Origin of the sequence: Paenilisteria portnoyi (genome assembly GCF_014322795.1) — a bacterium.
GTDB lineage: Bacteria > Bacillota > Bacilli > Lactobacillales > Listeriaceae > Listeria_A > Listeria_A portnoyi.
In genome coordinates this window covers 1-57,671 of the sequence record NZ_JAASTT010000006.1, presented here as the reverse complement: position 1 = coordinate 57,671, position 57,671 = coordinate 1, and the positions used below count along the sequence as shown (strand labels likewise).

At 40.0% G+C, this 57,671-nt stretch carries 58 protein-coding genes, 1 tRNA gene and 1 other RNA gene (1 of these 60 running past the window's edge); 54 read left to right on the top strand and 6 right to left on the bottom strand.

Annotated features, from left to right (window positions below):
• A protein-coding gene (locus HCJ66_RS05820) for a helix-turn-helix domain-containing protein (RefSeq protein ID WP_187132282.1) crosses the window boundary here: on the bottom strand, positions 1 to 65 show its start. The gene continues 241 nt to the left of window position 1, outside the view; 65 of the gene's 306 nt are visible here — the first part of the coding sequence; its start codon is at positions 63 to 65; its stop codon lies off the left edge, out of view.
• A gap of 119 nt (positions 66 to 184) precedes the next feature.
• Between HCJ66_RS05820 and HCJ66_RS05815 the strand changes: the two genes are divergently transcribed.
• Both HCJ66_RS05815 and lipA read left to right on the top strand, forming a co-directional pair.
• On the top strand, positions 185 to 1,003 hold the full coding sequence (locus HCJ66_RS05815; RefSeq protein WP_187132281.1) for a lipoate--protein ligase family protein: 819 nt from the start codon (positions 185 to 187) through the stop codon (positions 1,001 to 1,003).
• 16 nt (positions 1,004 to 1,019) lie between these two features.
• Positions 1,020 to 1,922, top strand: a complete 903-nt coding sequence (gene lipA, locus HCJ66_RS05810; protein WP_187132280.1) for a lipoyl synthase — start codon at positions 1,020 to 1,022, stop codon at positions 1,920 to 1,922.
• A 59-nt stretch (positions 1,923 to 1,981) separates the two neighbouring features.
• Here the strand turns inward: lipA and HCJ66_RS05805 are convergent, their stop codons facing one another.
• Complete coding sequence (locus HCJ66_RS05805) at positions 1,982 to 4,576, bottom strand: immunoglobulin-like domain-containing protein (RefSeq protein WP_187132279.1); 2,595 nt, start codon at positions 4,574 to 4,576, stop codon at positions 1,982 to 1,984.
• 405 nt (positions 4,577 to 4,981) lie between these two features.
• Here HCJ66_RS05805 and rapZ point away from each other — a divergent pair, with 405 nt between their 5' ends.
• The 5 genes from rapZ to HCJ66_RS05780 all read left to right on the top strand — a co-directional run bounded on the left by rapZ (position 4,982) and on the right by HCJ66_RS05780 (position 9,449).
• Positions 4,982 to 5,857, top strand: a complete 876-nt coding sequence (gene rapZ, locus HCJ66_RS05800) for an RNase adapter RapZ (RefSeq protein WP_036062071.1) — start codon at positions 4,982 to 4,984, stop codon at positions 5,855 to 5,857.
• Position 5,858: 1 nt separating this feature from the next.
• On the top strand, positions 5,859 to 6,824 hold the full coding sequence (locus HCJ66_RS05795; protein ID WP_187132278.1) for a gluconeogenesis factor YvcK family protein: 966 nt from the start codon (positions 5,859 to 5,861) through the stop codon (positions 6,822 to 6,824).
• Between the two features lie 6 nt (positions 6,825 to 6,830).
• On the top strand, positions 6,831 to 7,799 hold the full coding sequence (whiA, locus tag HCJ66_RS05790) for a DNA-binding protein WhiA (RefSeq protein WP_181677375.1): 969 nt from the start codon (positions 6,831 to 6,833) through the stop codon (positions 7,797 to 7,799).
• A 30-nt stretch (positions 7,800 to 7,829) separates the two neighbouring features.
• Complete coding sequence (gene namA / locus HCJ66_RS05785; RefSeq protein ID WP_187132277.1) at positions 7,830 to 8,846, top strand: NADPH dehydrogenase NamA; 1,017 nt, start codon at positions 7,830 to 7,832, stop codon at positions 8,844 to 8,846.
• Positions 8,847 to 9,014: 168 nt separating this feature from the next.
• Positions 9,015 to 9,449 carry a hypothetical protein gene (locus HCJ66_RS05780; RefSeq protein WP_187132276.1) on the top strand — a complete coding sequence of 145 codons (435 nt, stop codon included), beginning with the start codon at positions 9,015 to 9,017 and terminating at the stop codon, positions 9,447 to 9,449.
• A gap of 222 nt (positions 9,450 to 9,671) precedes the next feature.
• Here the strand turns inward: HCJ66_RS05780 and HCJ66_RS05775 are convergent, their stop codons facing one another.
• Entirely contained in the window at positions 9,672 to 10,313 is a 642-nt protein-coding gene (locus HCJ66_RS05775; protein ID WP_187132275.1) for a hypothetical protein, read from the bottom strand.
• A gap of 226 nt (positions 10,314 to 10,539) precedes the next feature.
• On the opposite strand from HCJ66_RS05775, the gene HCJ66_RS05770 reads away from it, so the two are divergent.
• Positions 10,540 to 11,154, top strand: a complete 615-nt coding sequence (locus HCJ66_RS05770; RefSeq protein WP_187132274.1) for a hypothetical protein — start codon at positions 10,540 to 10,542, stop codon at positions 11,152 to 11,154.
• A 162-nt stretch (positions 11,155 to 11,316) separates the two neighbouring features.
• Complete coding sequence (locus tag HCJ66_RS05765) at positions 11,317 to 12,108, top strand: peptidylprolyl isomerase PrsA family protein (protein ID WP_187132273.1); 792 nt, start codon at positions 11,317 to 11,319, stop codon at positions 12,106 to 12,108.
• Between the two features lie 377 nt (positions 12,109 to 12,485).
• On the opposite strand, the gene HCJ66_RS05760 is transcribed toward HCJ66_RS05765, so the two are convergent.
• A complete protein-coding gene (locus HCJ66_RS05760) occupies positions 12,486 to 12,653 on the bottom strand; it encodes a hypothetical protein (protein WP_187132272.1) in 168 nt (55 codons plus the stop codon).
• A gap of 641 nt (positions 12,654 to 13,294) precedes the next feature.
• Here HCJ66_RS05760 and HCJ66_RS05755 point away from each other — a divergent pair.
• The 10 genes from HCJ66_RS05755 (at position 13,295) to HCJ66_RS05710 (ending at position 21,464) form a co-directional block, all read left to right on the top strand.
• Positions 13,295 to 14,281, top strand: coding sequence for a sensor histidine kinase (locus HCJ66_RS05755; RefSeq protein ID WP_187132271.1), 987 nt, complete (start codon positions 13,295 to 13,297; stop codon positions 14,279 to 14,281).
• A gap of 17 nt (positions 14,282 to 14,298) precedes the next feature.
• Positions 14,299 to 15,165, top strand: coding sequence for a hypothetical protein (locus HCJ66_RS05750; RefSeq protein WP_187132270.1), 867 nt, complete (start codon positions 14,299 to 14,301; stop codon positions 15,163 to 15,165).
• Between the two features lie 19 nt (positions 15,166 to 15,184).
• Positions 15,185 to 16,045 carry a sensor histidine kinase gene (locus HCJ66_RS05745; RefSeq protein ID WP_187132269.1) on the top strand — a complete coding sequence of 287 codons (861 nt, stop codon included), beginning with the start codon at positions 15,185 to 15,187 and terminating at the stop codon, positions 16,043 to 16,045.
• Between the two features lie 36 nt (positions 16,046 to 16,081).
• Positions 16,082 to 17,002 (top strand): sensor histidine kinase, encoded by a 921-nt coding sequence (locus tag HCJ66_RS05740; protein WP_187132268.1) that lies wholly within the window; start codon positions 16,082 to 16,084, stop codon positions 17,000 to 17,002.
• On the top strand, positions 16,999 to 17,724 hold the full coding sequence (locus tag HCJ66_RS05735; protein ID WP_187132267.1) for a LytR/AlgR family response regulator transcription factor: 726 nt from the start codon (positions 16,999 to 17,001) through the stop codon (positions 17,722 to 17,724). Before HCJ66_RS05740 ends, HCJ66_RS05735 begins: the two co-directional genes overlap by 4 nt.
• 245 nt (positions 17,725 to 17,969) lie before the next feature.
• A complete protein-coding gene (locus HCJ66_RS05730) occupies positions 17,970 to 18,548 on the top strand; it encodes a hypothetical protein (RefSeq protein WP_187132266.1) in 579 nt (192 codons plus the stop codon).
• A 14-nt stretch (positions 18,549 to 18,562) separates the two neighbouring features.
• Positions 18,563 to 19,168, top strand: coding sequence for an accessory gene regulator B family protein (locus HCJ66_RS05725; protein WP_187132265.1), 606 nt, complete (start codon positions 18,563 to 18,565; stop codon positions 19,166 to 19,168).
• A complete protein-coding gene (locus HCJ66_RS05720; RefSeq protein WP_187132264.1) occupies positions 19,152 to 19,316 on the top strand; it encodes a cyclic lactone autoinducer peptide in 165 nt (54 codons plus the stop codon). Before HCJ66_RS05725 ends, HCJ66_RS05720 begins: the two co-directional genes overlap by 17 nt.
• Before the next feature lie 657 nt (positions 19,317 to 19,973).
• Complete coding sequence (locus HCJ66_RS05715) at positions 19,974 to 20,684, top strand: sensor histidine kinase (RefSeq protein WP_187132263.1); 711 nt, start codon at positions 19,974 to 19,976, stop codon at positions 20,682 to 20,684.
• 15 nt (positions 20,685 to 20,699) lie between these two features.
• Positions 20,700 to 21,464, top strand: coding sequence for a LytR/AlgR family response regulator transcription factor (locus HCJ66_RS05710; RefSeq protein WP_187132262.1), 765 nt, complete (start codon positions 20,700 to 20,702; stop codon positions 21,462 to 21,464).
• 58 nt (positions 21,465 to 21,522) lie between these two features.
• On the opposite strand, the gene clpP is transcribed toward HCJ66_RS05710, so the two are convergent.
• Entirely contained in the window at positions 21,523 to 22,116 is a 594-nt protein-coding gene (clpP, locus tag HCJ66_RS05705) for an ATP-dependent Clp endopeptidase proteolytic subunit ClpP (RefSeq protein WP_181677364.1), read from the bottom strand.
• 395 nt (positions 22,117 to 22,511) lie between these two features.
• On the opposite strand from clpP, the gene HCJ66_RS05700 reads away from it, so the two are divergent.
• From HCJ66_RS05700 to HCJ66_RS05580, 25 genes are all read left to right on the top strand, one after another.
• Positions 22,512 to 22,583: transfer RNA gene (locus tag HCJ66_RS05700), tRNA-Arg, on the top strand.
• Between the two features lie 129 nt (positions 22,584 to 22,712).
• Positions 22,713 to 22,985, top strand: a complete 273-nt coding sequence (locus tag HCJ66_RS05695) for a hypothetical protein (RefSeq protein WP_187132261.1) — start codon at positions 22,713 to 22,715, stop codon at positions 22,983 to 22,985.
• Between the two features lie 147 nt (positions 22,986 to 23,132).
• The gene (locus HCJ66_RS05690) at positions 23,133 to 23,429 is read left to right on the top strand and encodes a hypothetical protein (RefSeq protein WP_187132260.1); all 297 of its coding nucleotides are present in this window, start codon (positions 23,133 to 23,135) and stop codon (positions 23,427 to 23,429) included.
• A 19-nt stretch (positions 23,430 to 23,448) separates the two neighbouring features.
• Positions 23,449 to 23,760, top strand: a complete 312-nt coding sequence (locus HCJ66_RS05685) for a hypothetical protein (protein WP_187132259.1) — start codon at positions 23,449 to 23,451, stop codon at positions 23,758 to 23,760.
• Complete coding sequence (locus HCJ66_RS05680) at positions 23,747 to 25,183, top strand: T7SS effector LXG polymorphic toxin (RefSeq protein WP_187132258.1); 1,437 nt, start codon at positions 23,747 to 23,749, stop codon at positions 25,181 to 25,183. The genes HCJ66_RS05685 and HCJ66_RS05680 overlap by 14 nt, the downstream gene beginning before the upstream one ends.
• A gap of 14 nt (positions 25,184 to 25,197) precedes the next feature.
• Positions 25,198 to 25,596, top strand: a complete 399-nt coding sequence (locus HCJ66_RS05675; protein ID WP_187132257.1) for a hypothetical protein — start codon at positions 25,198 to 25,200, stop codon at positions 25,594 to 25,596.
• 175 nt (positions 25,597 to 25,771) lie between these two features.
• On the top strand, positions 25,772 to 28,468 hold the full coding sequence (locus HCJ66_RS05670; RefSeq protein ID WP_246438584.1) for a restriction endonuclease: 2,697 nt from the start codon (positions 25,772 to 25,774) through the stop codon (positions 28,466 to 28,468).
• Positions 28,469 to 28,930: 462 nt separating this feature from the next.
• Positions 28,931 to 29,098 carry a hypothetical protein gene (locus HCJ66_RS05665; protein ID WP_156110573.1) on the top strand — a complete coding sequence of 56 codons (168 nt, stop codon included), beginning with the start codon at positions 28,931 to 28,933 and terminating at the stop codon, positions 29,096 to 29,098.
• Between the two features lie 11 nt (positions 29,099 to 29,109).
• On the top strand, positions 29,110 to 29,697 hold the full coding sequence (locus HCJ66_RS05660) for a GNAT family N-acetyltransferase (RefSeq protein ID WP_187132255.1): 588 nt from the start codon (positions 29,110 to 29,112) through the stop codon (positions 29,695 to 29,697).
• A 205-nt stretch (positions 29,698 to 29,902) separates the two neighbouring features.
• The gene (locus tag HCJ66_RS05655) at positions 29,903 to 31,072 is read left to right on the top strand and encodes a hypothetical protein (protein ID WP_187132254.1); all 1,170 of its coding nucleotides are present in this window, start codon (positions 29,903 to 29,905) and stop codon (positions 31,070 to 31,072) included.
• 250 nt (positions 31,073 to 31,322) lie between these two features.
• Positions 31,323 to 31,742 (top strand): DUF4944 domain-containing protein, encoded by a 420-nt coding sequence (locus HCJ66_RS05650; protein ID WP_187132253.1) that lies wholly within the window; start codon positions 31,323 to 31,325, stop codon positions 31,740 to 31,742.
• Positions 31,742 to 32,659, top strand: coding sequence for an amidase domain-containing protein (locus tag HCJ66_RS05645; RefSeq protein ID WP_187132252.1), 918 nt, complete (start codon positions 31,742 to 31,744; stop codon positions 32,657 to 32,659). Before HCJ66_RS05650 ends, HCJ66_RS05645 begins: the two co-directional genes overlap by 1 nt.
• An 86-nt stretch (positions 32,660 to 32,745) precedes the next feature.
• On the top strand, positions 32,746 to 33,612 hold the full coding sequence (gene uvsE, locus HCJ66_RS05640; protein ID WP_187132251.1) for a UV DNA damage repair endonuclease UvsE: 867 nt from the start codon (positions 32,746 to 32,748) through the stop codon (positions 33,610 to 33,612).
• Between the two features lie 68 nt (positions 33,613 to 33,680).
• Positions 33,681 to 34,283 carry a TetR/AcrR family transcriptional regulator gene (locus HCJ66_RS05635; RefSeq protein ID WP_187132250.1) on the top strand — a complete coding sequence of 201 codons (603 nt, stop codon included), beginning with the start codon at positions 33,681 to 33,683 and terminating at the stop codon, positions 34,281 to 34,283.
• A 90-nt stretch (positions 34,284 to 34,373) separates the two neighbouring features.
• Complete coding sequence (locus tag HCJ66_RS05630; RefSeq protein ID WP_187132249.1) at positions 34,374 to 36,587, top strand: MMPL family transporter; 2,214 nt, start codon at positions 34,374 to 34,376, stop codon at positions 36,585 to 36,587.
• 171 nt (positions 36,588 to 36,758) lie between these two features.
• A complete protein-coding gene (locus tag HCJ66_RS05625; RefSeq protein WP_187132350.1) occupies positions 36,759 to 37,688 on the top strand; it encodes a membrane dipeptidase in 930 nt (309 codons plus the stop codon).
• A 110-nt stretch (positions 37,689 to 37,798) separates the two neighbouring features.
• Entirely contained in the window at positions 37,799 to 39,154 is a 1,356-nt protein-coding gene (gene rpoN / locus HCJ66_RS05620) for an RNA polymerase factor sigma-54 (RefSeq protein WP_187132248.1), read from the top strand.
• Positions 39,155 to 39,561: 407 nt separating this feature from the next.
• Positions 39,562 to 40,608: a sugar-binding transcriptional regulator gene (locus HCJ66_RS05615; RefSeq protein WP_187132247.1), complete on the top strand. Its 1,047-nt coding sequence runs from the start codon at positions 39,562 to 39,564 to the stop codon at positions 40,606 to 40,608.
• A 34-nt stretch (positions 40,609 to 40,642) separates the two neighbouring features.
• Positions 40,643 to 41,653 (top strand): type I glyceraldehyde-3-phosphate dehydrogenase, encoded by a 1,011-nt coding sequence (gene gap / locus HCJ66_RS05610; RefSeq protein ID WP_187132246.1) that lies wholly within the window; start codon positions 40,643 to 40,645, stop codon positions 41,651 to 41,653.
• Positions 41,654 to 41,741: 88 nt separating this feature from the next.
• Entirely contained in the window at positions 41,742 to 42,932 is a 1,191-nt protein-coding gene (locus tag HCJ66_RS05605; RefSeq protein WP_187132245.1) for a phosphoglycerate kinase, read from the top strand.
• Between the two features lie 17 nt (positions 42,933 to 42,949).
• Positions 42,950 to 43,705, top strand: a complete 756-nt coding sequence (tpiA, locus tag HCJ66_RS05600) for a triose-phosphate isomerase (protein WP_187132244.1) — start codon at positions 42,950 to 42,952, stop codon at positions 43,703 to 43,705.
• Positions 43,706 to 45,238, top strand: coding sequence for a 2,3-bisphosphoglycerate-independent phosphoglycerate mutase (gene gpmI, locus HCJ66_RS05595; protein WP_187132243.1), 1,533 nt, complete (start codon positions 43,706 to 43,708; stop codon positions 45,236 to 45,238).
• 109 nt (positions 45,239 to 45,347) lie between these two features.
• Positions 45,348 to 46,640 carry a phosphopyruvate hydratase gene (eno, locus tag HCJ66_RS05590; RefSeq protein WP_187132242.1) on the top strand — a complete coding sequence of 431 codons (1,293 nt, stop codon included), beginning with the start codon at positions 45,348 to 45,350 and terminating at the stop codon, positions 46,638 to 46,640.
• A 401-nt stretch (positions 46,641 to 47,041) separates the two neighbouring features.
• On the top strand, positions 47,042 to 47,707 hold the full coding sequence (locus tag HCJ66_RS05585) for a hypothetical protein (RefSeq protein ID WP_187132241.1): 666 nt from the start codon (positions 47,042 to 47,044) through the stop codon (positions 47,705 to 47,707).
• 16 nt (positions 47,708 to 47,723) lie between these two features.
• Positions 47,724 to 48,107 (top strand): hypothetical protein, encoded by a 384-nt coding sequence (locus HCJ66_RS05580; protein WP_036063604.1) that lies wholly within the window; start codon positions 47,724 to 47,726, stop codon positions 48,105 to 48,107.
• Between the two features lie 23 nt (positions 48,108 to 48,130).
• Here HCJ66_RS05580 and HCJ66_RS16470 read toward each other — a convergent pair whose 3' ends face one another.
• Positions 48,131 to 48,202, bottom strand: a complete 72-nt coding sequence (locus tag HCJ66_RS16470; protein WP_187132349.1) for a hypothetical protein — start codon at positions 48,200 to 48,202, stop codon at positions 48,131 to 48,133.
• A 311-nt stretch (positions 48,203 to 48,513) separates the two neighbouring features.
• Here HCJ66_RS16470 and HCJ66_RS05570 point away from each other — a divergent pair, with 311 nt between their 5' ends.
• The 10 genes from HCJ66_RS05570 to HCJ66_RS05525 all read left to right on the top strand — a co-directional run bounded on the left by HCJ66_RS05570 (position 48,514) and on the right by HCJ66_RS05525 (position 57,375).
• Entirely contained in the window at positions 48,514 to 49,221 is a 708-nt protein-coding gene (locus tag HCJ66_RS05570) for an alpha/beta fold hydrolase (RefSeq protein ID WP_187132240.1), read from the top strand.
• Positions 49,222 to 49,467: 246 nt separating this feature from the next.
• Entirely contained in the window at positions 49,468 to 50,211 is a 744-nt protein-coding gene (locus HCJ66_RS05565) for an alpha/beta hydrolase (protein ID WP_187132348.1), read from the top strand.
• 57 nt (positions 50,212 to 50,268) lie between these two features.
• The gene (locus tag HCJ66_RS05560) at positions 50,269 to 51,102 is read left to right on the top strand and encodes a sigma-70 family RNA polymerase sigma factor (protein ID WP_187132239.1); all 834 of its coding nucleotides are present in this window, start codon (positions 50,269 to 50,271) and stop codon (positions 51,100 to 51,102) included.
• Between the two features lie 65 nt (positions 51,103 to 51,167).
• A complete protein-coding gene (locus HCJ66_RS05555) occupies positions 51,168 to 51,614 on the top strand; it encodes a carboxymuconolactone decarboxylase family protein (RefSeq protein WP_187132238.1) in 447 nt (148 codons plus the stop codon).
• A gap of 118 nt (positions 51,615 to 51,732) precedes the next feature.
• On the top strand, positions 51,733 to 51,963 hold the full coding sequence (gene secG / locus HCJ66_RS05550; protein WP_181677464.1) for a preprotein translocase subunit SecG: 231 nt from the start codon (positions 51,733 to 51,735) through the stop codon (positions 51,961 to 51,963).
• Between the two features lie 158 nt (positions 51,964 to 52,121).
• Positions 52,122 to 52,868: an alpha/beta hydrolase gene (locus tag HCJ66_RS05545; RefSeq protein WP_187132237.1), complete on the top strand. Its 747-nt coding sequence runs from the start codon at positions 52,122 to 52,124 to the stop codon at positions 52,866 to 52,868.
• 27 nt (positions 52,869 to 52,895) lie between these two features.
• On the top strand, positions 52,896 to 55,253 hold the full coding sequence (rnr, locus tag HCJ66_RS05540) for a ribonuclease R (protein WP_187132236.1): 2,358 nt from the start codon (positions 52,896 to 52,898) through the stop codon (positions 55,251 to 55,253).
• A 15-nt stretch (positions 55,254 to 55,268) separates the two neighbouring features.
• Positions 55,269 to 55,733: an SsrA-binding protein SmpB gene (gene smpB / locus HCJ66_RS05535; RefSeq protein ID WP_036076812.1), complete on the top strand. Its 465-nt coding sequence runs from the start codon at positions 55,269 to 55,271 to the stop codon at positions 55,731 to 55,733.
• A 332-nt stretch (positions 55,734 to 56,065) separates the two neighbouring features.
• Positions 56,066 to 56,433: a transfer-messenger RNA gene (gene ssrA, locus HCJ66_RS05530) on the top strand.
• A gap of 447 nt (positions 56,434 to 56,880) precedes the next feature.
• Positions 56,881 to 57,375 carry a lacticin RM gene (locus HCJ66_RS05525; protein WP_187132235.1) on the top strand — a complete coding sequence of 165 codons (495 nt, stop codon included), beginning with the start codon at positions 56,881 to 56,883 and terminating at the stop codon, positions 57,373 to 57,375.
• Positions 57,376 to 57,671: the final 296 nt, after the last annotated feature.

Sequence of the window (57,671 nt, the reverse complement as noted above, 5' to 3'; positions counted from 1 at the left end):
GCGAGTTGTTTTTGAGTCAGCTCTAAGTTTGTTCGTAATTGCTTAATCGTTTTGCCGAGTTCCATTGTATTCACCCCATGATCGAATTTATGCGAATAGTCATTTGAAAGATAGCGCATTCTTTCTTAGTATAAAGGTTACACGTTAAAATTCAAGTAGTATGCGTTTTAGAGGAGGCTTGGCGATGACAGAAAAATGGATGTTGCTCGATCAGTCAAAACTTGATCCAGCGGTGAACATGGCGGTGGATGAAAAGCTGACAGATTGGCACCGAGCTGGGTTAATTCCACCAGTTTTGCGATTCTATGGTTGGGCACCAGCGGGACTTTCGGTAGGTTATTTCCAACGAACGGTAGGGAAAATCGATCGTGCTGCAGTGGCGGAACACGATTTTCGGTTAGTGCGTCGTCCAACAGGAGGGCAGGCGGTTTTGCATGATGACGAGCTGACGTACAGTTTTGTTATTGCAGAAGGTCACGAAAAAATACCGCAGACAATAAAAACGGCACATAAACTGATATCTGAGGCGCTATTGCGAGGCTTGGAAAAGCTTCAAATCGAGGCGAGTTTCGCGATTCCTGAGGAGAAGCAGACTGGGAATGGCACGGCAATCTGTTTTGAGGAGCCATCTTGGTATGAAATCACGCTAAATGGAAGAAAAGTGATTGGTAGTGCGCAGGCGAGGCACGACGGGATTTTGTTGCAGCATGGTTCGATACCGCTACATATGAATGCTGTTGAATTATTTGATCTGTTTGTTTTTGAGAATGACCGAGTAAAGGAACGGATGCTGCGGGCTTTCGGCGGGAAAGCGGCGGGAATTTTTGATTTGATTGGTAGAGAGATTCCGATAGAGGAGATGAAAGAGGCGTTCCAGCGAGGGTTTGCGGAAGTTTTTGAAGTGAGTTTTGAGACGTTAACATTGACGGATGCGCAGTGGGATGAGATTCACACGCTTGCTGAGCAGAAATTCAGACGGGAAAGCTATTTATTTTCGCGGTAGAAAGGGGATTTTGTGATTGGAAAAGAAGAAGGAGCATGTGCGGAAACCGGATTGGTTGAAAATTAAGATTAGCAATAGTGAGAGTTTTAAAGCGGTGAAGAGTAATCTGCGTGAGAATCATTTGCACACGGTTTGTGAGGAGGCGAAGTGCCCGAATATTCAGGAGTGTTTTGGTGAGCGCAAAACAGCGACATTCATGATACTTGGTGATATTTGTACGCGAGCTTGTCGATTTTGCGCGGTGACGACGGGGGCTCCGACGAATTTGGATTTGGGCGAGCCTAAGCGTGTGGCGGATTCGGTTGCCGCGATGGGACTTCGACACGTTGTGATTACAGCGGTTGCGAGGGATGATTTGGCGGATGGTGGTTCGGAGGTTTTTGCGAATACGGTGAACGCGATTCGGTATCGGATGCCGCACACGACGGTTGAAGTTCTGCCATCGGATATGAAGGGTGATTATGAAAGTTTGAAAACGTTGTTGGATGCGAAACCAGATATTTTTAATCATAATATTGAGACGGTGAGACGGTTGACGCCGCAAGTTCGGCATCGTGCGACATATGATCGTTCGCTTGAGCTGTTGCAACGGGTTCGGGATATGGAGCCAGAATTGCCGACGAAATCAAGTATTATGGTTGGGCTTGGCGAGACGCGCGAGGAAATTTTGGAAACGATGGATGATTTATTGGCGCATGGTGTTGAAATTTTGACGATTGGACAGTATTTGCAACCCTCTAAAAAACATTATCCGGTGGAGCGTTACTATGACCCACGTGAGTTCAGGGAATTGAAACGGATAGCTCGGAAAAAAGGCTTTATTCATTGTGAGTCTGGTCCGATGGTACGCTCAAGTTATCATGCGGATGAGCAGGTGAACGCGGCTGCAAAAAGGCGACGGGAGGAAGCAGGATTATAATATGTAGGAAAAACCATCGCTCCGATTGATGCAGAGCGATGGTTTTAATGTGTTAGTGTTTATTTTACTGTAACATCAATGCGTTTGATTTCTTTGTATTGTGCATCTACGAATACGACTTCGGCTTTGTCTGTTTTGTTTTTAATTAGTCCGAAGATACCTTTTAGCGTGTATGTGCCGTTTGCAATATCTAAATCTGCTTGTTTCACTACAACACCGTTAACCCATAGGCGAACTTTTGAAGTGCCTTCACCGTATGAACCGCTAAGTGTGTTTTGACCGATAAAGTAAGTGTCAGCTGTAAAAGTGTTGCCATAAGAATCAGAACCAGGAACGCTCACTGTTTTGCGGTTGATTTCTTTATATTGGCTGTCTACTGCGACAACTTCTACTTTATCAAGAGGGCTTGTAATGAATTTATCTGCATTAGGGAACGTATATGAGCCATCAGCATTCATCGTTGCTTGTGTTACGACTTTATCATTAACCCATAGGCGGACTTTAGAAACATCTTTACCAGCTTTACCAGTAATGTTTTTGTCACCTAGGTTTAATTTATCGACTGTCAATGCATTGTCAAAAGTAGATGTTCCTGAAACGGCTACGTCTTGACGGTTTACTTCTACAAACTTCGAGTCTACTGCTACAACTTCAACTTTGTCGCCAACTAATTTAATGAAGTTTGCTGCTGTTGGGAATTCGTATGTGCCGTCAGCATTGATTACGCCTTGAACTGCTACAACACCGTTAACCCATAGGCGAACTTTAGAAACGTTTTTGCCGACTGTTCCAGTTACTTTTGTGTCGCCCATTTTGAATGGGTTTGTTGTTAGAGAGTAATCGAAAGCTTGTGTTACTTTTGTTGAGGCTGTTGCTGTTTTGTTGTTGGATGCTTTTGTAACTGTAGCGGTAATTGTTGCATTTGCTGCTTGTTTTGCGATAGCTACTTCAAAAGTACCGTCTGCTTTGACTGTACCAGTACCAATTGTTGTTGTGCCATTTTTGATGATTACTGTTGCGTTTGCTTCACCTTTACCGGTAACTTTTGTAGAATTGCTTGATAGCGTATCGATTGTTGTTGGTGCGATATAGTTAAATGCTGTGATAGCTTTGTCTAATTCTGCTTGGATTGCTGTCTGGTCAGTAGCCTTTGTAATGGCATCTACTTTTACTTGTGCTGCGTCGATGTTGGCTTGTGTCAGGTCAGATTTGATTCCTTTTGAAGTATCGCCATCAACGAATAGATTACTTACTGCGGTTTGCGCTTCAGTAACTAGTTGTGCATCTGTTTTGAAGATAATCTCTTTTTGAAATACTTTGTTATCATTACTAAAAACTTGAACCGAGACACGATGTGATGGAGCAATCATTGCAGGAGTGCTTATTTTTATAAGGCCATCTTCATCAACTATCGATGTGTAGCGATCAAGAGAATCTTTATTATTTCTGACATCAGCAATAAGTCGCGCAAAATTAGTTGGTTCATAATCATCTATTAATAAATATCTGAAATTCGATGATTGTTGTTTATCTAAATTCAAAGTAACTTTGCCATCGCTAGAAACAGAAAACTCTTTAATAGATTCAGCAGCTACTTTTGGTATTTGTTCTGTAAGTGATTTTTGTGCGAGTGCAATATTTGCTTGGAGGGCATCTTTGTCTGCACCATTCACCAGTGCAGCTACTTTTACTTTTGCTGCGTCGATATTGGCTTGTGTGAGGTCAGATTTGATTCCTCTTGAAGTATCGCCATCGATGAATAGAGAGTTGACTGATGTTTGTGCGGCTTGTTTTAATTCTAGGTTTGCAAGGCCTTGATTTGCTTTATCGATCGCTGTTTGCATTGCTGTTTTGTCGATTGTGCTAACAACTAAATTAAGTGCTTCTTGGGCCGCATCAATATCTGCTTGGGTTGTAGCTGGTTTGATTTCTTTTGTTGTATCGTTATCGACGAATAAAGCGTCTACTAGAGATTTAGACTTGTCTAGAGAACCATCATAAATCATTATTTTCGTGGGAATACTTAGACTCTCATATTCAGGACGCGTTCCAACATAGCCTTGCGCAAACTCAATATAACTGCCAGGTGCATAACTTGATAAATCTAGATTGAATGTTAATGCTTCCTCAGTCATTGGTATCTGATTTATACCAAATATTAGTTTTCCATCAGCATCAAAAATTCTTAATGTTTCTACAATATAAAGAGAAGGGTTATTTACTGTAATACTCTTAGTAGAGGTAGTTACTGTGGTCTCATTAATCTGTAGTTTTGGATACCTAACTGCGGTTTTTGTAACAGGACTCTCAACACCATTTACGATTTGACTAATGAAAACAGATTTACCTGCTACTAAGTTTAAATTATGAGTTGAGATACTGAATGTACCATCGGCATTGATGTTTGTATATTCATAAGTTGCGTATACGGATTGATTTAAATTATGCAACTCTACCTTGATAGATGTTGCGTTAGGGTCTGCCTTACCTGTAATTTGAGTAGAGGTTGCATCAATGGGGTTTACGATTGGGCTTGCGACACTCACTGGTGCTTCTGCTGCATGAGTTCCGATTGGTAAAGTTGTTAACACTGTGCTTGCTAATACGTTTGTTGCTAGGATTACTGTTGCGACTTTTTTGATATTCTTATTCATTGTTTATTAATTCCTCCATAAAATTTATTTTGAATTTTTAATCTTTTTGTGACTGGCATGTAAGTGAAAGATAGTTACGAGCTTATTGCTTATTTCCTCCTTCAATCTATTCTGCTTATTGCGTCCTGTGGTGATTCCCGTCTGTTTAATGTGCTGTGCCCTTACCACTTCTATATAATATCATGGTCGAACCGACTAAAAAACACAGTACTTCCGCAAAATGGAAAGAGGTTGTGTATATTTTGTGACCATTTAGAAAAGGGAAATGAAACGCCCGGCTGATTTACTTTGTTAGGTTTTTGGGTTTGAATATGTTAGAATGGGTTTGTGTATTAGTATAGAAGAAAGTAGCGTCAATTTGCATAATGGGACTACTTTTTTGAGATAGGAAAGGTTGGGCTAGTGATGGCGACGAATCATTTGCAATTAGTTATTATTACGGGGATGAGTGGGGCAGGAAAGACTGTCGCAATGCAATCTTTAGAGGATTTAGGATATTTTTGTGTGGATAATTTACCACCGAGTCTATTGCCGAAGTTCTGGGAATTGATGAAGGAATCTGGAAAAATGAATAAAATTGCGCTTGTAATGGATTTGCGTGGACGTGAATTTTTCGATTCGATTCAGCCGGCGTTGGATGAGTTAGATAATACGTCATTTATTACGACGAAAATGCTGTTTTTAGATGCGGATGATCAGGTTTTGGTATCGCGTTATAAGGAGACGAGACGTCATCACCCGCTTGAGCCGAATGGTTCTGTTTTGGAAGGTATTAAGCAGGAACGAGAATTGTTGGAGGACTTGAAGGGTCGTTCGCAACTCGTGATTAATACGTCGACATTGGCGCCGCGTGAGCTTCGGGAACGGATGAATAATGAGTTTCAGACGAGTGATCGGGAAGTTTTTAATGTGCAGGTGATGTCGTTTGGGTTTAAATATGGTTTGCCGATTGATGCGGACTTAGTGTTTGATGTGCGTTTCTTGCCGAATCCGCATTATATTGATAAGATGCGGCCACTGACTGGACTGGATAAAGATGTGTATAATTATGTGATGAAATGGCCGGAGACGGAGACTTTCTTGAATAAATTGATGGATATGGTCTTGTTTACATTGCCGTATTATAAGCGTGAAGGGAAGACGCAACTTGTCATTGCGATTGGCTGTACGGGTGGGCAACACCGGTCTGTGGCGCTTTCTGAGTACGTTGGTAATAATTTGAAAACAAAATATGAAACACAAATTTCGCATCGGGATATGAAACGCAGAAAGGGAAACTGAGATGACAGCGACGGAAAAGCCGAAAGTGGTCGTGATTGGCGGCGGGACAGGTTTGCCGGTCATACTGCGAGGCTTGAAAAAACAACCTATTGATTTGACTGCGATTGTCACGGTTGCTGATGATGGCGGGAGTTCGGGCAAGATTCGCGAGCAAATGGATGTATTGCCGCCTGGTGATATTCGGAACGTGATGGTGGCGCTGTCGAATACGGATCCGCGGATGGAAGCTTTGATGCAATATCGTTTTAAAGTGGAAGGTGATTTGTCGGGACACGTGATTGGAAATCTTATTTTGACGGCGTTATCGCAGTTGAATGATAGTTACGTGGACGCGATTGAAGTGCTTGGCAAGGCGATGCGGATTCGGGGGAAAGTGATTCCAGCAACGGATCGGCCGCTAATTTTGAATGCGATTATGGAGGATGGCTCTCTCGTGCAAGGGGAGTCGGTGATTCCGATGCAGGGTCAGCCGATTGATCGCGTGTTTATTACGCCGGATGATGTGAAGGCATTGCCGGCCGCGATTGAGGCGATTCATGATGCGGATTTGATTGTGCTTGGGCCGGGAAGTCTGTATACGAGTATTTTGCCGAGTTTGTTGGTGCAGGATTTGCAGGATGCGATTTTTGAAAGTAAGGCGTATAAGGTGTATATTTGCAACATTTTGACGCAGGTTGGGGAGACGGATTTCTTCACGGATGCAGATCATGCGCAGGTTATTTTGAACCATGTGGGGCGGCCGATTATCGACGCGATGATGATTAATACGGCGGAAGTGCCGCGACATTTGATGTTCCCTGATGATGTTATGCAAGTCGAGCAGAATTTTGAGAAGGATCATGCGCTGAATATTAACGTCATTGCTGGGGACCTACTTTCCACAGAAGGCGGTTTGGTGCGACACGCTGCGGATAAAGTGACGAATACATTATTACAGATTCTGATGAATTTGAAAGAAAAGGAATGAGGGTCTATGTCCTTTGCCTCGGAAACAAAGAAAGAATTAACCAATTTAGATATTACAAAGACGGATGCAAAAGTGGAACTGTCGGCTTTTATCCGCATGAATGGTGCCGTCTCGTTCTCTAACCAGATGATGGTTGTGGATGTGCAGACGGAGAACGCAGCGATTGCGCGCCGAATGTATCGACTTTTGAAGGAATTGTATCAAGTTCCGATTGAATTATTGGTACGAAAAAAAATGAAATTGAAGAAAAATAACGTCTATATAGTGCGTCTGAAGGCTAAGACGAAAGAGATTCTGGCCGATTTGGCGATTTTAAATGATGGCGTGTTTCAGAATGCGATTAATCCAGCGCTGATTAAGACGAAGAACGCGCGCCGGGCCTATCTTCGCGGAGCATTTTTGGCGAGTGGGTCGGTGAATAATCCGGAGACATCGTCCTATCATTTGGAGATTAACTCGGTGTATGAGGAGCATAATGACGCGATTTGTAGTTTGATGAACAGTTTCAAGCTCAATGCGCGGACGTTGGAGCGCCGAAATGGCTATATTACGTACTTGAAAGAGGCGGAGAAAATCACGGAATTTCTGAATATTATCGGGGCAACTGGGGCGCTGCTTCATTTTGAAGATGTGCGGATTATGCGCGATATGCGGAATTCGGTGAATCGTCTTGTGAACTGTGAGACGGCAAACTTGAATAAAACGATTAACGCGGCGGTGCGGCAAATTGATAATATTAAATTTATCGCGGCGGCGGTGGGCTTAGAAGCATTACCTGAAAAATTGCGAGAAATCGCGGTACTGCGCGTTCAATATGAAGACGTGACGCTACAAGAACTCGGCGACATGCTTTCCAGCGGGCCAATCAGCAAATCAGGAATCAACCACCGTTTGCGCAAACTCGATCAAATCGCGGACCAACTGCGAAGTGGCGAATCCCCGTCACAATTAGGACTTAGAATACCATCAAAATAAATATAACTAAGAAAAGGATGCGATCAAATCATGTCAAAATTGTTTTCTACGTATAAAGTGAAAGGTCTTACTTTGAAAAACCGTGTGGCAATGTCACCAATGTGTATGTATTCTGTAGAGACGGATGACGGAGTGGCGAACGATTTCCACTTTGCCCATTACGTTTCCCGCGCGGCAGGTCAAGTTGGCCTTATCATCTTAGAAGCAACAGCGGTACAAGCGGTTGGCCGGATTTCTCATGGCGATTTAGGATTATGGGAGGACGCCCAAATTCCAGCCTTGAAGCGAATCGTTGACGGCGTGCATTATCACAAAGGAGCAGCTGGAATCCAGTTGGCACACGCTGGTCGAAAAGCCGTTTTAGACGTAGATCCAGTTGCACCAAGCCCAGTCGCATTTGATGATGAAAGCAAAAAACCGCATGAACTAACAGCAGCAGAAATAGAAGAAGTTGTTGCGGATTTCAAAAAAGCAGCCTTCCGCGCGAAAGAAGCCGGATTTGATGTCATTGAAATTCACGCAGCGCACGGCTATTTATTGCACGAATTCCTATCACCGATTTCGAATTTACGCGAAGACGAGTATGGCGGCCCAGCAGGGAACCGTTACCGCGTTTTAGGAGATGTGATTAAAGCCATTCGTGAAGTGTGGGATGGTCCACTTTTCGTCCGTATTTCCGCGACCGATTACGCACATGGCGGTTTGACAGTAGACGATTATATCCCGTTTGCAAAATGGATGAAAGCAGACGGCGCCGATTTACTAGATGTCAGCAGTGGCGCGCTAGTAAACACCATTCCGAAAGTATACCCAGGCTATCAAGTACCATTCGCTGAAAAAATTCGCACAGGAGCAGGAATCGCGACAGGCGCAGTAGGCCTAATCACGACGGGCGTTCAAGCAGAGGAAATTCTGCAAAATGACCGCGCCGATTTGATTTTCTTAGGACGTGAGTTGTTGCGCGATCCGTATTGGGCACGGACAGCTGCGAAAGATGTTCGTGGAGAAGTGACGCCACCTGAGCAGTATTCGCGTGGTGGTTGGTGAGGAGATAGAGGGGAAAATAAGAGTCTAGCATTCCAAGAGATAATTGGGATGCTGGGCTTTTTTGTGGAGTTCAGTACGTACTAAGGATGGGAGAAGGAAAGTAATGGATTTTATAAGAAGTTTATTATATACTATATTAAGACTAGAGTGTATAAAAGGAGTGAGGAAATGTCTAATTTAAATAATTTATTTACTGGTCCAATTGTTGCCCATGAAATAAAAGTAGAAAATAAAACAGGTTATACCATTTCTCAACCATCTTTATTGAGTGGTAATCAGAAGAAAAAAGGTGCTAACTTTCAAGCTGGTGAAAAAAGAAGTTTATACCTACCAGCTTCAGATTCAGATTCTTGTGAGTTGGAATTTTTAGTGGACAATCAGCCATATCGTTTTGTTTTGAATGAAAAAATAGATATACATAACTTGGTGCCAATTAAGGTGCAAATTATTGGAGATAGCCCATCAAATCTAAAAATAGAAACACACCGAGAAAAACAGGAAATTCCAGAAGGAAAAGTTGTATGGAAAGATGCTAAAGTTATTTGGGGCACTGTGATAGTATTTGCCATCGTTATTGTTATATGGCTTATGAATGTACTTTAAATAAAGTGCATTTCAAATGAGTATTTTGTATTATATAGAATATGAGGGAGCCCATGATAAAGGCTTTCTAGAGTAAAAAATAAGCAGGGATTGTTGTATACTCCATTTCTAAAATGGCTTTATACAACGATTCCTGCTGTCCTGTTTTTGGAGTTTAAATGCTTTTCCCCCACTTCTAAGTACGTAAGGGCAAAGTCTAACTTCAGATAATTAATCGAATTATTATTTTTCGCTTGTTTGGTTTTTCTGTAAAATTTTCGCGTATATGTCTGCATACAAATCCTGATAATCGGTATTTTCTAAACTAAGGGTCGCGTCATCTTCTACCAAGAAAAGCGCACTCTTAGTTTCTCTATTAATAGGATACTTACTTAGAAATGCGTTCGACAAGACATAGTTATCATCGGATGTACTGTTTTTGAGGTAGAGATAATAAGACTTCCCTATCTCCATTTTTTTGTAATGATCCAAAGTTAGCGTAATCTTTTTGCCTTCAATGGGAACATTCTTCGCTACATCTTCCAAAACTTCAATTTTGCCGCCAATTTTTAACGTGTGGGTGGTATCTTTTTGTATGTTCTTTATGGTGACACCGCTCATGGTATAAAATTCGGTCGGCATGATATTTTGCTCGGTTTCCTTCGTTACAGTCTGTTGTTCGTTATTTTTAACAACCTCTACAATGATTGGCGAAGTGTTCTCCAATTCCTCAAGACTGGAAGCAAGAGAAACGTATTTTCCAGAGGATGAGATCATGGTTTTTTCATCAACCATTTCTAATTTTTGTTCTTTTGTAGTGCCATTCGCTGAGCATCCAGCTACAAAAAATACGAATAAAATGCTAGTCATTGCGATTTTTTTCACGAGTAATGACTCCTTTAGGTTTTATTTTCCACCATGTCTAAACATGATAACATCTTTACTCAAATATGCCTAACTTAAATTCGAGTTAAAACTAAGAAAATAGTTGGTATCACTAATATGGAAGCGTTTAAGACGAATAAACGTCATTTCACGATAAAATCCGTTTTGTAGGCTTAAAGTGTGTTAAGATGAAAGCGTATTAACAATGACAAAGAGGAGTGCTTACATGAAAAAACAGAAAATATGTATCCTAATTTTAAGTTGTTTGGTACTAACTGCATGTGGTAAGGAAAAGGCTGAAGAGAGTACTAAACCGAACAACGAGCTAAAAGCCAGTGTGCATACATCGATTGAAGACGTTACGTATGATCAGGTAATTAAGGAAGCAGATTTAATTGCAGAAGTTAAAATTGGTGCAATAAACAATATTGTAGAAGGTGGAAATAATATTGTCGCAAAAACAAAATTTGAAGGCTCACTAGAAAAAGTATATGCCGGTAACAAGAAAAATAATGAAGCTATCTATGTTTTACAGGAGGGGAAAGATGGGATGGAGATTGAAGATTATCCTTTATTCCAACCAGGCGAAACCTATATTTTAATGCTGATGGATTCAGGAGATGGCAAGACATTTTGGATTAAAGGTCAAGTGAATGGAACTTATTTCGTTGATGGAGACACGACGTTAAAATTCGGCAATAGTGAGCCGGGTTTACCTGACAGTAAAAATAATTTAAATTCAGCTCTCATTGAGAAGTTGGAGAATTTCAATAATAAAGTTCAGGTGTTAGACACGATAGATTTTCGTGAACAGCTAGATAAAGATTTAAAGAGAAAATAAAAAATTATTATAAATTCCTTTTTTTGTTTGATATTGAGAATAAAAGCAATTAATGATAGCGTTCAGGATCAATAAAAGACCTTCTAGGACAGATTTGGTTTTATTGATTCTTTTTGTGCTATCCTTAAATCTAATAAAAAATAAAAAAAAGGTGGAGAAGAAATGTTGAAAAAAACAATTATATCTAGTTTATTGGTAGGAGTTATGATATCATGGACAGCGAGTACGTCTTTTGCTGTGGCATCAACTGTACAAAATGAAAATGAGGCGACAATAACAACAGTAAGTGAGTTAGAGAAAAAAATTAATAGCGTAGATTTAAATGATGAATCTAAATTAAACGCTGAACGGGAAGACATCATTGAAAATACAGAACCAGAAATTTTAGAAGAATATAAAGAGGATTTACAAAATGAAGTTACTGAAGCGACGAATGAATTGGCGGATAGCTTAGAACTAACAACTGATGCTGAAAATCCAGAAAATCAGTATGCTAGTGCAACTACAACGCTAGATGATGGCACAGTTTTAGAAGTGAACGTTTCTGACACTGCAGTTACCAATTTATTACGTGCAACAACAACAGAAAAATTTGGAGCAAGAAGTTATAAGGTCGAGTCACGTGTTTATCATGTATTGTATCCAGACGGCTGGATTTGTTTACTAACTTTTTATAATGTCAATAAATCGGGATTGATAGCTACAGGAACATCAGTTGGAGGCACTAGAGGCTTATTCCCGTTATCAATTAATGCGTCGAGTAAGCTAACCGATAAAAGAGCTGAAAAAAATGGATATGATATTAATGGACAAGGGGACTATACATTAAATTATGTAGGTACACATGGAATCGGCATATATGTAATGTATCGCACCATAGTTAGTACAGTGAAATTAAACAAGTTGTATTCAGCTTCTGCAAGTGTTACTAAAAGTTTTAAACTGTATAAATAGAATTTAAAGAGGGGGTTATGAAGCGATGAGTCAATATATACCAATTACAATGGTTGCGGTGGTTGTAATTGTCATAGCTATTCTCACAGTCGTCATCAGAAAATCTATAAAGAAAAATTAGTCTGGAAAAGCCTTCGAAAACTTAACTCGAAGGCTTTTATACGCTCATATTGTTGATGAATGAGGGAGAAAAATGAAGAAATACGATGTAATAGAATTCTTTGTTATCATGCTTATTGTATCCTTGTGGTCGTATGTGGGAGTGGTACCAAATGCTATCGGTATCATACTCACAGCCGTTTTATCCATGTTAATCTATGTTGCAACAAGAAGGAGAAGAAGCTCTTAGAACCAGCACTTAACAACTAGGTGCTGGTTCAATTTCTATATCTGAAGATAAGACTAGCACTTAAAATGAGAAAAGTTGCAACAGAAATAATAACAGCAACCGAAAAACTCTCCCCTAGCAAAAAATACCCAACTAAAAATAACATAATCGCTCCTGTAAAAACTCCCAATAAATAATCAACCACTTCATTTCGCATCCACTAATCCCATCCTTTTGTGTTAAAATTCTAGCAAAAATTTGAAAAAGAATCGCGTTCAGGACGAAAAACCAAGCGTTCACGACAAATTTGGTTTTTCGTCCCTTTTTTGTGTTACTATAAAAAATGTATATTATACGGTTAGCTACTTTTATTTATTGAATGGTATTCGTGCGTCATTGCTCAGTTGAAATAATCATAGCACGAAAATATGCGCTGTGACCGGTTCTGTCCTGAATGACCTTATTTCCATCCTGAACGCCAATTCTTTGCATAAAAAAGTATTGCGAACCTGCCAATATACCTATATAATTAGGAGATTCGATGATTGAAAAGGAGACTAACATGCAAGAGATTCAAACATATCTTCTATCAGCAGTATTAGGTTGTAGCGTACAAATCATTTCTTTACTTATGGGAATTCAGATTTTCAGCAAGGGAATTTTCTCAAAATTACATTCGATTATCCTATTCTTAATTTTATTGATAAGTGGACTATTGTTGCTTTATTACGTGCAATATTATTCGTTAGTATTCACGATGTGCGTGTTGATATTCGCAATACGATATAAAAAAGGCACGTGGCTATTGTCGCTGAGTTTGCCGTTATATATAAATAGAGAAGCTGGAGGCAGCGGAGAATGATGAAGATTTTTAGTAGTAACAGTGTTTTGATTTGGGTCACACTAATTGCGGTTGCGTGCGTGGTGCTATTTATCGGGATGATGTTCTTGACGAAAAAACGGGTGAGGATTTCAAAAACGCAGCGGTACTATATATTTTTAGCGATTGGAATTATTATCGTGACCGCGGTGATTTTGCAGTTGACGCTGTACATGTCTAGTACATATCAGTTCCCGAAAACGATACTTTATCTGACGGAGATACTTTTTGCGGTGTATTTGGGAATTATTTGCTTGGTGTTGGTGAAGGTGTATCGCGCGAATTTGAAAGAGGCACAAAAGCGGAATCAGGAGGAGCAAATGGTGCAGCTACAGCAGTATGTGGCGAATGTCGAGCAACTGCAGTCGGATGTTGTGCATTTCCAGCAGGACTATGTGGAAGTGTTGGCGAACTTGGAAACGCTGATTTCGAACGGTCAAATGGAGGAATTGGCGGCGTATTTTGACGCGAATATCATGCCGGTGAACAAGAGCATGGTGGATAATAAATACAAGTTATCGCAAATTAAAAATATGCATGTTTTGGAGTTGAAAGGCTTACTAGCGGCTAAAATGATGCGTGCACAGGAGCTTAAAATCGATGCGCAGTTGGAGATTGTGGAACCGATTGAGACGATTTCGATGTATAAAGTGGAGTTGTGTCAAATTGTCGGAATCCTGCTTGATAACGCCATCGAGGCGAGTGAAGGGCAACCAGGCGCGTTTATGAAAGTGGCTTTCGTGAAGAATGAGAATACGGTGACGCTCTTGGTGCAGAACAGTTTGCCAGAAAACATGCCAGAGATTCATCAAATGTTTGAGAAAGGATTCTCGACAAAAGGTGAGAATCGGGGCTTGGGGCTTTCGATCGTGCGAGGAATTCTGAATAAAAATCCATCCGCTGTTTTAGATACACAAGTGCTGGAAGGCGAGGCGTTTATGCAAGGATTGGTTATTAGGCAGTAAGGCTAGGGTGATATTAAATGGATTTAGAAAATATACTTACTTTAATTCAAGCCACGGCAGCCCAAACGGTATGTGTCGTAATCACGATACACCTGTTAGGAAAAAAGGTTTTTACAAAACTCGAAATGTTAATGATAGTGTTTATTTTATTCCTAGGCGGAGTACCACTTCTAGGATATTATCAATATTTTTCAATTATATATATCGTTCTAATGTTAATGATTGCATTAAGATGGAAAAAGAAAGATTGGTTCCTGTCAATTGCGACTCCGTTAATCGCGATTATCTTTATAGTGATGGTGAACTATATATTTGACGGAGTCTCCATTGTATTATTTGGTATAGGAAGTAGTTATATCGAGGATCATCTAAACACGGTCTATGATTTGTTTTTGCTCATGGTCAATTACTTGATGTGCATTCCAGTGGCGAAATTGTTAAATAAAGATGTTATCCAGAAGAGCCGTGCTGCAGATAAAATACTGATTGTGGCTACCTTGCTAACAACGGTTATACTGCTGTATATGTTTATTTATATTGGTTCATTGTATGATTTTTCAAATGAAATCATAGTGATAAATGCGATATTATTCACCGTGTATTCAGGTTTGACATTTATTGTATTTACTATCATGCTAAAAATTAGTGAGAATAAGATAGCTGTAGATAATCAGAAAGAGAAGCTTATGCAACTCGAATCTTATACGGATAAATTGGAAAAGATTTATGATGAAATGAGTCTGTTTAAGCATGATTATATTAATATTTTAACGAGTTTACAAGGGTATATTAGTAATGGAAATCAACAAGAATTAGAGACATATTTCAAGGAAACGATAGCTCCGTTAACACAAGAGATGAAGTCAAATAAAATACAAACATAAAAATAGATAGGAGAAACCGATGTACTCATCATTGTTTTTATGGATAGCCGGTACATACCAGTTATTTGGAATTGTACTGGTTACTAATGTGCTGGCTAGCAAAGTGTTATCAAGAAAAAATATGATTTTAGTGACGGTTATTATGACAATTGGGGGCTCTGTACTTCTAAACTCGGTGCAATACTTTGCAGAAATATATACTATAGGTGTTCTAATTTTGTTTTTAAGCTGGAAGGGAGTTCAATGGGTAAAGTCTTTTATTTTTGTTATAGTAGGTCAAATATTATTCATCCTAAGCGATTACTTAATTGGAGTCTTTGTTGCTGTGGCTTTAGGTGTATATAGCGAAGACTACCATGCTACTTTCTTGGATGCAGCATTTGTAATGGCGATTTTTGTCACTCCATGCTTAATAGTAGCTTATATATTTTCTCTTTGTGCTAGTTGGATATTACGCAGAGGTAGCTTTAAGAACGCGGTCAAATATAATGAATTTATGATAATATCTTTATTGATGTTAACTATCGTGATTATGTACCTTTTTATATATTTGGAAGATATTCTAGGTCTACCTACTGAGGTAGCCGAACTCTATATTATTATATTTTCAACCTTAATCTTAGTGATAGGGATTGTATTTGCGATTGTTGCTAGAGTTGGAAACACGCGAGTTGAACAAATGAAGCAAGAACGAGAATTGGTGCAGTTGCGTGATTACACGGAGAAATTAGAGTTGCTGAATAGTGACATGAGTTTATTTAAGCATGATTATATTAATATTTTAGCGAGTATTCAAGGATACATTACAGACGGGGATATAGATTCACTAGATCGTTATTTCAATGAAACGATTAAGCCGTTACAGAATTTTGAATCATAAAACTGAATAATATCTTTTAACATCGGGGGAAAGAATATGGATCCAGAATATATGATAGTAGCAATGATAATTATTACCCAAATATATTGTATCGTAATTTCGGTGAATATATTAGCAAATAAAGTATTTTCAATGCGCTTTATGTTCATAATAGGGGCATTGTTAGGCATATGTGGTGATATAGTATTTCCTTATATACAATATTATGTGCCAATTGCTATAGCTGTTTTATTCATATTAATATTGAGATGGAAAAAGAAACGCTGGCTTGTTTGTATTGTGGCCCCATTACTAACACTTCTCCTTTTAGTCATAATAACTTATTATCCCGTAGATATGATCTTTAGAGTTATATCTAGTTTAACAAAATGGTTATGGAATTATGATATATTGACGAATATTATTTTGGCTAATATAGTATATTGCGCTATTTTTCCAATATTGACCTATTTTGTTTCGACGGTAGTTAGTCACTTAATTCGAAGTACATCATATATGAAAGCAATAAATAAAAATGCATATGTACTTGTATCAATTATAGTAATTACAGTGTTCATTGTGTATTCATTTATTTATATTGAGTCATTATACAAATCTTCAAGTGAAGTAGGCTTTATTAATGGGATTATATTTGTGATTCTACTGGTCATGATTGTGGGTACAACACTTGTTTTTTCAAAGATTAATCAGGCAAGAATCAACATTGAAAAGCAGAAAACAGAGCAAGAGCAATTAACAAAATACACATTAGCTCTTGAAAAACTTTCGAATGAAATGAGTGATTTCAACCACGACTACATTAATATTTTAGCGAGTTTGCATGGTTACATTGAAAAAGGCGACCAACTGCTCCTTAAAAATTACTTTCAAGAAACAATTCAGCCACTAAATCAAGCACTAATAAACAGCAAAAATCAGCTTTCTGAATACACAAATAGAAAGGACTTAACCCAATGATTCCAATCTACATATGCGAAGACGACGAAATGCAGCGGAATAAAATCGTGGCGTATATCGAGGACTACATCACCATTGAACATCGAGATATGCGTGTTCTCCTTGCGACGGAAAATCCCACGAAACTGCTAGACGCCAGCAAAAAAAAGAAAGAACCAGGCCTGTATTTCCTTGATGTCGCCTTAAAAACACAAACAATCAACGGCTTTGAACTAGCGAAGGAAATTCGAAAAAATGATCCACGTGGCTTCATCGTATTCATCACGTCGCACTCTGAAATGAGCTACCTAACATTCACCTACAAAATCGAAGCTATGGATTATATTATCAAAGACGACTACGAGAACATTCGAAAGCGTATTGTCGAATGCATGGAAAGTGTCAGCAAACGGATTAAGAACCACGGAAATAAAGGCAAATATTTAACGATAAAAATTGATGATCGGATTATGCACGAACCACTTGAAAATATCTTATTCATCGAAACATCTCCGCGTCCGCATAAAGTGATTTTGCATGGTCGAAATCGCCAAATTGAGTTTTATGGAAAGTTAAGAGACATTGAGTCGGAATTAGACAATCGATTTTATCGGACACATCGCGCATTTCTGGTGAATAAGGATTATATTTTAGAGGTCGATACGAATAAGGGCATGGCTCATATGGCCAATGGTGAAAAATGTATGGTCTCGACACGAAAAATAAAAGGATTGAAAAACTAAAAATCAGGATAAAACATTGGACTTACCTCCGATTTTTTATCCTTTTTTTGGTTTACCAAAAAATAATGTTATATATATAACTCAAAAACGTCACTTTTTTCGCGCTTACGAACGGAATCGCTACGTTCACGACAAAATGATAAAAATTCTACTTTTCTGTCGTATAATTGGTTTATGGAAATAAGGCTTACCGAGATGAGCTTTTTGAACCACATTATTCGATACTGAAAGGAGTAGATCACGAGATGATGAAACCGTTTGTTCAGGCAAAAATGGCTAGCACACAACCATGCTTATTTTTCCAAAAGGAAATTGTTCGTGATTTGCAGTTTTTTAGCCCCGTCTTGGCTAAAATTAATTTAGTAGAACGTAATAGTGAGGATTCGAAATGGGATTGTCTTATGTTGGCAGTATTTTCAAAGCTTGGACGTGACTATATAAATAAAGAAGACTACTTTTTAGATCGGTTTCCAGTAGCTGGCCATCAACCAAAATATAAAATGTTGATTACATACCGTGGTTACATCTATTTTTTGGATAGCATCACAGGGCACGTGGGGATCAGTGATAATCGGTTTTTGGTAGGACTTAATCGCGACAGGCTGTACATGATTGTTTATCGGGATGAGGCACTGTATAGTAAGCCGTTGAGAGGGAAGCACAATCTTCTCTCTCAAGACGGAAGAGTCACACAAAATATAGAGAAAATATTGAATGAGAATGAAATACCAAATGATAGGGTAGAAATTGCAGAGTTTGTTAATTCGGACAGAGCTAGTGAAATCTCGCTAGTCTCTGTCTGGGAATTAGCACTCGATGACTAGGGAGGCGAATTGGAATGTTTAGTTTGACCGTCCCCAATATGGCAGCAAAGATTACTAGAACAATTTTCCGCGATAGGGAAGTTGATGAAGACAGATTTGCAATTGTAAAGTATGGTGTAGAAATATTTTTAGTGAACGTGACGAAGGGAATTACCGTATACCTCGCCGCTGCCTTGTTAGGGATGATTTGGCAGACGTTGATTGTACACCTTTCTTACTTGATGATTCGTAGGCATTCATTTGGTCTGCATGCGAAGACTAGTTTGGGGTGCACAATAACGAGTGTTGTGATGTTTGTGGTGTTGCCTTATTTTGTGAAAGATGTTCAATTGTCTGGATGGATGATTGTGCTTATAAGTGTTTTAATTTTAATGAATATTGCGATATTTTCACCTTCGGATACTGAAAATATGCCACTTTTTAATGCTCAAAAAAGACACGTTTTGAGGATAAAATCTGTTTTCAACACATTTTTTATAATAATTGTTATTTCAATAATTCCGAATGAGTATTTCAAAAGTTTGGTATTGCTGGGGCTAGCACTTCAAGTAATAATGATTCATCCTATAAGTTATAGATTTTTAAGAAGGAGATATAATAATTATGAATTTAATAAATAAAAGTGCTCACAAGATACGTAAGGCACTGGAAAATCAGGTCGAAGAAATAGCAACTACTTTTGCAGAAAAATCAACAAAGAATTGTTGTTTAGCTTTTCTATATGAACCAGAAGTACCTAAATGTTTGAACGATAATAAATTGAAATAGGTTTTCGCTTCTAAAAGTTGTAAATTAGAGTATTTTCATCTATAATTTAGTTAAAACACATTAGAAAAATAGGGGGAAATTATGGATGTAATTTACAGCGGGATATTACAGATAATATATTTTTTAATAGGAGCCCAGGTCATTGGGCGAGTGAGGTTTTCTTGGAAGTATTCGTTTTTTTTGACAATCTTTTTGATTGTAACAGCAGTACCATTGCTTTTTTATGTTAGTTATTTGTCGGTACTGTATATTGTTTTGGTATTAATTTTTGTTTTGTATACTAAATCCAAAAGCGTTAAATATGCGCTAGTCTCTGTTATTGGATCTATCCTTATGTCAGTTGTAGCTTATGCATTAGCATATTTAACAGTTTCGTTTTTGTCATTATTTATGCCATATAAGGTGGATAAAGATGTGTTTATTTTGAATATTTTCCTGTTTATGTATATTTGTATTGTTTTTAAGGCAACAGATAGGATTTTAGAAAAGATAAGCAAGGACGCTATTTTTAGAGGACATTACTTGTTGTTAATCGCAATAGTTAGCTCAGTAACTTTATGTTTGTTCTATCTATATATATGGAGAGGGAGTGAAGCAGGCTTTACAGATGATACTTTGAGAACCAATGCAATTGTATTTTTAGTGTATACAGTTATAATGGCAATCGTACTAGCAGTCATAGTCCGAAGTGCAGTCAAAAACGCAAAAGTCGAAGCACAAGCTCTCCAAATGCGCCAACTCCGTGAATATGTCGGGGCACTCGAAGCGCTTCAAAAAGACATGCGGGTTTTCCGACATGATTACGTGAATATCTTATCTGGCATCAATGGCTTCATCACAAACTCGGACATGGATGGGCTCAGTGTTTATTTTCGGACGAAGGTTATTCCGATGAATTCTGATATGGAAGTTAATATTTCGAAGCTTTCGACGCTGCAGAATCTGGAGGTTGTTGAACTGAAGGGACTGTTTGCTACGAAGATGATTCGGGCTCAGGAATTGGGCGTGGATGCGCAGGTTGAGGTTTATAAGCAAATTGATGAAATGAATATGGATAGTATTGATTTATGTCGGGTGACGGGGATTTTATTGGATAATGCGATTGAGGCGGTCGTTGAAACTGCTGATCCAACTGTGCGTGTTGCAATTATTCAGAAAAAAGAAGCGATTGTACTCATTTTTGCTAATAGTTTACCAGAGGATTCGCCGCCGATTCATCATTTTTTCGAGGAAGGATTTTCAACAAAGGGCGAGAACCGCGGGATTGGGCTTTCGACTTTGAAGAAGACGTTAAAGAAATATCCGAATGTATCTCTGGACACGAAGATAACGCAGCATGGTTTTGTGCAGGAACTGGAAATAGGCTAACTGGAGGGTGAGGAGATGATTGAGGTTTTTATCTGTGAGGACGAGGTTAATCAACGAAGCGAGCTTGTCAAACATGTTGAGAATTACATCATGATGGAGAATTTTGACATGGAACTCGCTTTATCCACAGGTGATCCTGAAGAGCTGTTATCTTACGTCCAATTTGGTGGCGAAGGTATGGGTCTTTACTTTCTAGATGTTGACTTGAAGCATCCGCGGCTGGACGGTTTGGAGCTGGCGCAGAAGATTCGGGAATACGATCCGAGAGGGTTTATCGTTTTCATCACAACTCACGCAGAACTCAGTTACTTAACTTTTACATATAAAGTGGAGGCCATGGATTATATTATCAAGGACGATTTCGACAAAGTGCGCAATCGGATTTTTGATTGTATGAAAAGTGTGGAGGAAAGAGTTGGCAGGGAACGTAAAGAGGTCGGCAAGTTTTTTACAATGAAAACGGATGAAAAAGTGATTCATGAACTTTACGATGATATCTTGTTTTTGAGTACATTGAAATCAAAGGCGCGGAGGATTATTTTGCACGGGCAAGATCGCCAAGTCGAGTTTTATGGTACGCTTAAGAGTTTGGAAGACAGTCTTGACGAGCGATTTTATAAGACGCATCGGGCTTTCATTGTGAATACGGACAAAATTGTATCGGTGAATTATGTGAGTGGTATTATCACGATGGTGAATCAAGAGGAATGTCTGCTTTCTACGAGATCAAATAGGGATTTTCGTGACTTTATTCGGAGGCGTCGTGGGGATATCGATTAGACAATAAAAACTCCCGAGTCGTCTCTGAAAATGAGAATGGCTCGGGAGTTTTATTTGCTTATTTTAGACCGGCTTTGTTGACTACGATGTCATCGATTAGGCCGTATTCTTTGGCTTCTGCTGCAGTCATGAAGTTGTCGCGATCTGTGTCGCGTGAAATAACTTCGATTGGTTGACCTGTGCGCTCTGCCATGATTGTGTTCATGCGCTCTTTGATTTTTAAAATGTGGCGAGCTGCGATTTCGATTTCCGTTGCTTGACCTTGTGCGCCGCCAAGTGGTTGGTGAATCATGATTTCAGCGTTTGGAAGTGCGAAACGTTTGCCGTCCGCGCCAGCCGTAAGTAGGAATGATCCCATCGATGCTGCCATACCCATTGCGATTGTTTGAACGTCCGCTTTTACGAAGTTCATTGTGTCATAAATCGCCATCCCAGCAGAAATACTGCCGCCTGGTGAGTTGATATAAAGGAAAATATCTTTCTCAGGGTCTTGCGCGTCTAGGAATAGCAATTGCGAAACGATCGAGTTAGCAACGTTATCGTCAATCGCACTACCTAACATAATAATCCGATCTTTAAGTAGACGGGAATAGATGTCATAAGCGCGTTCCCCACGGCTAGTTTGCTCGATTACTGTTGGAATTAAATTCATAATAAAACCCTCCTGTTTAGGTATATTTCATTTAAAAAAGAAACTGAGACAAAATCGAAATAATGAAAAGATTGCCAAACCCTTTTACGGGTAAGATGAAGATAATGCTTTACACGAATCGAGCGAAAGCGTTTGTATTCCAATAATTTGGTGGAAGCCGGAAGCGGAGCATACTAGTGTATGTGAGAACCGGAAGTCCGCCGAATTATTGGAATGCAGGCGCTTGTCGCCGATTTATTTCGATTATGTTCCATTCTCCTCTTGATGCTTCTATATTACACGAATGGTCAAACTAGGTCAAACGAAAGGCTCGAATGAAATATTCATGTGAGATAAAGCTTGTGTAATTGGCAGTTTTCCGCTATAATTATTGATTGTGAGTGTATTAAAAATTCGTCCTCGTGGTGCAACGGATAGCACGTGAGCCTCCGAAGCTCAAAATACAGGTTCGATTCCTGTCGAGGGCATAATTGAGTACGAAAAGAAGTCGTTGAACTGCGGGTAACTTGTTGGTATGACAAGTGATATGGGCAGTTGAACGACTTTTTGTTTTTCATCGTATTGCTATGATTTTTCAATTATTTTAGGGTGAGACGATGGGGAAATATATAAGTATCGCCAATAAAATAGATGGGCGTGTTATAGATTTTTATTACCAAAAAGCATCAGGTATAAAAGATCAGTTGAAACTGGTGACGAATTTAGATACAGAGGATTACATCAAAAAAGACGTGAAATTCAATTGTGAGGAGAAAAATGGTAAAAAGATTAAGCATAGAGACTCACTATTTAAAAGGCACACTAATTTATTAAGGCCCTTGGATTGCTATATTGTAGGCAGTTCAAGGCCTTTTTTTGAAGTTAACTAGAAAATAAAGTTGGCGATTAAAAATAAGTTTATATACATAGAACATGCTAATAATAACAAGTTTTTTGCTATATATTAGGCTTTTTTTATCATTAAGATATGGTATAATATTTCCAAGAGTACTAAATAAGGAAGGAATGAGTAGCGAGTGGCAAAGAAAATACAATTACCAAGCGGTCGAATAGCGGAACATGCGAGTGCGATCCAAGCGACAACAAATACGTTGAAGTTACAGCCTAAGCCGAGTGTGTCATATTCGACAGGTAGCGCGCGACAATTGGTAGAAGGCGCGATGGAGTTTGCGCAAATGACAGCATCCACTCCCGTTGCGTTTCAAAAAGATACAGCGAATTTGAAAAATGTGGAGAAAGCGTTTGTTGCCTCGGAAAAAGCGCTGGGCGATATGCTACACAAAGGAATCGAATGGGTGGGAAGTAAAAAATAGATAAGGGGGATACATAGCAATGCAACCAAGACAACGGGAAGAAGAGGCTTGGAAAGAGCAAATCAAGAAAGAACGGCAGTTTGAAGAGTTAGAGCAACTATTTTCAAAAGCTAAACGGGCACAGGAAAATATGTTACGTACTTTTCAGGATGCGTGGCAGGGGAACCGGTCACGACAGCGATTAGGACTCGTCGAAGAGACCATGACAGAAGAATGGCAGAAACGGAAAAAACAGATGTATGCGGTGGATGATGCGATACAGGAATCGCGTCGCGCGCACCAACGAGCCAAGTTTGCATCGAAGGAGGGTGATGCGCATGCCACGGATTGAAATTGGGGAAGTACGCTATTTTGTAGAACAGTTTTTAAGAGAAAGTAAACGATTACGGGATGCATTGCGGGATTATCGAAAAGCCGTCGCGAAATTAGTGGCGGATGGTGAGATCAAAGGTGAATTTGTCGATAGTGCGAAAAGCTATTATGAAACGGTGCATTATCCCATCGTAGACACGACCATCGAGTGTTTGAGTGAAGCAGATCGTATTTTGAAGAAGTATGTGCAGGACTTTGAAACGCAGGTGGATGATGCGTTTGATTCGCGACTAGATTCGGATAAATTAGACGCGCTATATGCCGAAATCAGAAGGTCAGAGAATTTATTGGATGACTTCACGCACGCGATGGATTCAATGACAGGGAACTTGAACATTGGACAGCAGATAGGCATGAAGCTAGGGCTGGAAACCTCAATGATGCAACTCAAAGAAGAAATCAAGATTTTAGAACGGTATTTGGATTTTGAGCATAGTCATACGAACGTGATGCACGATGTTTTATCGCGGATGTATCAGGTTAAGACGGGTGTAAATGAAATCCTAGCTGGAAAAGCGTTCAATGGCACGACGCACACCTACGATTCCAGCAAAATGCAATTAGGTTGGCTGAATCATCTAGTACCAGAGAAGAAGCCAAAGAAAACATATAACTTCGATGACTACACGAAGACGCTCGAAGGGAGTTATTGGATATTAAGCAAAAATGGTATCACGAATCGCGAAACCGCAGAAGCAAGTATCGCCTATAATGATGGTTTAAAAGATGGTACAATTAAAGTGACATCCGAAGAAACTGGCGACTTCATGACTGATTATATGTTAGATGCAATGAAGGGAATCAATACGCTGAATCCGGAGGTGCCACTCACAAAAATGCAAAGCTTTTCGATTATTTCGTTTGTCTTATTAGGTGGCATAACGATGAAAGGCACAGGTAAAATGATACCTAAAAGTCATATAGAAGTGGCGCAGAAGAAATTGAAGATAAAAGAAGTGGAGCCTGTTCAGACGATAGAAAATAGATATCCAAATGAACTACAGTCAGGAAAATCATTTGACTATGCTTTAAAAAATGGACAAGTTAAAATTAGAGATGGTATAAATGAAGTTGATTTTGTTATTGATAAAAGTGGCCTACTCCAAGTAGGTAGAGGGCATTCTTACCTAGCAAATGGCGAGGATGTTTTAGCTGCGGGGAAATTAAAGGTAGATTCGTATGGAAATATAAGAAGGATTACGAATGAGTCAGGTCATTATGCACCTACTGTTGCACATGCAAAAAATTACGAGCTGATATTTAATGATGCTGGGATTGCGACTAAAAATTCTTGGTTGGAAATTTATCAATTAGAGTTCACAAATTCTGGATATGTTAATTTAGGGAACTTGAAGAAAATTGAATCTACTAGGCTGAAATAAAGGAGATGATCTCAATGGACAAAATAACTCAAATGAACGAAGAAATATTTGCTGAAAACTTGTTGAGAGCTACCAGTGAATTAAAAGAAAAAATGGGAATTCAGAGTACAGTAAATAAATTTATTATTGAGCCAGTTGAAGAAGAAGGGAAAATGTTGGACGGCGGAGACGAGATGATGAAGCGCTTGGTTTTAACAAAAGAAAACATAGGCGATAAGAAACTCTCAGTTAAAGATGTTGTCGGAGTTCTAGGTGGGCTTTTCCCGAGAGCACCAATATGGATTAATATTTCTTTTATTGATGTAGAGGAAGAAGTAGCGATATTTAGACTAGATACTAGTTTGAGGTTTAGAAAGCCAACATTGTTGAGAAATAGCGAGAGCGGACACGCGCCTTTTAAAGTGATATGTTAGCTTTGTTTAACGGTGTAGGTGTGAGAATAGAGAATTAAGAAGTTAACGAGGCAGATTATCAAGATATTGTTTTGTGAGAAGAGATATCTGTCTTCCCTTTTTAATATGGAAATTTATAATACAGATCGAAACTATAGAACTTATTTTGGATGCTGGAGGAATTATTTTGGACTTAATGATTGAAATAGCTACAGAACAAGAAGATTCAAATAGAGATAAGGGCGTGTTGCTAGAGAAACTAGGTAAAGAAATTTTACAAGTGTTACAGTATGAAGTAATTGAAGAGATTAGAGTCACAGGGATGGAAGTAGATCTTTTGGCTAAACATAAATTAACTGCTGAAGAAATATTGGTAGAATGTAAGTCTCATACAGCTAATCTATCGGCCGATGTGATAACAAAGCTCGTTGGAAATATTTTTACTAGAGATGTTTCGGCAGGCTGGTTGATGACTACTGGACCATTGGGAAAAGATGCAAAAGGTATTCAGTACGATTGGGAAAAAAAAGAAATAGAAAAACGTAGAAAATTACAAGTCCATACTCCCGATAAATTATTACAAACATTGATTTCAGCTAATATTATTGTTAATCCCGAAGCTTTAGAAACTAAAGAGAGCCAAAGTTATATGCCTGAGACTGTTTTTTTAGTTTCGAAAAAAGGGAAATTTTGGGCTAAGAAAACAATTTCGGAAAAAATCGGAATTGCAGATCAATTCGAACTATTTAATGCAGAGAGTGGAAAATTAATAACAAATGAACAAATATATATATATGTATCAAACTTGGAATCCTCATTTTCAAATTTGGGGTATAGTTTAGCCGATTCTGTCAATGATAATATTGAAATTGAAACTGAGTATGAAAATATAGTTCAAGTGTCTAGTGGGGACAAATGGGCAGATTATAGGCCATCTAGACCTAAAGATTTTGTTGGGCGAGACTTAGTTATAAAAGATGAATTTAATTTTTATTCAGATGTATTGTTGGGTAAGTCAGAAACAAGATTAACTGCAATTAAAGCTCCTTCTGGATGGGGGAAAAGTTCTCTTCTTTTAAAAATAAAAGATAGATCAACAAATAAAAGAAATCAGAAAATATTTGTCTGTTCTGTTGATTTAAGGGCAGCCTCTTCAAAGCGTTATGCTGAATTAGCATTAATAACCTGCTTTAATGAAGCTATAAAAGCAAATTTTATAAAAAAACCTAAGGCAGATATCTTAATAAATAGCACGTCTAATCCTTTTGCGAGTGAAGGAATTAAAGATATATTTGAACAACTTGCTAGTCAAAATAAACTGATTGTTTTATATTTTGATCAGTTTGAAGAGATTTTTTCAAAATTAGAGCTTTTAGACTTGTTTAATAGTATTCGAAAGATATCATCTGCTGTAGATAGTGCCAAGGAAAACTTCATACTGGGATATGCATGGAAAACAGATGGTACTATTCCTACGGAACACCCTGCTTATAATATGTGGCATATGCTTAAAGATAGGAGATTCGAGAAAAATTTAGAAATATTCACCACAAAAGAAATTACTAAGGCACTAGCTGTATTTTCAAAAGAGTTGGGTCAAGTGTTAAATCCAAATGTAAAAAGGTATCTAGAAGATCAGTGTCAAGGTTATCCTTGGCTATTAAAAAAGTTATCTATTCATGTTTATGAAACAGTAACAAGTGGAGATACTCAAGAAAATGTTATTACACAAGGTTTAGACATAGGAAAATTGTTTGAACAAGATATGATGAATCTTAGCCCAAGTGAATTTGAATGTGTGACTAGGATTGCAAAAGAGTCACCAGCTGATTTCTTTAAATTAGATCAAGATTTCGGGAACGAAATTATAGATAATCTATTGAATAAAAGAATAGTAATAAGAAAGGCGCATAAGCTAATTCTCTATTGGGATATATTTAAAGATTATGTACTAACAGGTGTATTACCAAAGATAGATATTACCTATGTTCCTCAAGGAAATATTAATGCTTTTATGAAGCTAATTAGTATTTTAGTAGATGAAGGCGTAACTACTATTACACAGATATCAGAGCAGGTCGATTTGGGGCGAAAAGCTACAGAAAACCTTCTTAGAGACATGATTATGTTTGGTAATGTAAGTAGAAAAGGTGAAGAGGTAACTTTATTAGATGTTGATGAAAAAGCAGCTATTGAAAAAGTATACGAGTTCTTTTCTAACCATATATTTATGAAGAGGTTAAGAGAATACTCTTCGGAAAGTAAAAATGTTGTTTTAATCGAATTTCAAAGAGAATTTATAGAGCTATACTCAGATAAAAATATTCAAGAAAAAACATTGATATTATATTATAAAAAGATACTTAGATGGTTAAGTGGATTAGGTTTAATTGATTATAAATCAAATAGAGAGACATCGATAATAGATTTAGAGAGAAGTAGAGGGCTTAAGACAATTCCTAAAAAAATGATTATTCAAAATAAGTTATATCCTTTTTTTGGCTCTGCTCCTGCAAGTAGATTGTTAGAGTTGTTTGAAGAAATTAAAGCTGGAGAAGAGCTTGAAGCTAACCTAAATAGAAAGAAACTTAGAAATGCAATTACCACTGCTGTAACATTAGGCTTTGCTTATAGACATGAAGGTATGGTTAAGCTGGAGATGATTGTAACTGATAATGATTTGGAGCTTGAAATCGCGCGCAGGGTTTTACAGACGGAAACTATTCAATTGATAGATAAATATTATTCTGAAAATAGTAATCTACCTTCACGTGATTGGGTGGGAAGAGAAGTTAGTGAGCTATTGAATAAAAAATGGAAGCCTTCTTCAGAAAAGAGAAATGGAAGTGCGTTGCTTAATTGGTATGTTTGGTCAAAGGAAAAATTACAGTGACTACAATGTATGTATAAAGTAGCAGTCTCTTAATCTGGATCATTGATTCGAAGACATCATATTCAATGTATTTATTATGCAAACTTCATGATTAGTAATCACTGGAGATAATAACGAAATGTGGCAATTATCGTGGCAGATATTTTGAAAGCCTTACGTAGCAACAGGTCTGCCACACATATTAAACCTATCGAGGGCATTTGAAGTAAGTAGTATCAACGTGTCTGTGTGATTAATGGTTGTTAGTTACACGAATCATAATTCTTGTGTCCAATTAGGCTAAACTAATTGGACACTTTTTGTTATATATATGTGTACCGTTTTATCTTAATCTGTGGTACTATAGGATTAGTGGTATAAGGCTATACGAACTATATAGTTTTGCACATTGCTTAGCATTGTATTAGATTTTAAAATTAAATTTACTATCAAGACTAATAATATAATTTGGAGGAATGAGCTATGGTAACAGGTACGTTGAAAAAAAATGATGTCATTGTTCTGCCAGATAAGGATTTTAAGAATGCGGTTAAATTGTTTGAAAATCCAGTAGTTGATTTAAATAAAGTTAATGAAGTTGTCCTAAGAATGAGAAGAGCAAAGAAAAACAAAAACATAAATATTCATTGAGGGATGGAAATATGATGAGAGATAACAAGAAGCAGAAAAGTGACGACATAGATATTTTCTCTCTTAATGGACTAGTGTCTCATGATAATGTCGTGGGGCCTTTTGAATGTGGGATTGATCTATTGAATGACTTTATTCGTACAGACGCGATGAAACAAGATTCTGAGATGCTTAGTGCCACAACGATTATGATGATGGGGAACGAATTAATTGGTTACTTCACAATATGCGCGAGCGAGGTGAGTTTAGCTAAGAAATTCAAACGTTCCAATACGAAATATTTTACAAATCAATTAAGAGTTTATCCAGCTTTTAAAATTACACACTTTGCAATAAAAGAAGAGCATCAAGGGCAAGGATATGGATCAGCTCTGATGAATGCTTTGTTCAGGATATGTAGTATTAATATATCTCCATATGTTAAGTTCCCAGTGTTGGTTGTGGATTCGCTAAATGAAAAATCAACAAGCTTTTATAAATCGATGGGGTTTGCGGATATTGTTCATTTTTCTGGTGCTGGAGAACATCTTATGGGAATTGCTACAAAACAAGTTCAAGAAACGATTTATAGAGAGATGGAAGATATGTTGCATAATTAGCCTATATTTTTGGCTTTTTTTTATTTGATAATTTACTATATTTTATGCTACAATTCATGTGACAGTAATTATTGATATCTTTAAATTTCAGAACATTCCCACTAGTTTGTTTGATATTGAACACAGTAAGAAAAAGGGAGGAACACGAGGGTATTACGCGGGATAATATGTCGGTTGGAATAATTTAATGAGATGGGGGATTTATATGAATCCGGTGACGGCTTTTACGATTATCATGCTTATTTGGACTATTGGTGATTTTGTGGCTAAGAAAACGAAGTCGCTTATTTCTTCTTTACTTGTGGCGGCGATTATTTTTATTGTCGGGTTTAAAACGAACCTATTTCCCGAAGATTTGCTGACTAGTTCGTCTTTACTCGCGCTGGGTCAGACGGTTATTGGCATGCTGATTGTTCACATTGGGACGATGATTAGTATTGATGAGCTGAAAAAACAGTGGCGAACGGTTCTGATCGGTGTTTCCGCAATACTTGGCATTATTGTTTTTCTTTTCACGATTGGTTCTTTCTTCTTGGATCAAAATTTTATTATTTCGGCGATTGGAGCAATTAGTGGTACGACGGTCGCAGTTATTCTTATTCAAGAAGCGGCTCTGGCATCTGGATTGGTGTTAGTTGCTGTTTTTGCTGTGCTGATTTCGGCTTTTCAGGGCTTGATTGGGTATCCGCTTACATCGATTATTTTGCGAAAAGAGGCGCAGCGCTTACGGGGAGAATATCGGACTGGTAAGTTGAAAGTGAAGGCACCGGTCGAAAAAGAGATGAGTAAGGAACCGAGAACGATCTTGCCACAAGCGTTTCAAACGACGGCGGGGACTTTGTTTGTCGTCGGTGCGGTGGTCATGTTGGCTGGTTTTATTGCTGATATTACGAATGGAATTCTGAATCAATTTGTTGTGGCGTTGTTGCTCGGTATTTTGCTTCGTGCGTTTGGTATTTTAAAACCGAATATCCTTACTGGTATCGATGCATACGGGCTGATGATGATTGGTATTTTGCTCATTATTTTTGGTCCGCTTGCAACGTCTTCTGTGGACGATTTAATTTCGCTGATTGGACCGCTTTGTATTGCGTTTGCGATTGGGGTTACAGGGAGCGTTATTTTTTCGGCAGCTTTGGGAAAACTTCTTGGGTATAGTCTGGCGATGTCAATGGCGATTGGACTCACGACGCTTTACGGTTTTCCTGGAACAATGATTTTGAGTCAAGAGGCCGCGAAAAGTGCTGGTGAAAACGCGCAGGAAATCGCGGCGATTGAGGGCGAAATATTACCAAAAATGATTGTTGCTGGTTTTTCGACGGTTACAATCTTGTCGGTGGTGGTTACGAGTATTTTGGCTGGGTTTATACATTAGGTTAAGGTTTTACTTGGTTTTTTCTAAAGCAGATATTGGCTTAACAATGTTGTGTTAAATATTGCTAATTAGAATTGAAACTGCTTGGTGTCAACGTTTCGGGAATTACAAAAATCTCCAAAAGACATTGTTTCAGGCAGTTTTTTGGGGATATTACTACTTGTTAAGTTAAATGTATATTTAATTATGATAGCGCTTGCATATTTATTGTTTTTATTGTAACATTAATTTAACGGGAGGTGGTGAACATATGAGCAAGAAAATTTGGATAGTCATAATAATTTTATTCATTTGTGTAGGTGGGTATTTTGTGTACAAATTAAGTTTTGAAAGTTCTAATTATAAATGGGATGGGCATAATAATGAGTGGAGCGCTAAGTTTGCTATATCAAGGAACTCGGCGAAAGATATGTATTCAGGTACAGTAAATTGGATTGGGGATTCAGGCGAGAAAGAAAGTATATATATCAACCGCATTGAGACTTTTTTTAATGGAAAAAAAATTGACTCATCAGAGATAAAACACAAATATTATGACGAATTACCCTTTGCTGAATTTCAGCAAAATGTAAAAAAAGATACTAAAATAAAGATAATCATTTTTGGTAAGATCGATAATAAGGGATTTTCTGAAGAGTTAACATTGAGCAGAGAAGGGAGCAGTAACTGATGAAAAAGCTTTTTATGGGAATAATTATGTTGCTCGGACTTAGTTTTATGGGGCCTTTGGCAGCTAATGCTGAAGAGGTCGACGCAAGTATGGAGACAACGATTGGTGACATCGAAAAGAGTTTGTTGGCATATCTTGATACACGTGGATGGCAATTTGAAATAGGATCGGCTGAAATGGGTGACTATTTGTATAAGCAATTGAGTGAAGAGGAAGATAACGAGATAACAAAATTAGATAATTACGAAGACATCCTTGCGTATGCTACTGAATACATATACCAAGAAACTTCTAATGAGTCGACAACTATTCATGATATACAAGATATGACACTTCAAGATGTTAAAGAAGAGGTGGAAGGTGAGGCGAGTACATTAGCCAACGATAGTTTTGTGGAGGTGCCGAGGCTGTTAAAAGCATCTGGTTACAACAGAACAGCTGCTGCGAACTATGCTTTAAAATATGCATTAAGTCATAATAAGTCATATAAATCGTATGGTGGTAGTGGTGGCGATTGTACCAATTTTGTTTCACAAGCTATTTATGCAGGTGGGATGCGCGGTACGAGTACTGGATATCCATTATATAAAACTTGGTCTAGTACGCTAACACAAACAGGCAGGTCAGATAGTGCGGCATGGATTAATGCTAATGAGTTTAGGCTTTACTGGCAGATAAAGAAATCAAATGTGACTGTATATTCTTCAAGGGCTGATTTATCGAAAAAAGCAAATGTAGGTGACGTGATAAATTATGCTAATAAGAAGACTGGACGATCGTGGCATAATTGTATAGTAACGGATAAATCAGGTAATACACTTTATATCTCTCAGCACAGTGGGGATAGAAAAAATAATAATTGGAATAGTATTTCCATTGATACTAAAGTTAATAAATTGAGTTTGATTAAATTCTGATTTATAACCCAAAAGCAACAATCAAAACCACTTTCTGGTATGATCGTTGCTTTTTTGCTATGATGGGATGCGAATGGGGTGGGATTATGAGATTGGGTTATGCGTGTATTAATATGTCGATGCCTTCGAAGTTTCGGACGTGTCGGTTGCGGACGGTGGAGGAGCAGGGGCTTGCGAAGGTGAAGGAGATTGCGGTACATAATTTGGCGGAGGTTATTCGGGTTTTGGAGTGGAATATTGCGCATGAGATTTATTTTTTCCGGATGTCGAGTGATTTGATTCCTTTTGCGTCGCATCCGATAATGACGTGGGATTGGCAGCGTGATGCGGATATTTTGGCGTTGACGACTGAAATTAGTCGGTTGCGGGAGCTTCATGGAATGCGGTTGTCGATGCATCCTGGGCAGTATACGATTATTAATTCACCGCGTGAGGATGTTGTGGAGAAGGCGATTGCGGAATTAACGTATCATCAGCAGTTGTTGGATCTGGTCGGCGGTACGGATATGATTTTGCATATTGGTGGGGCTTATGGGGATAAGAAAACGGCAAGTGAGCGCTTTATTCGGGCATATAACGGCTTACCAGATGATATTAAACGATTGTTGAGGCTTGAAAATGATGATAAGACGTATACGGCGAATGATGTTTTGGGGATTGCTAAGGCTACTGGGGCAACGGTTTGTTTTGATATTCATCATCATATTTGTAATCATGAGCCGGATGCGGATGTGGCGCAAATTGTGACGGATGTCTTCAAAACGTGGGAAACGACGCCGAAAATGCATATTAGTTCTGGAAAAACGGGTGCTACGGATCGGTCGCATCATGAGTTGATTCATTTGGAGGATTTTCGGCGGTTGCTGGGATTGTTGGCTGGTCGGAATGCGGATATTATGTTTGAGGCAAAGCGCAAGGAGCAGTCGGTTTTGATGTTGCGGGAGGAGCTATGACGTGAGGTTTACGGATTGGTGAAGTCGTGATAAAATGATGGAGGAATGAGTGATGGAGGCGAAAAAGGATGAAGAAGCGGACTCGTGCGGAGGAATTGATTTTTACGCGTAATAAAATTTTAACGACGGCTCGTGATTTGTTTATGGAAAAGGGCTATCGTTCGGTTTCAACGCGGGATATTGCGGCGCAGTGCCAGATGACGCAGCCTGGGCTTTACCATCATTTCAAGGATAAGGAATCGCTTTATGTCGAGGTTGTTCGGCAGCTGACGATTGAGATTCATACGGACATGATTCCGATTGAGCAGGCAAATGACTCGCCAAAAGTGCAATTAAAAGCTATGCTAATGATGTTGATTGAGAATCATCCGACGAATATTTTGATGATGATTCATGATATATTGAATGAGTTGAAGAAGGAAAATCAGTTTTTGATGTTCCAACTATGGCAGTCTACGTATTTGGATCCATTTAAGCGTCTTTTTGAAAAGATGGAGGCTGATGGTACATTACGTGAAGGGGTTACGAGTGAGACGGCGGCGCGTTATTGTTTGTCGGCGATTAGCCCAGTTTTCGCTAGTGACAGCCCGTTTCGTACGGGTTCAATGTCGGATCGTTTGGATGAACTGATCGATTTTATGATGTTTGGGATTTGTGAAAAAGAGGTATAATTGGAATGTCTCTTTTTTTATAAATAAAAATTTATCAATTGATAAGCGAAAATATTGATCGATCGATAAATGAATTAGGGGGAAGTTGAGATGAGTCATGGGATTTTTAGTAAGATTGCTAACGCAGTAGGTGGGAAGCGCGGTAGGTGGATTACTCTTGCTGTTTGGATTTTGATTGTGGTCGCTTTGCAGGTGTTTTTGCCGAAATCCGCGGACTATAAGGATGATGCGGCGTCAGATTTAGCGGCATCGGAGCCTTCTGTTGTGGCTCAAAAAGTGATGGATGAGCAGTTTCCGACGGGAGAAGGTACGCCGGCTCTGATTACGTGGTTCAGGAGTACGGGGCTGACGAATGTTGATTTGGCGCAGATTCAAGAGTTTTCGAAGGAGTTGCAACAAAATCCAGTCGATCATCAGAAAACGGTGGTCCCGTATGATAAAATGCCGCTTCCAGTTTTGAAGCAGCAGGTTTCGAAGGATGGTACGACGTTTATTCAGACGGTTTTGATGGATTCGGAGGCGACTTCGGATGAGCTGAAAACGAGTTTTGAGGAGTTAGAAAAAACGGCGAATGGGATTTTTGAGGATAAGCCGTTTGATCAGAAAGTAAGTAGTAAGGACACGTTGACGGCGCGCACGACTGGGCCTGCGGGGATTAGCGTGGATGCGACGGAGTTGTTTAGTGATGCGGATGTGTCGCTATTAATCGGGACGGTCTTGCTTGTTTTGATATTCTTGTTGGTGATTTATCGTTCGCCGATTTTGGCTTTTATTCCGCTCATTGCGGTTGGTTTTGCTTATTTGGCGGTGACGCCGATTATTGCGTTGCTTGGAAAAGAGGGCATTATTACGTACGGTTCGCAGGGACTTTCGATTATGACGGTGTTGTTATTTGGGGCCGGGACGGATTATTGTTTGTTCTTAATTGCGAGATTTCGTAGTCAGCTGCACCATGATGAAAATCGCTATACGGCTTTCAAAAAGGCTTTTAGTAATACGGCGGGTGCAATTGCGCTTAGCGGTTTCACAGTAATGGCGGCGTTACTTATTTTATTGGTCGCAAAATATGGTTCGATTCATAATTTTGCGGTGCCATTTAGTTTGTCGATATTAATCATGATGATTTCTTCGTTGACGCTAGTTCCCGCGTTGCTCGGTATTTTTGGTCGGATTTCGTTTTGGCCGTTCGTTCCGCGCACAGAGGAGATGGCAAAAGCGCATGCTGCTAAAAAGGGCAAAACGGTAAAACCACATCGCGAAAACCGTTTTTGGCATCGTGTTGGTGAAATGTCAGCGCAACATCCGATTAAAACGTTTGTGATCACGATTTTGATTCTGGGTGGCTGTGCGATTTTTGCGACGCAGGTGAAATATACGTATGACACGCTTTCGACATTCCCGAAAGATATGCCGTCGCGTGAAGGTTTCACGTTGATTAGCGATCATTTTGGTGCTGGGCAGTTAGCACCGGTGGATTTGATTGTGAAAACAGATGGTGAAAAAACGGATCTTCGGACTAATTTGCAGAAAGAGGATGGCGTTGCGAATGTTTCTATCGGTATTCCAAGCGCAAAAAATCCGGATTATGTGATGTATACGATTGAGCTTGCGGATAATCCTTATAGTAACGAGGCGATGGATGTTATTCCGGATATTCGCGGTACAGCGGAAACGACGCTTGCTGATGCTGGAATTTCGAAAAACAATGTTTGGATTGCTGGGCAGACGGCGACACAATACGATTCACGTGCTGTGACGAAACAAGATGAGGCGTTGATTATTCCACTTGTTATCGGATTGATTGCGTTGCTGCTACTCGTATACTTGCGTTCTGTAACCGCGATGGTATATCTCGTGGCGACGGTCTTGCTGTCATTCTTCAGTGCACTCGGACTTGGCTGGCTCATTATTCATTACGTGATGGGCGTTGAGGCAATCGCTGGTTTGATACCGATTTATGCGTTCGTCTTTATCGTGGCGCTCGGTGAGGATTACAACATTTTCATGATTTCGAGCATCTGGAAGAAAAGTCGGGAGTTGCCGCTTCGTGAGGCGATTACAGAAGGCGTCGGGCAAACTGGTGGTGTTATCACATCGGCAGGTATTATTTTAGCTGGAACGTTCGCTGTTTTGACTACATTACCGATTCAATTACTCGTCCAATTTGGCTTAATCACAGCGATCGGGGTTCTACTTGACACATTCATCGTTCGTCCATTCTTAGTTCCCGCAATTACGATGCTACTTGGAAAATGGGCATTCTGGCCAGCACGCTCGCCGAGAAACGATCATCTGCGTCGTTAAAACCTCTTGTACAAGTCGTACATTCCGCTTCGGTACTCGCTTTTGCCTAGCATCTAATCATTTCTCGGCGCGCTTGGATTTAGCGGTGTTTTCTGGGTTATGAGAATAAGTCTTGTTTCCACCTCCAAAAAGTATATAATAGAGATATTAATTGGAGGTGGGTGTAATATGATAAACATCGTGGATATGCATTGTGACGCGCTTTATAAGCTACAGGCGGGTGCTGGCAAAGTTACGTTTCAGGATTCGGAGCAGTTGGACGTGAATTTTGAAAAAATGATTGCGGGCGGCATCAAAATGCAGGCTTTTGCGATTTTTCTAGAGCCGACGACACCTGTCGAACAGAAATGGAAGAAAGCGATTGAACAGGTGAATATTTATAAGCAACATGTATTGCACCGGAATGGCGTGATTAAACCGCTTAGACAGTGGTCTGATGTGGATCGTGTGCCAGAGGAGAAAATTGCGGCATTCCTTACTTTGGAGAGTGTGGAGCCGATTGGGACGGACTTGCGCAAATTGGATCAAATGTTGGATTATGGCGTACTTTCGGTCGGTTTAACTTGGAATAATGCGAATCTGGCGGCTGATGGTATCGAGGAATCACGCGGTGCTGGCTTGACGGACTTTGGTAAGGCGATTGTGGCGCGATTGAATGATCGGAAAGTGTTCACGGACGTATCGCATTTGAGTGAGAAAGCATTTTGGGATGTGATGGAACTCGCGGATTATCCGATTGCCAGCCATTCTAATGCGAAGGCGATTTGTCCGCATCCTCGTAATTTGTCTGATGAACAGATTAAGGCGTTGCTTGAAAAAGATGCGATGATCCATCTGGTTTTCTATCCGTTATTCGTGAAAGAGACTGCGGATACCGTTTATATGGAAGATATCATTGCCCATATTAAACATATTTGCGATCTTGGCGGTGTTAAGAATATTGGATTTGGCTCTGATTTCGATGGTATTCCATATCACATTGAGGGGCTGGAAGATTGTTCGAAATATCCGGCGTTTATCGCGGAACTCAGAAAACATTTTACAGAACAAGAAATGAAAGGTTTTTGCTATGATAATTTTATCGCGCATCTACCGAAATAGTACGATACGCCTCCTAGCATCATTGGGAGGTGTTTTTATTTAGGTCTTATCGTGTGGGGTTTCGCGTGTTATAATAGAGGAGACGAGTATGAAATAGGAGGAGTTATCTCATGAGATTAGAGTCCAATTTTGTCCAGAAGCAGCAGCAGACGCAATCGATGAAGTTGATGATGACACAACAGTTGTCGCAATCTATCGCTATGTTGCAGTTTAATATGGAAGATTTGACGGCTTTTCTGGAAGATAAGGCACTGGAGAATCCTTTGATTGAGGTGATTCCGGGTGTGGATACGGCTCCTGATTATACAATAACGACGACGCGCAAAAAAGATAAGCTTGCAGGGGCGGACGATACAGACTGGCTGGAGCAGATTGCGGATACGACGATGACGCTTGCGGATGCATTGAAGGAACAGATGCAGTTTTTAGATATGACGAGTCAGCAGAAGTTGGCGTTGTTGTTTTTAATTGAAAGTCTTGATAAAAATGGCTATTTGCAGACGGAGCTGGATGTTGTGGCTTCGGCATTGCTTATTTCTGAGGGCGATGTGTTGGAAATGCTGAAGACGTTGCAGGGCTTTGAACCTGCTGGGGTCGGTGCGCGTGATGCGAAAGAATGTATTTTATTGCAAATCCAAAGGCATGAGAGGGCGCCGGATAAGGCTTACGCGCTGATTCATGATTATTTTGAGGACTTTGCGAATAAACGCTGGAAAAAGATAGCGGATGGCTTAGGTATCGAAATGGTGGATATTCAAGCGATTTCGGATTTCATTATTACACTTAACCCGAAACCAGGTGCGGAATTTGAATCGGAGCGGGTGCAATATGTTGTACCAGACCTTGTGTTGCAACGAGACGGTGATGAACTACGGGTCAAGGTAGCTAAGCAATTTTTGCCACGGATGAAGTTTCAAGAGGGTTATTTCAATATGATGCAGGCGACACAGGAAAAAGATGTGGCGGCATTTTTGAAGGAAAAGGCTGGCGAATTTGATTGGTTGAAGAAGGGCTTGGAGCAGCGGGAAAGTACGATTGGTCGTGTTGGTGAGGCGATAGTGCGGCATCAGCGGGATTTCTTTTTGCATGAGGGGAAACATTTACAGCCATTGACTCTAAAGGAAATCGCGGAGGAAATTGATGTCCATGAATCGACGGTGAGCCGGGCGGTGAACGGGAAATATATGGAGACGGTGCAGGGTGTGTACGAGTTGAAGTACTTTTTTTCATCGAGCCTGACGAAGAAAGCGAGCGAAGAATCGGATGCTGGCGATGTTTCAAGTCAAAGTATTAAGAAGCTAATCCAGCAATTTGTGAACGAGGAAAATAAGTTAAAACCACTTTCTGACCAAAAAATTGTGGAGATGTTGGATGAGCGAAATATTCAAGTTTCGCGCCGTGCTATTGCGAAATATCGTGGTGAGTTGAATATTCTATCTTCATCGAAACGGAAAAGATTTGTTTAGCCTCTTGTCTATCTGGCGAGAGGTTTTCTTTTCAATTCGAATTGTTCATGTTTTAACATACTCAATCCGTGGAATATGTTAGTGTGTGCTTATTATATAGTAGGAACACAGTGTTAATAAATCATGAATTTTTCTTTAAATGATAGCTTAATGCTTGAATTTTGACCTAATCACTGGTAGAATAGTTGTTGTAGGGTAATGAAATAGCTACTTGCTTTATGGCAAGCGATTTACGAGAAGAGATGGGTTAGTTTAGAAACGAAAAGATGACTGGCGTTGCGTTTTAGTGGGCGATGGTCACAATAGTTTACTAGCAAAGACTTAGTTCTCTTGTTTTTTTAGTTTTATCGGGACGTCTTATGACTAAGCGGGTCAAGAAGAGTCCAAGATGGTTAGGAGACTTTGAAATGTCAGATATTATTAACATTCAAAAGAAATTGTTACCCGACATGCTTCTAGTAATGCAGAAGCGCTATCAGATCTTGCGTTCGATTTATTTTGCGGAGCCGGTTGGTAGACGGACACTTGCCCAGATGTTGGGAATGAGTGAGCGGGTGCTGCGTGGTGAGGTTGAATTTTTGAAAGCACAAGGGTTGATTGGCATTGCTCCTGCTGGAATGACAGTGACGAAGGATGGTCTGGTCGTATTTCGCGAATTGGAATCCGTTATGAATCAATTGACGGGAATACATACAATGGAAGATAAACTGCGCGAGAAATTAAAGATCAAAGCTTGTTTTGTCGTTCAAGGTGATAGCGATGTGACGCCATGGGTTCTGGAAGAAATGGGACGTGTGGCACTCGAACAACTGGATATATCACTCACGGGGAAGAAGAATACCATTGCCGTGATGGGTGGTTCTACAATGGCGACGCTAGCCGAAATGATGACACCTGATTTTTCAAATGGACGCGAATTACTTTTTGTCCCAGGGCGTGGTGGACTTGGTGAGGATCTTAATAATCAAGCGAACACGATTTGTGACAGGATGGCAACGAAGACGAACGGCAAACACCGTATGTTTTATGTACCGGAACAACTTGGCGAAGAAGCGTATCAATCATTGATGAAGGAGCCCGCGATTCAAGAAGGACTGCGACTCGTTCAATCGGCAAATGCGATATTACACGGTATTGGCGATGCAATGACGATGGCACAGCGCCGGCACACGAACGCCGAAACAATGCAGAAAATCACGGATAGACAGGCCGTGGGAGAAGCATTTGGCTATTACTTCAATGAGCAAGGAGAAGTCGTGTACAAAGTTCCAACATTTGGCTTACAATTTGAAGACCTACCTCGCATACCGAACATTATTGCGCTAGCAGGAGGCACTTCAAAGGCCAAAGCAATCAAGTCGTATATGAAAACCGCTCCGGCACATACGATTTTAGTAACAGACGAAGGAGCCGCAACGATGCTTTTAAAAGGGGAAAACACCCTTTTGAAATAAAAAATTTCATTATTTTCAAGGAGGAAATTGACTTATGACAGTTAAAGTTGGTATTAATGGTTTTGGACGTATCGGACGTCTAGCATTCCGTCGTATTCAAAATGTGGAAGGTATTGAAGTTGTTGCAATCAATGACTTAACAGACGCTAAAATGTTAGCTCACCTGTTGAAATATGATACTACTCAAGGTCGTTTCGATGGCGATGTTGAAGTACATGATGGTTATTTCAACGTGAACGGCAAAGAAGTTAAAGTTTTAGCTAACCGTAACCCTGAGGAATTACCATGGGGCGAACTAGGTGTAGATATCGTTCTTGAGTGTACTGGTTTCTTCACTGCGAAAGAAAAAGCAGAACTACACATCAAAGCTGGTGCTAAAAAAGTTGTTATCTCAGCTCCTGCATCTGGCGACATGAAAACAATCGTTTATAACGTAAACCACGATACTTTAGACGGAACTGAAACAGTTATCTCTGGTGCTTCATGTACTACTAACTGTCTTGCTCCAATGGCTAAAGTATTAGAAGACAAATTTGGTATTGAACAAGGTCTTATGACTACAATTCACGCTTACACAGGCGACCAAATGACGCTTGATGGTCCTCACCCAGGTGGAGACTTCCGTCGTGCGCGCGCTGCAGCAGAAAACATCACTCCTAACACGACTGGTGCTGCTAAAGCAATCGGTCTTGTATTACCATCACTTGTTGGTAAATTAGACGGTGCTGCTCAACGTGTTCCAGTTGCAACTGGTTCATTGACTGAATTAGTAACAGTTCTTAAGAAAGACGTTACTGTTGAAGAAGTGAACGCTGCAATGGAAGCTGCAAGTGATGCGGATACATTCGGTTACACTAACGACCCAATCGTTTCTTCTGATATCCAAGGAATCACTTTCGGTTCTTTATTCGATGAAACTCAAACTAAAGTCCTTTCAGTTGGCGGCAAACAATTAGTGAAAACTGTTGCTTGGTATGACAACGAAATGTCTTACACTGCACAATTAGTTCGTACACTTGAATATTTCGCTAAAATTGCTAAATAAGATTGCTAAGAACTAAATAATAAACAAATAAGCGGGAACAGGTCTTTTGTTTCCGCTTTTTATTTGAAAAGTATGGAGGAAAAGAATTATGGCTAAAAAAGTTGTGACCGATTTAGACTTAAACGACAAAAAAGTTCTAGTACGTGTTGATTTTAACGTTCCAATGAAAGACGGTAAAATTACCAATGATAATCGTATCGTAGCGGCACTTCCAACGATTCAATATATCCTTGAACAAAACGGGAAAGCAATTCTTTTCTCTCACTTAGGTAAAGTGAAGACCGAAGAAGACAAAGCGGACAAATCACTTCGCCCAGTTGCTGAACGTTTGAGTGAATTATTAGGTAAAGAAGTGAAATTCGTACCTGTAACTCGTGGCCCAGAGCTTGAAGGCGCGATTAACGAAATGAAAGACGGCGACGTTATCCTTTTCGAAAATACGCGTTTTGAAGATGTTGACGGTAAAAAAGAAAGCAAAAATGATCCAGAGCTAGGCAAGTATTGGGCTTCTCTAGGTGATGTTTTTGTAAATGACGCATTTGGTACAGCTCACCGTGCACATGCTTCTAACGTTGGAATCGCTTCTAACCTGGATTCTGCGGCAGGCTTCCTAATGGAAAAAGAAATCAAATTTATCGGTGGCGTTGTGGATAACCCATCACGTCCGCTTGTTGCAATCCTTGGTGGCGCGAAAGTTTCCGACAAAATCGGCGTTATCGAGAACTTAATCGAAAAAGCAGACAAATTACTTATCGGTGGCGGAATGGCATACACATTCTTCGTAGCGCAAGGTAAAGAAGTCGGCATTTCTCTTTTGGAAAAAGACAAAATCGATCTTGCGAAGAGCTTACTTGAAAAAGCAGGCGACAAAATCGTACTTCCAATCGACAATGTTGTTTCTCATGAATTCAGCAATGACGCACCATTCCACACGGTTGACTCGAACCACATCCCAGCTGACGAAGAAGGTTTGGATATCGGTCCTGCAACAGTGGAACTTTTCACAAAAGAATTGCAAGGCGCGAAAACAGTTGTTTGGAACGGTCCTATGGGCGTGTTCGAAATGAGCAACTTTGCTAAAGGAACAATCGGCGTTTGTGAAGCAATCGCGAATCTTGAAGGCGCAACAACAATCATCGGCGGTGGCGATAGTGCAGCTGCAGCGATGGACCTAGGTTACGCTGACAAATTTACACACATTTCAACTGGTGGCGGAGCTTCTCTAGAATACCTAGAAGGCAAAAAACTGCCAGGCGTTGAATCAATTAGCGACAAATAAGGAAGGTGGAATAAATTATGCGCAAACCTATCATTGCAGGAAACTGGAAAATGAACAAAACAGCTGCGAAAGCTGGACAATTTGCTGAGGACGTTAAGAATAAAGTTCCAAGTAAAGATGTTGTGGATTCCGTAATCGCAGCACCAGCTTTATTTTTAAAAGAATTAGTTGGCTTGACTGAGGGAACTGATCTTAGAATCGCAGCTCAAAATACTTATTTTGAAGACGAAGGTGCTTTCACAGGCGAAATCAGCCCGTTTGCAGTCGCTGATCTTGGCGTTTCTTACGTTGTTATCGGACATTCTGAGCGTCGTGAGTATTTCCACGAAACAGACGAAGATATCAACAAGAAAGCACACGCAATCTTCAAACACGGCATGACTCCAATCATCTGCTGTGGTGAAACATTGGAACAACGCGAAGCTGGCCAAACGAATGAATGGGTTAGTGGACAAATCCGTGCAGCGCTTAAAGGCTTGACGGAAGCGCAAGTTGCTAAGTCTGTTATTGCTTATGAGCCAATCTGGGCAATCGGAACTGGTAAATCTTCAACAAGTAAAGACGCTAACGACACATGTGCTGTTGTTCGTCAAACGGTTGCAGAAGTTGTTTCTAAAGAAGCGGCAGATGCTGTTCGTATTCAATACGGCGGTAGTGTAAAACCTGAAAATATTGCCGAATATATGGCGCAATCCGACATTGATGGAGCTTTAGTTGGTGGCGCGAGTCTTGAGCCAGCATCATTCTTAGCTTTATTGGAGGCAGTGAAATAAATGGCAAAATCACCTGTAGCTATCATCATTCTTGATGGTTTCGGTTTACGTAACGAAACAGTTGGGAATGCTGTTGCCCTAGCTAATAAACCTAACTTTGACCGCTACTGGGAAACATATCCACATGGACAACTGAAAGCAGCCGGCCTTGATGTCGGTCTTCCAGAAGGCCAAATGGGTAACTCAGAAGTTGGACATACAAATATCGGTGCTGGACGTATTGTTTACCAAAGTTTGACGCGTATTGACAAAGCCATTGAAGAAGGCGAATTCGCGAAAAATGAAGCTCTAAACAATGCTTTCACGCACACAAAAACGAATAATTCCGATCTTCACTTGTTCGGCTTGCTTTCAGATGGTGGCGTGCATAGTCACATCAATCATTTAGTTGCTTTGCTTGAAACGGCGAAGAAAGAAGGCGTGAAAAACGTCTATATCCATGCTTTCCTTGATGGACGCGACGTGGCACCACAATCCGCAGTAGGATATTTAGAAACATTGCAAAAAGCCATTGCTGATCTTAACTATGGCGAAATTGCAACGGTTTCTGGACGCTTCTACGCGATGGATCGTGATAAACGCTGGGAACGTGTCGAAAAAGCCTATAACACAATCGTTAAAGGTGAAGGCGCGCAATTTGAAGATCCAGTGAAATTGGTTGAAGCTTCTTACGCGGATGGCAAAAATGACGAATTCGTTGTTCCTGCTGTTATTGCAAAAGACGGCAAACCAGTCGCAACTGTGAAAGATAACGACGCTGTTATTTTCTTCAACTTCCGTCCTGACCGCGCGATCCAACTTTCGAATGCGTTCACGGATACAGAATGGGAACATTTTGACCGTGGCGACAAACATCCGAAAAATGTGAAATTCGTGACGATGACGCTTTATAATCCGAGTATCGTGGCAGAAGTTGCTTTTGCTCCGATGCCAATGACGAACGTGATCGGGGAAGTTTTATCTAATGAAGGCTTGTCGCAATTGCGTATTGCTGAAACTGAGAAATATCCTCACGTTACTTTCTTCATGAACGGTGGGCGTAACGAAGAATTCCCTGGTGAAAGCCGTATTCTAATCGATTCGCCGAAAGTGGAAACGTACGATTTGAAACCTGAAATGAGCGCCTATGAAGTAACGGACGCGCTAGTAGCAGATATCGAGAATGATAAACATGATGCGATTATCTTAAACTTTGCGAATCCTGATATGGTAGGTCACTCAGGCATGGTTGAACCAACGATTAAAGCGATTGAAGCAGTGGATGAGAACCTTGGACGCGTTGTCGATGCAATTTTGGAAAAAGGCGGTTCTGCGATTATTTTCGCCGATCACGGTAATTCTGAAACGATGACAACACCAGAAGGCAAACCACATACAGCGCATACGACAGTTCCGGTTCCTGTAATCGTGACAAAAGCTGGCGCAACCCTGCGTGAAGGCGGTCGCTTAGCCGATGTAGCCCCAACGATGCTTGATCTTTTAGGCGTGAAAAAACCAGCAGAAATGACTGGCGAAAGTTTAATTCAAAAATAAGCAAGGTCTGCTTTGCGTTTTCCGCGAAACAAGGCTAAAATAAGAAGGTAAGCAACCGGTAATTCGGTCACTTCCTTACAAAATTCATTTTTAGAGGAGAGTATAAATTATGTCTATTATTACTGAAGTATACGCACGCGAAGTTCTTGATTCCCGTGGTAACCCAACTATCGAGGTAGAAGTTTACACAGAAACTGGCGCATTCGGTCGCGCATTAGTTCCAAGTGGCGCATCTACTGGTGAATATGAAGCAGTAGAATTACGCGACAACGATTCAAGCCGTTACATGGGCAAAGGTGTTTTGAAAGCAGTTGAAAACGTAAATGACATTATTGCAGACAAAATTATCGGTTTTGACGTAACAGACCAAATCGGTTTAGACCAAGCAATGATCGAGCTTGATGGTACTGAAAACAAAGGTAAATTAGGCGCTAACGCAATTCTAGGTGTTTCTTTAGCAGCGGCTCGTGCAGCAGCAGAAGAATTAGGCCTTGAGTTATACGAATACATTGGCGGAGTTAACGCGAAAGTATTGCCAGTACCAATGATGAACATCGTCAACGGTGGTGAACATGCTGACAATAACGTAGATATTCAAGAATTCATGGTTATGCCTGTCGGAGCTAAAACGTTCTCTGAAGCATTACGTATGGGTGCTGAAATCTTACACAACCTTAAAACAGTTCTTAAAGGTAAAGGCCTAAACACTGGTGTTGGTGATGAAGGTGGATTCGCTCCTGACCTTAAATCGAATGAAGAAGCACTAGAAACAATCATCGAAGCAATCAAAAAAGCTGGTTACACTCCAGGCGAGCAAGTTAAATTGGCTATGGATGCAGCATCTTCTGAGTTCTATAACCGCGAAACTGGTAACTATGAACTTAAAGGTGAAGGCGTAACTCGTACTTCTGAAGAAATGGTTGCTTGGTACGAAGAGTTAGTTAACAAATACCCAATCATCTCTATTGAAGATGGTTTAGACGAAAACGACTGGAAAGGTCACAAACTATTGACTGAACGCCTTGGCGATCGCGTACAATTAGTTGGTGATGACTTGTTCGTTACAAACACGAAGAAATTGAAAGAAGGAATTGACAATGGCATCGCTAACTCAATCCTTATCAAAGTTAACCAAATTGGTACGCTTACTGAAACATTAGACGCTATCGAAATGGCTAAACGCGCTGGTTACACAGCAGTAGTTTCCCATCGTTCTGGTGAAACAGAAGACAGCACAATCGCTGACATCGCTGTTGCAACAAACGCTGGACAAATCAAAACAGGTGCTCCAACTCGTACAGACCGTGTTGCTAAATACAACCAATTGTTACGTATTGAAGATAACCTAGGTAACTTAGCACAATATCACGGCGAAGATACTTTCTATAACTTGAAAAAATAATCGCTATAATACAGGAAACCCCCAGAAAAAAATTCTGGGGGTTTCCTGTATTTACCGATAGATGTTTATAAGCGGATATCAGGTTGGAAAATTTGATGAATTAACTATGATGTTACTTATGATTTTTTATATGAGCAGACCTGTTAACATTTATAAATAGAGTTTTTACTAGTAAAAAGACCATTGCTATTAAAAATAAAATATATATCCAACTACCTGTACTAAAAATCCCATAAATAAAAATTAATGAAGCTACACTATAAACACATATTTGGACAATTTTCCATGTTTTTGCTGCCAATTAAATCAACTCCTATATTTTTGGTAACGCTTGCATTTCGTTTGTGTTTATTGTAACATAATAGTAGGAAGGATACAAAATTGAAATGAGGAGATCGGAAATGAGTTTCAAAAAAATTATATCAGCGATTTCGATAGGGGTAATTGGAACAACGTTATTTTACCCTCTGATGGCAAATGCAGAAGTAGCAGAATCAATTGATGGAACTGAAAGCAAAGAAATTTATTCAGATGTTGAGATTGTAGCTGAAATAAGTGAAGGATCCAATATAGATAAAAAGAATGAATTTAGCGAGGAAGCTTATGAACTAATGGAGAACTCGCCTCTTGGCGTTGAAGTGAAATTACCTGTGACGGAAATAAAGACAGATCGTCCGTTATTAAAAAGCGCAAGTGGTTGGACAACAAGTACAAATACCTCATCAAAGAAATTAAAGAGTATGGTATTTCTAAACTATCATCCAGACTTTCCTGAGAAAAAGCATTATGATGGATATTTTTTCTCAGCTACCAAAAAAAGGTCAGGTAGTGCTAGTTTAACATTAGGATTCGGCCCACTTTCTTTTACTGTGGCTGCTGCTTCAGCTGGCAGTGGAGGTTTTCTTAAAGCGGATCTTAAAAGGTACAGTAGACCTGCTGTAAAGGGAGATGTGTACCAAAATAACTACACCATTAAATATTATAGTGGTAGCGGAATTCTATATCGTACGGAATATAAAACATATAAGAGTACGAGAAATTCTGAAATTTATATTAAATACCCTTGAGCAGGAGGCGTGACACTTGAAAAAAAAAATAATAATTATAGTATCAGTGCTACTCCTCAGTCTAGTTATATTTTTAGTTATAAATAGAAATAATTTTTCACCAAATAATTCTGAATTTAGACTGTATGACCAATTTTACCTAACTATAGGTGGAAAAGATTTGGAAACCCTAAAAAAACCAACAAAGCAAGATATTAACGAACAAATTGGAAACATTCAAGGGATTTGGAGGTATGCGCCAATGATGTCAGACTTTCAAAGCCCAACAATACCAGATAAATCTGTAGTCTACTCAGCTAAAGGGTTTCCCATAATAAAGGATAAAGATCAAACATACTATGCGCGGTTAATTGTAGTGACTCCTGATAATAAATTTTTCTGGTTTTACTGCATTCCTTAGAGTTGGAACTTGTGAAAAAGCTGTTAAGTCAAGTGCAGAAAGTTATGGTAGGCCGGAATAACTGATATATCGTAAATGTAATTAGTGAAAGCCATACAAATTCATTTTTTTGGTTTTACTTCACATCACAATAATAATAGTACTTTTAGGGCTTAGAAGTGTGTTTCTTTCTTATGAGAAGCACACTTTTTATTTTGCAAGGCATGGAGGGAAGACTTTAAGTTTTATAGCATTACCTATATTATCCCGTTGCAATGTAATCTAAAAGCCAAAGTAGCTATTTTCTGCTATAATAATTTTACTAAGGATATTGAGATATGATTAATTAAGAAGTAAGATACCACGACACAAATCGAGCGTTTGTCGCCGATATACTTTAGCTTATGCAAAAGGCCAGGTGATCACAATGAAAGCACATGTGAACGGAATTGAACTTTCTTATCATATTTATGGCAGGGGTGAACCGCTTGTTTTGCTGCATGGAAATGGGCAGAGCCATGGTGCGATGAAGCGACAAATTGACTTTTTTCGAAAAGAGTATCAAGTGATTGCGGTAGATTCGCGTGGTCATGGGAAGTCGGAATTAGGTTTCAGGCCGCTTGATTTTCAGGTTATGGCGCTGGATATTTTATGTTTATTAGATTTTTTGAAAATAGATAGGTATCGCATTATCGGATATAGTGATGGTGGCATTATTGCGTTGGAAATGGCGATGTACCAGCCAAAACGGCAGGTGCAGATGGTTGTGATTGGAACCAATTATGATACGAGTCAGATTAAATGGTGGGCGAATATCTTTACGTTCGTTGGTTATTTATTTTCGATTCTCCTGACACCATTCAGCTTCTTTTTTAGGCGTGTTAAGGCGCAGATGGGATTGATGATTTTTCATCCGCATATTAAAGAAGGAGATTTGGCGAGGATTTCAGCGCCGATGTTGGCGGTTATTGGTGAATATGACGTGATTTCAAAGGCTGATACTAGGAATATGGTGAATTTGGTTCAGCGCGGTAAGATGACGGTTATTCATCATGGGACGCATTTTTTGATTCGCCAAAAAACGCGGGAGTTGCATCAGGTTATTGTTTCCTTTTTTGACGAAGATGTGACGTAAATCTAGGGACAAAGTAGCTAAATAATGTTTTTCTGCTTATTATGTGAGAATTAGATTGACAGTTCCTCCGTTTGGCGTTATCATATGTCTATTGTATAAATTACTTACCCCAAAAATAGAGATTGTGAACGGTGCTGAATCCTTTGATAGCAAGGGTTTTCAGGACCCGAATCAAAAACTGGCAATTGGCGTCAATATGGCGTACAATGAGGGCAAGTTAAGGAAGATGGAGGAGTGCAATTAATCATGAGTACGGATCGTAGCTTTCTTTTAAAAGCAGGCAATCGTGCTGTTCTATTACTGCATGGATTTGCAGGAACGACAGAGGATGTTAGAGAATTAGGTGAATATCTAGCAGAGAATGGTTATACAGTATATGCACCAAATTATCGCGGTCATGGCGAGGAACCAGCAATTTTCCTGAAAACCACACCAGATATGTGGTATGAGGATGCAAAGGCTGGTTACAAACATTTACAAGACCAAGGATATCACGAAATAGCAATAGTAGGCGCCGCAATGGGTGGTGTTTTTGCTCTGAAAATGGCGGAAACATTTGATCCGAAAGCAATCGCTCCATTATGTGCGAACGTGAACCGCAAAATGCGATATATTCCAGTGGAGAAATACCTATTAAAGAGTATGAGTAGAGAAGGAATTGCAGACGCGGAAGCAGAAATCATGCTTGCGAATTATGCGCCTGAGATAAAAACAATGACAGACGCGCGTTCTGCGTTTTATAAAGCGGTGGCGAGCGATATCGAGCGAATTGAAGTGCCGACGATGATTGGACAAGGTTGTCAGGATGAAGAAATCTCAGCTGATGACGCGAACTATATTTTCAAAAATATCCACACGGATGATAAGCAACTTTGCTTTTATGCGGGCTCGGGTCACGATATTACAACGGACTGCGAGAAGGAAATTTTAGCTGAGGATTTAGTTTATTTCTTGGATGATTTGATGTGGCTAGAAGAAGTCGTGGTATAAGATAAGTGAGGAATGCCTGAGTGTGAGGTGTTCCTTTTTTGATGGGAGGTTTGTTTGATGGAGGAGTATCGGAAATTATTGTTGACGGTGTCGTATCGGATTATTGGTGAGATGGCGGATGCGGAGGATGTTGTTCAGGAGACGTACATAGAGTGGGAGAAGCATAAGGACGAGGATATTCTGAATCGGAAGGCTTTCTTGACTCGGATTGCGGTGAATAAATCAATTAATTTGGCGAAGTCGGCCCGGAAAACGCGTGAGGAGTATTATGGGCCTTGGATTCCGGAGCCGCTTTCGGAAGAACTAGAAGCGCAGTTGGAGCGGAAGGAACAGGTTAATTACGCGATGATGGTCGTGTTTGAGAGTTTGGAACCGAAAGAGCGGGCGGTGTTTTTACTGAAGGATGTGTTTGGTTATTCGCATCAGGAAATTGCGGATTTACTGGATATTTCGGTGTTGAATAGTCGGCAGGTTTTGACGCGGGCGAAGCGAATTATTGCCAACTCGGAACTGCAAATGGAGCGTGAACCAGGGGCCAATAAGTCGATGATTGCGCTTTTTGTGAAGAGTATTGACAATGGTAATATTGCGCCATTTATCGAGATGCTGACGAGTGAGGCGACGATGCAGATCGATGGTGGAAAAAGGAGACAGGCGCCGTTACGGGTTATACATACGCCGCTTCGAATTGGGGCATTTTTACGTGGGGTTACGGAACACGATTTCTTTGGGGATTCGCGTGAACTTCGGGTGATTGATGAGCAAATTTGTATGCTAATTAAGAAAGATGGGGAATTAGTTCGGATTATTTTTCTTGGTTTAAATATAGACGGGGACAAGGTTCAGAGTGTTTTTGTCGTGACGAACCCGGATAAATTGAAAAATTTTTGAGGAATTCTGTCACGTTTTGGCTTGCTGATTTGTCTTATTAGTGAGAGACGAAAGGAGAATGTAAAATGAGTACACGTTTTAATTTGATGAAGGAAAATGCAGCGGCCTATGCGGCTTTGGGGAATTTGGACACGTTAGGTCGGGAAAGCAGCATTCCGAAAGATTTACAGGAATTGATTAAGATTTATGCGTCGAGCTTGAATCACTGTGCGTTTTGCCTTGATATGCATACGAAAGAGGCGCTAGAAAACGGTGAAACGATTCAGCGTATTGTAGGTGTGAATGCTTGGCGTGAGGCTCCGTTTTATTCGGACAAAGAACGCGTTGTGTTGGAACTGGTTGAGGAAGTGACGTTCATTCATCAGCATGGTGTTTCTGATGCGGTTTATGCAGAGCTTGAGAAACATTATGGCGAGAAGGAAATTGGCGAGTTATACTTGTTGATTGCGACGATTAATGCGTACAATCGATTGGGTGTTATGAGCCAAATGCAACCAAAAGCAGATAAATAATAAATGAGAGGATTTACCGTTTTTGATGGTGAATCCTCTTTTTTAGGCTTTACCTTCTATGCAAAATATGCTATCATAAAAGGTAGTCAAAAAGAGGACGGTTTTAGGAGGAAAGAGCATGAATACAGCTTTAACAGTTTTATTAGTTATTGTATCAGTATTGTTAATAATCGTAGTTGTTCTTCAGCCAGGTAAGAGTAACGGGTTATCCGGAGCTATCTCTGGTGGAGCGGAAGAACTATTTGGTAAACAAAAAGCAAGAGGACTTGAGCGTATATTACATCGTACAACGATCGTTTTAGCGGTAATCTTCTTTGCAATATTGATTGCTTTAGGATTTTTCTTGTAATTTCGAAAAGCAGTGAACTCCACCTGAACTTGATTTGGGTGGAGTTCTTTCATGTGTAGCGTTAAGCGCAAAATTTCAATGCCTTCTTTTTGAATTTTACGTGTGGAGGCGGTACACTGGGAGTAATGATATTTTTAGAATGAAGGGGATTTTTTGATATGAAGATGAAGGCGCCAGAGCCATTTTTATTTGAGACGGGGAAACGTGCGGTTTTATTGTTGCATGGTTTTACGGGAAATTCGGCGGATGTGCGGATGTTGGGTCGGTTTTTGCAGGATAATAATTATACGTGTTATGCACCGCAGTATCGTGGTCATGGGGTATCGCCTGATGTTCTTTTGACGACGGGGCCGGATGATTGGTGGCAGGATGTGCTCGCAGCTTATGATCGCTTGAAATCGCTTGGTTACGAGGAGATTGCGGTGGCTGGGCTTTCGCTCGGTGGGCTTTTCTCGCTGAAGTTGGGCTATAATCGGCCGTTAAAAGGGATTGTGGCGATGAGTACGCCGACGCGGATGGATAGTTCGTCGCCGATTATTCAGGGTTTTTTGGATTATGTGCGTAATTATAAGAAGTATGAGGGTAAGACGCCGGGCGAGATTGATGCGGAGATGTTGGCGTATAAGGATGCGCCGATGGATACGATTGCGAAATTGAAGGATGAGATTCAAGATGTTATTCCGCAGATTGATATGATTTATGCGCCGATTATGGTCGTTCAGGGAAAAAAAGATCTGATGGTGGATGTAAATGGAGCGGAATTGATTTATAATAAGGTAGAGTCAGATCAAAAGGAACTGAAATGGTACGAGAATTCTGGGCATGTTATTACGATTGATAAGGAAAAGGCGCAGTTGCAAGATGATATTTTGGCCTTTTTAGATACGCTTGATTGGCATGTTTAAGTTTTACGAAGAGAGAGGAGGGAAACAATGAAGAAAATTGAAGATAAGATTTTAGAGTTTATGAAGGAATCGCCGAAAAAGACGTTTTCGCTGGATGATTTAGAGGTGGAGATTGGTTTGCAAGATGCGGAAGATTTTAAGGCGATGGTGAAGTCGCTTGTGGCAATGGAGGATCGTGGGGATGTGATTCGCACGAAGAAGAACCGCTATGCGTTCCCAGAGGAGCTTGATTTTGTGAAGGGGACTTTCCGGGCGCATGAGAAGGGCTTTGGATTTGTGCTTCCTGATGACCAAGAGCTGGATGATATTTTTATTCCACCAACGCAGGTGAATAACGCGATGAATGGGGATATTGTTTTTGCTAATATCACGAAGATTAAGGGTGATAATTTAGCGGAGGGTATGATTCATAAAATTGTGGAGCGGAAAACGTCGCAAGTTGTTGGGACGTATATGGAAGATTTGATGGGCGATCCGATTGTTATTCCAGATGATAAAAGGACTTTTGGACAGGTGGAAATTGATCTTGCAAGCGGTCTGAAACCTGTGGATGGTCATAAGGTTATCGTGGAATTGACGGAATACCCTGAGGGGCGTCATCGGGCGCGTGGGATTGTCAAAATGATTATTGGGCATCGGAATGATCCGGGTGTTGATATTTTGTCGATTATTCATAAGCACGGAATTCCAATTGCGTTTCCGGATGATGTGATGGAGGAGGCTAACAAGGTTCCTGCTGAAATTTCGGAAAGTGATATTGGGGCGCGTCGTGATTTGCGTGATCAGGTGATTATTACGATTGATGGCGCGGATGCAAAGGATTTGGATGATGCTGTAACGGTGTCGCAACTTCCGAATGGCAATCATAAACTGGGTGTACATATTGCGGATGTGAGTTCGTATGTGACGGAAGGTTCGGCGCTTGATCGTGAGGCGTCGGAGCGTGGCACAAGTGTATATTTGGTGGATCGGGTTATTCCGATGATCCCGCATCGTTTGTCGAATGGGATTTGTTCGCTGAATCCGCATGTGGATCGGTTTACGATGTCATGTGAGATGGAGATTGATGTGTCGGGAGCGGTTGTTTCGCATGAGATTTTTGAAAGTGTCATTAATACGACGGAACGGATGACGTATACGGATGTGAATGATATTTTAGTGGCGGAGAATGCGGATTTACGCGCGAAGTATGCGCCGATTGTGCCAATGCTTGAGGATATGTACGCTTTGTCCAAAATTTTGAATAAGAAACGGGATGCGCGTGGGGCGATTGATTTCGACTTTAAGGAAGCGCGTGTTGTTGTGGATGAAGAAGGTCGTCCGACGGGAGTTGTGACGCGGGAACGTTCGGCTGGTGAGCGCCTAATTGAGGAGTTCATGTTGGCGGCCAATGAATGTATCGCGGAGCATTTTTTCTGGATGCAAGTACCGTTTATTTATCGTATCCATGAAGATCCAAAAGAAGAGAAGTTGCAGCGTTTCTTCGAGTTTATTACGAACTTTGGCTTGGTTGTGAAGGGAACGGCGAATGATGTGCATCCGCGGGCTTTGCAGCAAGTTTTGGAAGAGGTTAAGGGGAAACCGGAGGAGATGGTGGTTTCGACAATCATGCTTCGTTCGATGCAACAGGCGAAATATGATACGGCGAACTTAGGGCATTTCGGTTTGTCGACGGAATACTATACGCATTTCACATCGCCGATTCGCAGGTATCCGGATCTGATCGTACATCGCTTAATTCGCGAGTATTTGATTCATGGGGATATTGATGACGCAACGATGGCGAAATGGGCTGAGCGCCTTCCTGAGATCGCAGAACATACGTCTAAAATGGAGCGTCGGGCTGTAGAGGCGGAACGTGAGACGGATGAGCTGAAGAAAACGGAATATATGGTGGATCATGTTGGTGAAATTTTTAAAGGGATTATTAGTTCGGTGACGAATTTCGGTCTATTTATTGAGTTGCCAAATACGATTGAGGGCCTTGTTCACGTGAGTACGATGAAGGACGATTATTACCAATTCCATCAAAACCAGCTTGCTATGATTGGTGAGCGTACTGGTCGGGTTTACCGCATTGGTGACGAGGTCGAGGTTGAGGTGACGAAGGTGGACGTGGATCATCGCGAAATCGATTTTGCGCTTCGTAGTCTTGGTAAGGAAACGCCTGGCTTTAAGCGGAGTAAGAAAACGGTTGAAATCTCGAAATCGTTTAAGAAAAATAAAAACCGCCCGAGTGGTGATAAGAAACGGAAGGACAACGATTCCTCGCGTAAGAAGGGCAAGCAAGATAGTGGGGACGCTGGACAACCGAAGAAGAAAAAGAAAAAACCATTTTACCAAGGTGTGGCAAAGGGCACGAAGCCGAAGAAACCACGCCGTTAGAAGGGAAGATGTAATATGCCTAAAGGTGATGGACGTTTACTAGCGCAAAATAAGAAGGCGCGTCATGATTATGCGATTGAAGAGACTTTTGAAGCTGGGATTGTGCTTCAGGGAACGGAGATCAAGTCGGTTCGTAATGCGCGCGTGAATTTGAAGGATGCCTATGCGCGAATCGATCGTGGCGAAATTTTTCTGCATAATATGCATATTAGTCCGTATGAGCAGGGAAATCGCTATAATCATGATCCGCTGCGGACGCGTAAGTTATTGCTACACAAGAAGCAAATTAGCAAGTTGATCGGTGAGACAAAAGAGGCGGGATACTCGATTATTCCGCTGAAAATGTATATCAAGGATGGCTATGCAAAAGTGCTGATTGGTGTGGCGAAAGGTAAGAAGAAATATGATAAGCGTCAAGATTTGAAGAATAAAGAAGCGAAACGTGATGTGGAGCGGGCGTTTAAAGAAAGACAGCGATAAGATTTAGATGTTGCTCGTGATTGGCTTTAATTTGCCATTTGCGAGCTGTTCGTGTATAATACTAGTTACTGTCACGTTTGGTGTTTCGCAAAAAGAAACATTTTTCTCGTGGAATGTTGATACTAACTCTAAACCATGCAGAATCAAGGAATCCCTCAATTGGGTAGGACGAAGATGATGCTTTAAACAAATTGAGCGAAAGCGTTTGTATTCAGCGAGTTTTGCAGAAGCCGGAAGCGGAGTGTACGACTGTACATGAGAACCGGAAGTCTGCAAAACTCGCTGAATGCGAGCGGTTGTCGCCAATTTACTAGGGTTATGCTCTGTATTGCGGGGACGTTACGGATTCGACAGGGATAGTTCGAGCTTGGATTGCGAGTCGGGGGGATCGGCCTCGTTACAAACGTCAAAGCCAATAATAACTGGCAAAACTAATAATAACCTAGCTTTCGCTGCCTAAGAACAGTCGATAGCTGATCCTCCGTGCATCGCCCATGTGCTACGGTAAGGGTCTCAAATGAAGTGGGATACGATTCTAAGTCTCCGTCTGGGGCTTAGGAGAAGAGCTCAATCAGACTAGCTTTATGGAAGCCTGTTGTCGGGCTGATGTATATGCGAAACTCTAATACGACGACTACGCTCGTAGAAGTCTAAGTGCCGTTATTTCTGGACGTGGGTTCGACTCCCACCGTCTCCATTACATGGGGAAACGCTTGAAGCATTGATGTATAATATGCTTCAAGCGTTTTTTTGTGCTTTGACCATGCCATACTGAAATGAAATTTCATCTAATTTGATGCTCTTTGTGAGCTTTTGTGTCATTTGGATTTGACATGAATTTCTTGACCGAATGCTATTTTTTTATTCATCAAGTACTAAATTTTAAAGCAGATTTTTGTAGCAGTTCTTATGTGACATAGAGATTGGATAAATATCAATGAAGTAGACCATAAAATAACTAAAATTAGGTATTAATAACTTAAAAATAGAAAGGTAGAAATCGATATGTGGATTAGTGTGAAAAACGGATTATAAAAAATCCCAAAGCGTTCGTTATTGTAGAACCTATTTTCCTTAGTCTTTTTCATATTTACGTAACATTTGACATATTAATGAAATAATTATACAATTCAAGTATAGAAAAAAGATGAAAATGTTAGCGGTAGCAATGTCTTGTTCATTTGCATTTGCTGTCGTATCCCCAGCTTTAAATGTCAATGCAGAAGAAAATTTGGAAGATGTAATGTCATCAGTAGAAATAAATCAATTCGATGTGGATGCCTCCCAAGCAATTTCTGAAATTGATAGTGTAGGGGTAGAAGAGATTGTAAGCGAAGATGCACCAACTACCTCAAATGTCCAACTACTTAAAGCAGCAGCTTATAAAAATAAGACTTATTCTTATAAAAGAGGTGGCTTTGCTGCGTGGTGTAGAGATAATATAAGTTATAAATATAATGGAGTTACAGTGTCGGAAAATAGTAAGTGGCAAGAAGCTGGCTATATTTTCCCAAATATTATTTCAAAAAAAGGAATCAAAATCGTTGCCACTGGTACAGGATACAGGGATTATAGAGGCACAAAAACATATAAGATTGGAAACACCAAGTCCGTGGGGAGATTTTGCCTTCAGCGCATTTGATAAAACAGATCATTACAGAGTGAAATCCAACGGCTCTGGTTATCTGAAATAAAAAGGTTTTAAGGTTCGATTAAGTAAGGCAGTTGCAATGTGTATTCTTAAATTTGCAAATGCACTACTTTTTAAAATATGGATTAGTGGAGTGGTAAAATGCTAGAAATTATTAATTTAGAAAAGCATTATAAGAATAAAAAAATATTAGCAGGTTTTAATTTAAAGTGATATGCTCCCTATAGAGTAGACAATGGAAAAAACAAAAATTCCAAATCTACTTTATAAGGGAGTTTTTTGTATGT

Excerpts from the sequence above, each read along its gene's own strand:
- HCJ66_RS05615 (WP_187132247.1), top strand. The coding sequence starts at position 39,562 with ATGTCAGATATTATTAACATTCAAAAGAAATTGTTACCCGACATGCTT.
- rpoN (WP_187132248.1), top strand. The coding sequence starts at position 37,799 with ATGAGATTAGAGTCCAATTTTGTCCAGAAGCAGCAGCAGACGCAATCG.
- uvsE (WP_187132251.1), top strand. The coding sequence starts at position 32,746 with ATGAGATTGGGTTATGCGTGTATTAATATGTCGATGCCTTCGAAGTTT.
- rapZ (WP_036062071.1), top strand. The coding sequence starts at position 4,982 with ATGGCGACGAATCATTTGCAATTAGTTATTATTACGGGGATGAGTGGG.
- HCJ66_RS05760 (WP_187132272.1), bottom strand. The coding sequence starts at position 12,653 with ATGCGAAATGAAGTGGTTGATTATTTATTGGGAGTTTTTACAGGAGCG.
- HCJ66_RS05725 (WP_187132265.1), top strand. The coding sequence starts at position 18,563 with ATGTTTAGTTTGACCGTCCCCAATATGGCAGCAAAGATTACTAGAACA.
- secG (WP_181677464.1), top strand. The coding sequence starts at position 51,733 with ATGAATACAGCTTTAACAGTTTTATTAGTTATTGTATCAGTATTGTTA.
- HCJ66_RS05745 (WP_187132269.1), top strand. The coding sequence starts at position 15,185 with ATGTACTCATCATTGTTTTTATGGATAGCCGGTACATACCAGTTATTT.
- HCJ66_RS05695 (WP_187132261.1), top strand. The coding sequence starts at position 22,713 with ATGGGGAAATATATAAGTATCGCCAATAAAATAGATGGGCGTGTTATA.
- HCJ66_RS05560 (WP_187132239.1), top strand. The coding sequence starts at position 50,269 with ATGGAGGAGTATCGGAAATTATTGTTGACGGTGTCGTATCGGATTATT.
- HCJ66_RS05525 (WP_187132235.1), top strand. The coding sequence starts at position 56,881 with ATGAAAATGTTAGCGGTAGCAATGTCTTGTTCATTTGCATTTGCTGTC.
- gap (WP_187132246.1), top strand. The coding sequence starts at position 40,643 with ATGACAGTTAAAGTTGGTATTAATGGTTTTGGACGTATCGGACGTCTA.
- HCJ66_RS05670 (WP_246438584.1), top strand. The coding sequence starts at position 25,772 with ATGATTGAAATAGCTACAGAACAAGAAGATTCAAATAGAGATAAGGGC.
- HCJ66_RS05680 (WP_187132258.1), top strand. The coding sequence starts at position 23,747 with ATGCCACGGATTGAAATTGGGGAAGTACGCTATTTTGTAGAACAGTTT.
- HCJ66_RS05720 (WP_187132264.1), top strand. The coding sequence starts at position 19,152 with ATGAATTTAATAAATAAAAGTGCTCACAAGATACGTAAGGCACTGGAA.
- HCJ66_RS05675 (WP_187132257.1), top strand. The coding sequence starts at position 25,198 with ATGGACAAAATAACTCAAATGAACGAAGAAATATTTGCTGAAAACTTG.
- HCJ66_RS05750 (WP_187132270.1), top strand. The coding sequence starts at position 14,299 with ATGGATTTAGAAAATATACTTACTTTAATTCAAGCCACGGCAGCCCAA.
- HCJ66_RS05565 (WP_187132348.1), top strand. The coding sequence starts at position 49,468 with ATGAGTACGGATCGTAGCTTTCTTTTAAAAGCAGGCAATCGTGCTGTT.
- HCJ66_RS05710 (WP_187132262.1), top strand. The coding sequence starts at position 20,700 with ATGATTGAGGTTTTTATCTGTGAGGACGAGGTTAATCAACGAAGCGAG.
- HCJ66_RS05605 (WP_187132245.1), top strand. The coding sequence starts at position 41,742 with ATGGCTAAAAAAGTTGTGACCGATTTAGACTTAAACGACAAAAAAGTT.
- HCJ66_RS05630 (WP_187132249.1), top strand. The coding sequence starts at position 34,374 with ATGAGTCATGGGATTTTTAGTAAGATTGCTAACGCAGTAGGTGGGAAG.
- HCJ66_RS05755 (WP_187132271.1), top strand. The coding sequence starts at position 13,295 with ATGATGAAGATTTTTAGTAGTAACAGTGTTTTGATTTGGGTCACACTA.
- whiA (WP_181677375.1), top strand. The coding sequence starts at position 6,831 with ATGTCCTTTGCCTCGGAAACAAAGAAAGAATTAACCAATTTAGATATT.
- HCJ66_RS05815 (WP_187132281.1), top strand. The coding sequence starts at position 185 with ATGACAGAAAAATGGATGTTGCTCGATCAGTCAAAACTTGATCCAGCG.
- HCJ66_RS05655 (WP_187132254.1), top strand. The coding sequence starts at position 29,903 with ATGAATCCGGTGACGGCTTTTACGATTATCATGCTTATTTGGACTATT.
- HCJ66_RS05735 (WP_187132267.1), top strand. The coding sequence starts at position 16,999 with ATGATTCCAATCTACATATGCGAAGACGACGAAATGCAGCGGAATAAA.
- tpiA (WP_187132244.1), top strand. The coding sequence starts at position 42,950 with ATGCGCAAACCTATCATTGCAGGAAACTGGAAAATGAACAAAACAGCT.
- rnr (WP_187132236.1), top strand. The coding sequence starts at position 52,896 with ATGAAGAAAATTGAAGATAAGATTTTAGAGTTTATGAAGGAATCGCCG.
- gpmI (WP_187132243.1), top strand. The coding sequence starts at position 43,706 with ATGGCAAAATCACCTGTAGCTATCATCATTCTTGATGGTTTCGGTTTA.
- HCJ66_RS05650 (WP_187132253.1), top strand. The coding sequence starts at position 31,323 with ATGAGCAAGAAAATTTGGATAGTCATAATAATTTTATTCATTTGTGTA.
- HCJ66_RS05665 (WP_156110573.1), top strand. The coding sequence starts at position 28,931 with ATGGTAACAGGTACGTTGAAAAAAAATGATGTCATTGTTCTGCCAGAT.
- HCJ66_RS05635 (WP_187132250.1), top strand. The coding sequence starts at position 33,681 with ATGAAGAAGCGGACTCGTGCGGAGGAATTGATTTTTACGCGTAATAAA.
- HCJ66_RS05805 (WP_187132279.1), bottom strand. The coding sequence starts at position 4,576 with ATGAATAAGAATATCAAAAAAGTCGCAACAGTAATCCTAGCAACAAAC.
- HCJ66_RS05730 (WP_187132266.1), top strand. The coding sequence starts at position 17,970 with ATGATGAAACCGTTTGTTCAGGCAAAAATGGCTAGCACACAACCATGC.
- clpP (WP_181677364.1), bottom strand. The coding sequence starts at position 22,116 with ATGAATTTAATTCCAACAGTAATCGAGCAAACTAGCCGTGGGGAACGC.
- HCJ66_RS05545 (WP_187132237.1), top strand. The coding sequence starts at position 52,122 with ATGAAGATGAAGGCGCCAGAGCCATTTTTATTTGAGACGGGGAAACGT.
- HCJ66_RS05645 (WP_187132252.1), top strand. The coding sequence starts at position 31,742 with ATGAAAAAGCTTTTTATGGGAATAATTATGTTGCTCGGACTTAGTTTT.
- HCJ66_RS05570 (WP_187132240.1), top strand. The coding sequence starts at position 48,514 with ATGAAAGCACATGTGAACGGAATTGAACTTTCTTATCATATTTATGGC.
- HCJ66_RS05770 (WP_187132274.1), top strand. The coding sequence starts at position 10,540 with ATGAAAAAACAGAAAATATGTATCCTAATTTTAAGTTGTTTGGTACTA.
- HCJ66_RS05555 (WP_187132238.1), top strand. The coding sequence starts at position 51,168 with ATGAGTACACGTTTTAATTTGATGAAGGAAAATGCAGCGGCCTATGCG.
- HCJ66_RS05740 (WP_187132268.1), top strand. The coding sequence starts at position 16,082 with ATGGATCCAGAATATATGATAGTAGCAATGATAATTATTACCCAAATA.
- HCJ66_RS05685 (WP_187132259.1), top strand. The coding sequence starts at position 23,449 with ATGCAACCAAGACAACGGGAAGAAGAGGCTTGGAAAGAGCAAATCAAG.
- HCJ66_RS05795 (WP_187132278.1), top strand. The coding sequence starts at position 5,859 with ATGACAGCGACGGAAAAGCCGAAAGTGGTCGTGATTGGCGGCGGGACA.
- HCJ66_RS05715 (WP_187132263.1), top strand. The coding sequence starts at position 19,974 with ATGGCAATCGTACTAGCAGTCATAGTCCGAAGTGCAGTCAAAAACGCA.
- HCJ66_RS05765 (WP_187132273.1), top strand. The coding sequence starts at position 11,317 with ATGTTGAAAAAAACAATTATATCTAGTTTATTGGTAGGAGTTATGATA.
- HCJ66_RS05585 (WP_187132241.1), top strand. The coding sequence starts at position 47,042 with ATGAGTTTCAAAAAAATTATATCAGCGATTTCGATAGGGGTAATTGGA.
- eno (WP_187132242.1), top strand. The coding sequence starts at position 45,348 with ATGTCTATTATTACTGAAGTATACGCACGCGAAGTTCTTGATTCCCGT.
- namA (WP_187132277.1), top strand. The coding sequence starts at position 7,830 with ATGTCAAAATTGTTTTCTACGTATAAAGTGAAAGGTCTTACTTTGAAA.
- HCJ66_RS05780 (WP_187132276.1), top strand. The coding sequence starts at position 9,015 with ATGTCTAATTTAAATAATTTATTTACTGGTCCAATTGTTGCCCATGAA.
- HCJ66_RS05660 (WP_187132255.1), top strand. The coding sequence starts at position 29,110 with ATGATGAGAGATAACAAGAAGCAGAAAAGTGACGACATAGATATTTTC.
- smpB (WP_036076812.1), top strand. The coding sequence starts at position 55,269 with ATGCCTAAAGGTGATGGACGTTTACTAGCGCAAAATAAGAAGGCGCGT.